General features: G+C 70.8%; 48 protein-coding genes, 1 tRNA gene and 3 pseudogenes (1 of these 52 only partly in view). 27 read left to right on the top strand and 25 right to left on the bottom strand.

Going from position 1 to position 57,315, the window contains the following annotated elements:
- Window positions 1–207: 207 nt before the first annotated feature.
- Window positions 208–486, bottom strand: a pseudogene (locus ABD366_RS34725) (hypothetical protein); the annotation flags it as partial.
- Window positions 487–563: 77 nt separating this feature from the next.
- On the opposite strand from ABD366_RS34725, the gene ABD366_RS34720 reads away from it, so the two are divergent.
- Entirely contained in the window at window positions 564–1,325 is a 762-nt protein-coding gene (locus ABD366_RS34720; protein WP_324773519.1) for a GntR family transcriptional regulator, read from the top strand.
- 223 nt (window positions 1,326–1,548) lie between these two features.
- On the opposite strand, the gene ABD366_RS34715 is transcribed toward ABD366_RS34720, so the two are convergent.
- Entirely contained in the window at window positions 1,549–2,382 is an 834-nt protein-coding gene (locus tag ABD366_RS34715; protein WP_324773521.1) for an aminoglycoside adenylyltransferase domain-containing protein, read from the bottom strand.
- Window positions 2,383–2,455: 73 nt separating this feature from the next.
- On the opposite strand from ABD366_RS34715, the gene recD2 reads away from it, so the two are divergent.
- Window positions 2,456–4,717: an SF1B family DNA helicase RecD2 gene (recD2, locus tag ABD366_RS34710; protein WP_324773524.1), complete on the top strand. Its 2,262-nt coding sequence runs from the start codon at window positions 2,456–2,458 to the stop codon at window positions 4,715–4,717.
- A gap of 199 nt (window positions 4,718–4,916) precedes the next feature.
- Window positions 4,917–6,215, top strand: a complete 1,299-nt coding sequence (locus tag ABD366_RS34705) for a citrate synthase (RefSeq protein WP_324773526.1) — start codon at window positions 4,917–4,919, stop codon at window positions 6,213–6,215.
- Between the two features lie 427 nt (window positions 6,216–6,642).
- Here the strand turns inward: ABD366_RS34705 and ABD366_RS34700 are convergent, their stop codons facing one another.
- Window positions 6,643–8,946, bottom strand: coding sequence for a heavy metal translocating P-type ATPase (locus ABD366_RS34700; RefSeq protein WP_324773528.1), 2,304 nt, complete (start codon window positions 8,944–8,946; stop codon window positions 6,643–6,645).
- A gap of 58 nt (window positions 8,947–9,004) precedes the next feature.
- Window positions 9,005–9,334, bottom strand: a complete 330-nt coding sequence (locus tag ABD366_RS34695; RefSeq protein WP_324773530.1) for a heavy-metal-associated domain-containing protein — start codon at window positions 9,332–9,334, stop codon at window positions 9,005–9,007.
- A gap of 422 nt (window positions 9,335–9,756) precedes the next feature.
- Between ABD366_RS34695 and ABD366_RS34690 the strand changes: the two genes are divergently transcribed.
- Window positions 9,757–10,794 (top strand): zinc-binding dehydrogenase, encoded by a 1,038-nt coding sequence (locus tag ABD366_RS34690; protein WP_324773532.1) that lies wholly within the window; start codon window positions 9,757–9,759, stop codon window positions 10,792–10,794.
- A gap of 111 nt (window positions 10,795–10,905) precedes the next feature.
- Here the strand turns inward: ABD366_RS34690 and ABD366_RS34685 are convergent, their stop codons facing one another.
- A complete protein-coding gene (locus ABD366_RS34685) occupies window positions 10,906–11,106 on the bottom strand; it encodes a helix-turn-helix transcriptional regulator (protein WP_324773534.1) in 201 nt (66 codons plus the stop codon).
- 343 nt (window positions 11,107–11,449) lie between these two features.
- Entirely contained in the window at window positions 11,450–12,361 is a 912-nt protein-coding gene (locus ABD366_RS34680; RefSeq protein WP_324773535.1) for a sugar phosphate isomerase/epimerase family protein, read from the bottom strand.
- Between the two features lie 186 nt (window positions 12,362–12,547).
- Here ABD366_RS34680 and iolC point away from each other — a divergent pair.
- The 6 genes and pseudogenes from iolC to ABD366_RS34655 all read left to right on the top strand — a co-directional run.
- Window positions 12,548–13,507, top strand: a pseudogene (gene iolC, locus ABD366_RS34675) (5-dehydro-2-deoxygluconokinase); the annotation flags it as partial.
- A 738-nt stretch (window positions 13,508–14,245) separates the two neighbouring features.
- The gene (locus ABD366_RS43635) at window positions 14,246–15,025 is read left to right on the top strand and encodes a Cgl0159 family (beta/alpha)8-fold protein (RefSeq protein ID WP_425577008.1); all 780 of its coding nucleotides are present in this window, start codon (window positions 14,246–14,248) and stop codon (window positions 15,023–15,025) included.
- A 51-nt stretch (window positions 15,026–15,076) separates the two neighbouring features.
- Window positions 15,077–15,907, top strand: coding sequence for a 5-deoxy-glucuronate isomerase (gene iolB / locus ABD366_RS34670; RefSeq protein WP_324776099.1), 831 nt, complete (start codon window positions 15,077–15,079; stop codon window positions 15,905–15,907).
- Window positions 15,908–16,053: 146 nt separating this feature from the next.
- Window positions 16,054–17,901, top strand: a complete 1,848-nt coding sequence (gene iolD, locus ABD366_RS34665; RefSeq protein ID WP_411293887.1) for a 3D-(3,5/4)-trihydroxycyclohexane-1,2-dione acylhydrolase (decyclizing) — start codon at window positions 16,054–16,056, stop codon at window positions 17,899–17,901.
- Between the two features lie 48 nt (window positions 17,902–17,949).
- Complete coding sequence (gene mmsA, locus ABD366_RS34660; protein WP_324776095.1) at window positions 17,950–19,482, top strand: CoA-acylating methylmalonate-semialdehyde dehydrogenase; 1,533 nt, start codon at window positions 17,950–17,952, stop codon at window positions 19,480–19,482.
- A gap of 418 nt (window positions 19,483–19,900) precedes the next feature.
- Window positions 19,901–21,322 (top strand): APC family permease, encoded by a 1,422-nt coding sequence (locus ABD366_RS34655; protein ID WP_324776093.1) that lies wholly within the window; start codon window positions 19,901–19,903, stop codon window positions 21,320–21,322.
- A 10-nt stretch (window positions 21,323–21,332) separates the two neighbouring features.
- On the opposite strand, the gene ABD366_RS34650 is transcribed toward ABD366_RS34655, so the two are convergent.
- The 3 genes from ABD366_RS34650 to ABD366_RS34640 form a co-directional block, all read right to left on the bottom strand.
- Window positions 21,333–21,647 (bottom strand): hypothetical protein, encoded by a 315-nt coding sequence (locus ABD366_RS34650; RefSeq protein WP_324776091.1) that lies wholly within the window; start codon window positions 21,645–21,647, stop codon window positions 21,333–21,335.
- The gene (locus tag ABD366_RS34645) at window positions 21,644–21,934 is read right to left on the bottom strand and encodes a hypothetical protein (protein ID WP_324776089.1); all 291 of its coding nucleotides are present in this window, start codon (window positions 21,932–21,934) and stop codon (window positions 21,644–21,646) included. Before ABD366_RS34645 ends, ABD366_RS34650 begins: the two co-directional genes overlap by 4 nt.
- 77 nt (window positions 21,935–22,011) lie before the next feature.
- On the bottom strand, window positions 22,012–22,650 hold the full coding sequence (locus ABD366_RS34640; RefSeq protein ID WP_324776087.1) for an ATP-binding protein: 639 nt from the start codon (window positions 22,648–22,650) through the stop codon (window positions 22,012–22,014).
- 15 nt (window positions 22,651–22,665) lie between these two features.
- On the opposite strand from ABD366_RS34640, the pseudogene ABD366_RS34635 reads away from it, so the two are divergent.
- Window positions 22,666–23,448 (top strand): annotated as a pseudogene (locus ABD366_RS34635) (helix-turn-helix domain-containing protein).
- Window positions 23,445–23,654: a DUF397 domain-containing protein gene (locus ABD366_RS34630; protein ID WP_324776085.1), complete on the top strand. Its 210-nt coding sequence runs from the start codon at window positions 23,445–23,447 to the stop codon at window positions 23,652–23,654. The pseudogene ABD366_RS34635 and the gene ABD366_RS34630 overlap by 4 nt, the downstream one beginning before the upstream one ends.
- 38 nt (window positions 23,655–23,692) lie before the next feature.
- Here the strand turns inward: ABD366_RS34630 and ABD366_RS34625 are convergent, their stop codons facing one another.
- The 6 genes from ABD366_RS34625 to ABD366_RS34600 form a co-directional block, all read right to left on the bottom strand.
- On the bottom strand, window positions 23,693–25,027 hold the full coding sequence (locus tag ABD366_RS34625; RefSeq protein WP_411293886.1) for a Gfo/Idh/MocA family protein: 1,335 nt from the start codon (window positions 25,025–25,027) through the stop codon (window positions 23,693–23,695).
- Window positions 25,028–25,095: 68 nt separating this feature from the next.
- Window positions 25,096–26,073, bottom strand: a complete 978-nt coding sequence (locus ABD366_RS34620) for a LacI family DNA-binding transcriptional regulator (protein ID WP_324776083.1) — start codon at window positions 26,071–26,073, stop codon at window positions 25,096–25,098.
- Between the two features lie 61 nt (window positions 26,074–26,134).
- Window positions 26,135–26,887 carry a hypothetical protein gene (locus ABD366_RS34615; protein ID WP_344443087.1) on the bottom strand — a complete coding sequence of 251 codons (753 nt, stop codon included), beginning with the start codon at window positions 26,885–26,887 and terminating at the stop codon, window positions 26,135–26,137.
- The gene (locus ABD366_RS34610) at window positions 26,884–27,786 is read right to left on the bottom strand and encodes a carbohydrate ABC transporter permease (protein ID WP_411293885.1); all 903 of its coding nucleotides are present in this window, start codon (window positions 27,784–27,786) and stop codon (window positions 26,884–26,886) included. The genes ABD366_RS34615 and ABD366_RS34610 overlap by 4 nt, the downstream gene beginning before the upstream one ends.
- 1 nt (window position 27,787) lies before the next feature.
- Window positions 27,788–28,756, bottom strand: a complete 969-nt coding sequence (locus tag ABD366_RS34605) for a carbohydrate ABC transporter permease (RefSeq protein WP_324776079.1) — start codon at window positions 28,754–28,756, stop codon at window positions 27,788–27,790.
- Between the two features lie 49 nt (window positions 28,757–28,805).
- The gene (locus tag ABD366_RS34600) at window positions 28,806–30,110 is read right to left on the bottom strand and encodes an ABC transporter substrate-binding protein (protein ID WP_324776077.1); all 1,305 of its coding nucleotides are present in this window, start codon (window positions 30,108–30,110) and stop codon (window positions 28,806–28,808) included.
- Window positions 30,111–30,424: 314 nt separating this feature from the next.
- On the opposite strand from ABD366_RS34600, the gene ABD366_RS34595 reads away from it, so the two are divergent.
- From ABD366_RS34595 to ABD366_RS34585, 3 genes are all read left to right on the top strand, one after another.
- Entirely contained in the window at window positions 30,425–33,136 is a 2,712-nt protein-coding gene (locus tag ABD366_RS34595) for an alpha/beta fold hydrolase (protein WP_324776075.1), read from the top strand.
- Window positions 33,133–34,014: an ABC transporter permease gene (locus tag ABD366_RS34590; protein ID WP_324776073.1), complete on the top strand. Its 882-nt coding sequence runs from the start codon at window positions 33,133–33,135 to the stop codon at window positions 34,012–34,014. Before ABD366_RS34595 ends, ABD366_RS34590 begins: the two co-directional genes overlap by 4 nt.
- Before the next feature lie 219 nt (window positions 34,015–34,233).
- Window positions 34,234–35,898 (top strand): vWA domain-containing protein, encoded by a 1,665-nt coding sequence (locus ABD366_RS34585; protein WP_411293884.1) that lies wholly within the window; start codon window positions 34,234–34,236, stop codon window positions 35,896–35,898.
- A gap of 11 nt (window positions 35,899–35,909) precedes the next feature.
- Here ABD366_RS34585 and ABD366_RS34580 read toward each other — a convergent pair whose 3' ends face one another.
- Complete coding sequence (locus ABD366_RS34580; protein WP_324776071.1) at window positions 35,910–36,110, bottom strand: DUF397 domain-containing protein; 201 nt, start codon at window positions 36,108–36,110, stop codon at window positions 35,910–35,912.
- A gap of 11 nt (window positions 36,111–36,121) precedes the next feature.
- Entirely contained in the window at window positions 36,122–36,973 is an 852-nt protein-coding gene (locus tag ABD366_RS34575) for a helix-turn-helix domain-containing protein (protein WP_324776069.1), read from the bottom strand.
- 166 nt (window positions 36,974–37,139) lie between these two features.
- On the opposite strand from ABD366_RS34575, the gene ABD366_RS34570 reads away from it, so the two are divergent.
- Entirely contained in the window at window positions 37,140–37,604 is a 465-nt protein-coding gene (locus tag ABD366_RS34570) for an ATP-binding protein (RefSeq protein ID WP_324776067.1), read from the top strand.
- 148 nt (window positions 37,605–37,752) lie between these two features.
- On the opposite strand, the gene ABD366_RS34565 is transcribed toward ABD366_RS34570, so the two are convergent.
- Both ABD366_RS34565 and ABD366_RS34560 read right to left on the bottom strand, forming a co-directional pair.
- Window positions 37,753–38,967 carry an acyl-CoA dehydrogenase family protein gene (locus ABD366_RS34565; RefSeq protein ID WP_324776104.1) on the bottom strand — a complete coding sequence of 405 codons (1,215 nt, stop codon included), beginning with the start codon at window positions 38,965–38,967 and terminating at the stop codon, window positions 37,753–37,755.
- An 11-nt stretch (window positions 38,968–38,978) separates the two neighbouring features.
- Window positions 38,979–39,446, bottom strand: coding sequence for an SCP2 sterol-binding domain-containing protein (locus tag ABD366_RS34560; RefSeq protein WP_324776065.1), 468 nt, complete (start codon window positions 39,444–39,446; stop codon window positions 38,979–38,981).
- Window positions 39,447–39,564: 118 nt separating this feature from the next.
- Between ABD366_RS34560 and ABD366_RS34555 the strand changes: the two genes are divergently transcribed.
- Both ABD366_RS34555 and ABD366_RS34550 read left to right on the top strand, forming a co-directional pair.
- Window positions 39,565–40,239, top strand: a complete 675-nt coding sequence (locus ABD366_RS34555; RefSeq protein WP_324776063.1) for a TetR/AcrR family transcriptional regulator — start codon at window positions 39,565–39,567, stop codon at window positions 40,237–40,239.
- Between the two features lie 165 nt (window positions 40,240–40,404).
- On the top strand, window positions 40,405–42,339 hold the full coding sequence (locus tag ABD366_RS34550) for an AMP-dependent synthetase/ligase (protein WP_324776101.1): 1,935 nt from the start codon (window positions 40,405–40,407) through the stop codon (window positions 42,337–42,339).
- Window positions 42,340–42,395: 56 nt separating this feature from the next.
- Here the strand turns inward: ABD366_RS34550 and ABD366_RS34545 are convergent, their stop codons facing one another.
- From ABD366_RS34545 to ABD366_RS34525, 5 genes are all read right to left on the bottom strand, one after another.
- Window positions 42,396–43,220: an ABC transporter permease gene (locus tag ABD366_RS34545; RefSeq protein WP_324776061.1), complete on the bottom strand. Its 825-nt coding sequence runs from the start codon at window positions 43,218–43,220 to the stop codon at window positions 42,396–42,398.
- Window positions 43,217–44,248, bottom strand: a complete 1,032-nt coding sequence (locus ABD366_RS34540; protein WP_324776058.1) for an ATP-binding cassette domain-containing protein — start codon at window positions 44,246–44,248, stop codon at window positions 43,217–43,219. The genes ABD366_RS34545 and ABD366_RS34540 overlap by 4 nt, the downstream gene beginning before the upstream one ends.
- A 122-nt stretch (window positions 44,249–44,370) precedes the next feature.
- The gene (locus ABD366_RS34535) at window positions 44,371–45,216 is read right to left on the bottom strand and encodes a DUF4097 family beta strand repeat-containing protein (RefSeq protein ID WP_324776056.1); all 846 of its coding nucleotides are present in this window, start codon (window positions 45,214–45,216) and stop codon (window positions 44,371–44,373) included.
- A 98-nt stretch (window positions 45,217–45,314) separates the two neighbouring features.
- A complete protein-coding gene (locus ABD366_RS34530) occupies window positions 45,315–45,839 on the bottom strand; it encodes a toxin-antitoxin system HicB family antitoxin (protein WP_324776054.1) in 525 nt (174 codons plus the stop codon).
- A 125-nt stretch (window positions 45,840–45,964) separates the two neighbouring features.
- Window positions 45,965–46,393: a cytidine deaminase family protein gene (locus ABD366_RS34525; protein WP_324776052.1), complete on the bottom strand. Its 429-nt coding sequence runs from the start codon at window positions 46,391–46,393 to the stop codon at window positions 45,965–45,967.
- 143 nt (window positions 46,394–46,536) lie between these two features.
- Between ABD366_RS34525 and ABD366_RS34520 the strand changes: the two genes are divergently transcribed.
- Complete coding sequence (locus ABD366_RS34520; RefSeq protein ID WP_324776050.1) at window positions 46,537–46,758, top strand: hypothetical protein; 222 nt, start codon at window positions 46,537–46,539, stop codon at window positions 46,756–46,758.
- Window positions 46,759–46,905: 147 nt separating this feature from the next.
- On the opposite strand, the gene ABD366_RS34515 is transcribed toward ABD366_RS34520, so the two are convergent.
- Window positions 46,906–46,978: transfer RNA gene (locus tag ABD366_RS34515), tRNA-Arg, on the bottom strand.
- Window positions 46,979–47,364: 386 nt separating this feature from the next.
- Here ABD366_RS34515 and ABD366_RS34510 point away from each other — a divergent pair.
- From ABD366_RS34510 to ettA, 8 genes are all read left to right on the top strand, one after another.
- On the top strand, window positions 47,365–49,008 hold the full coding sequence (locus ABD366_RS34510; protein ID WP_324776048.1) for a GTPase domain-containing protein: 1,644 nt from the start codon (window positions 47,365–47,367) through the stop codon (window positions 49,006–49,008).
- Window positions 49,009–49,013: 5 nt separating this feature from the next.
- Window positions 49,014–50,879, top strand: coding sequence for a GTP-binding protein (locus ABD366_RS34505; RefSeq protein ID WP_425577003.1), 1,866 nt, complete (start codon window positions 49,014–49,016; stop codon window positions 50,877–50,879).
- A 132-nt stretch (window positions 50,880–51,011) separates the two neighbouring features.
- Window positions 51,012–51,527: a single-stranded DNA-binding protein gene (locus tag ABD366_RS34500; RefSeq protein WP_324769392.1), complete on the top strand. Its 516-nt coding sequence runs from the start codon at window positions 51,012–51,014 to the stop codon at window positions 51,525–51,527.
- A 499-nt stretch (window positions 51,528–52,026) separates the two neighbouring features.
- On the top strand, window positions 52,027–53,451 hold the full coding sequence (locus ABD366_RS34495) for a Cys-Gln thioester bond-forming surface protein (RefSeq protein ID WP_411293712.1): 1,425 nt from the start codon (window positions 52,027–52,029) through the stop codon (window positions 53,449–53,451).
- 141 nt (window positions 53,452–53,592) lie between these two features.
- Window positions 53,593–55,038, top strand: coding sequence for an argininosuccinate synthase (argG, locus tag ABD366_RS34490; RefSeq protein WP_324769391.1), 1,446 nt, complete (start codon window positions 53,593–53,595; stop codon window positions 55,036–55,038).
- Window positions 55,039–55,206: 168 nt separating this feature from the next.
- Complete coding sequence (locus ABD366_RS34485; RefSeq protein ID WP_324769389.1) at window positions 55,207–55,509, top strand: hypothetical protein; 303 nt, start codon at window positions 55,207–55,209, stop codon at window positions 55,507–55,509.
- A 113-nt stretch (window positions 55,510–55,622) separates the two neighbouring features.
- On the top strand, window positions 55,623–56,126 hold the full coding sequence (locus ABD366_RS34480; RefSeq protein WP_324769388.1) for a YfbM family protein: 504 nt from the start codon (window positions 55,623–55,625) through the stop codon (window positions 56,124–56,126).
- A 155-nt stretch (window positions 56,127–56,281) separates the two neighbouring features.
- Window positions 56,282–57,315, top strand: partial view of an energy-dependent translational throttle protein EttA gene (gene ettA / locus ABD366_RS34475; RefSeq protein ID WP_324769387.1) — the 5' portion only. It continues 631 nt past the right edge of the window; the window shows 1,034 of its 1,665 coding nt (coding positions 1–1,034); it begins with the start codon at window positions 56,282–56,284; its stop codon lies off the right edge, out of view.

Below are 57,315 nucleotides of genomic sequence, written 5' to 3'. Positions count from 1 at the left end.
TCCTCACCCGCGAGCGGGTACCGGTGGCTCGCCCAGTCGCAGGAGCGGCTGCGAACGACCGTCGGTCCGTTGCAAGCGGCGGTAAAAGTCGGCGCGGGTTGCGGGCATGGTGTTGAGGCGCGGCGGTGCCTGCCTCTGGGGAAGTAGCGCGCCCTCAGGGCAGCGGCGGCGCGGCGCATACGGTTGAGCATTCTGAATCAGCTCCTGTTGCTGATGGCCCGGTCTCCCGACGTCGCCCGTGGTGAGGCCGGGTTGTTCACGACCGCCCATAAGGTGCGGTCGTTTCCACTGGTGGCCACGAGCCCGAAGCGGTCGGCTTCTGCCACCACGTCCAAGACCTCTCTCCACGAATCAGCGGGGAGCGAGTCCGGTACGTCCGCTTCGATTGCCGTGAACCGAGTGCGCTCGTCCACGCGCGTGGGTGGGGAGCCCGACAGCGGACAGCCGGGCGGCGATGGCCGCCGCGCTCAACTTCGAAGCGGGCACAGGCAGCCTCCGTCGCCAGCGATCACGTTCAGTGAAGCTGGTTAACTAGCTTAGAGCTAGTGGACTAGATTTGCCATGTGCCTGAGCAGCCGCCCTACCTCCGCATCGCCGACGAGCTCCGGCGGCGGATCGCTGAGCGCGTATGGGAGCCCGGAGACCGCCTGCCCTCTCGCGGGCGGATCGGGCAGGAGTGCGGCGTCGGGGAGAACGTGGTCCGGCGGGCGCAGGAGCTGTTGATCTCCCAAGGAGTGCTTGAGGGACGCGCAGGCTCGGGTACTTACGTCGCGGAGCCTCGGCAGCGAGTGCGGGTCGTGCGGTCGTCGGCCCGCGAGCAGCCTGGAGGGTCGCCGTTCCGTGCAGACATGCAGGCTGTCGGCAGGCAAGGTGACTGGGAAAGCCGTACCGATGCCAAGGTGCCGGCGTCCGCCGACATCGCGGCGCGCCTGGGCATAGGTGTCGGCGATCTCTGTGTCCGGACGTCGTACGAGTTCCTCGGTGATGGCCGCCCTGTGCAGCTCTCCACCAGCTGGGAGCCCTACGAACTGACCGCGGGCACGCTCGTCGTCCTGCCCGAAGGCGGGCCGCATGCCGGGGCAGGCGTCGTCAATCGCATGGCCGCTATCGGGATCACCGTCAGCCATGCCGTCGAGCAGCCCGAGCCAAGGCAGGCCACCGCAGAGGAAGCCTCGCTACTCGGCATTCAGAAGGCTGGCCTCGTCACTCACATCCGACGCACCTACTACAGCGACCAAGGGCAGCCTGTGGAGACTGCGGACATCGTCGTACCTGCCGCTCACTGCGAGATCGTTTACGAGATCCCGATCAACCATCGCGGATAGGCGTTGTGCCTTCTAAGCGCTTGGCCGCAGGTTCGAGTTGCTGGGGGCTCTGTCGATCGGCTCCGCTTCGGCGGTGGTGCGGGAGCCGTGCCATGGGGCGCGCCACCTGGGTACCCTGAACCACGCCCGCTCCAGGGTGCGAGCTGACCGGCCCCGACGTATCGGGCTTACGTCGTGCCCGGCTCGCGCTCCAGCGGCCAGCGCGCCCCGATGCCCGCAGACCTCAGTTACCCGCTTGCCCGGCCGGCCCCGCGTGCGCCGCACCTGCCGTCGCCGCGACCAGGTCCAGCAACTCATCCCGCAGCGCGGCCAGTTCCGCCGGAAGTGGCGTCTCGTCCCGGACCGCCTGCGTCCGGCGCCACGCCAGTGCCGCCTCCAGGAGGGGGCCGAGGCGCGGCCACCGCGCGGCCGTCCACTCCGCCGCCTGCGCCTTGTCCGCCAGTTCACCGGTGGTCAGGGCGCGCAGGGCCCGGCACGCGGTCAGTACCAGGTAGGCGTGGCCGCCCCGGTGCCGTACTTCGGGCGCCCAGTCCCGCAGCCCCGCGACGGAGTCGATGAGCGCGGTCCGCAGCTCCTGCGGTTCGGCGGCGGCCAGGGACTCCCGCGCCGGCCGGCCGGCCAGCGTCAGGCCCGTCTCGCGGACGAGGACCCGGGTCAGCGCCCAACGGGGCAGCACGCGCGCGGTGTGCGGCGGTTCGCCGGGGGAGACCACGAGCAGGGGTTCGAGGAGGCTTCCGGCGAGCGCGGCCGAGGGCGCGAACGTCAGGTCGAGCCGCTCCCGGAACGCCGGATGCGCCCGCAGGATTCGCGCCTCGACAGCAAGCAACTCACCGACTCCGACACCGAGTTCACCTTCCACCCCGATCAGTACGTCGACATCGCTCACCCCGCGCTCGAACGATCCCGTAGCGGCAGACCCGTACAACCACACCCCCACCACCCGCTCGCCCACCACCGGCGCCACAGCCGTCAGCAGATCGGGCAGCAGCCGCCGCACACTCACCGGCACCCCGCCCGCCGGAACCTCGCCCGCCGGAACCCCGCTCGTCTCACCCATCCCCGCACCCTAGGCCAGCCCCGAAAACCCCGGCGGATGCCCCGTTGTCGTACCTCACCGATACCGTCGGATCATGGCGAAGGAGCAGGCGCAGGGCGGCGCCCGGCCGATGGCGGTGCTCGAGGGAGTCCTCGAGCGGATCACGTACGCCAATGAGGACACGGGGTACACCGTCGCGCGCGTCGACACCGGCAGAGGCGCCGGGGATTTGCTGACGGTCGTCGGCTCGCTGCTCGGCGCGCAGGCGGGGGAGTCGCTGCGGATGGAGGGCCGCTGGGGCTCGCACCCCCAGTACGGCAAGCAGTTCACGGTGGAGAACTACACGACGGTGCTGCCCGCCACGATCCAGGGCATCCGCCGCTACCTGGGATCCGGCCTGGTCAAGGGCATCGGCCCGGTCTTCGCCGACCGCATCACGCAGCACTTCGGCCTGGACACCCTCGACATCATCGAGCAGGAGCCGAAGCGCCTCATCGAGGTGCCGGGCCTCGGCCCCAAGCGCACCAAGAAGATCGCGGACGCCTGGGAGGAACAGAAGGCGATCAAGGAAGTGATGCTCTTCCTCCAGAGCGTCAGCGTGTCGACCTCGATCGCCGTGCGCATCTACAAGAAGTACGGCGACGCGTCGATCGGCGTCGTGAAGAACCAGCCGTACCGCCTCGCCTCCGACGTCTGGGGCATCGGCTTCCTCACCGCCGACCGCATCGCCCAGTCCGTCGGCATCCCGCACGACAGCCCCGAGCGCGTCAAGGCCGGTCTCCAGTACGCCCTTTCGCAATCCACCGACCAGGGCCACTGCTTCCTGCCCGAGGAGCGGCTGATCGCCGACGCGGTGAAGCTGCTCCAGGTCGACACCGGCCTGGTCATCGAGTGCCTGGCCGAGCTGGCGCTGCCGGACGAGGACTCCGGCGAGCCCGGTGTCGTACGGGAGCAGGTGCCAGGCGAGCACGGCGAACCGGTCACCGCGATCTACCTCGTCCCCTTCCACCGCGCCGAACTCTCCCTCTCCGCCCAGTTGTCCCGGCTGCTGCGCACCGACAAGGACCGGATGCCCGCCTTCCGCGACGTGGCCTGGGACAAGGCCCTGACCTGGCTCGCGGGCCGCACCGGAGCCGATCTCGCGCCCGAGCAGAAGGAGGCCGTCAAGCTGGCGCTGACGCGCAAGGTCGCGGTGCTGACCGGCGGGCCCGGCTGCGGCAAGTCGTTCACCGTCCGCTCGATCGTCGAGCTGGCCCGCGCCAAGAAGGCGAAGGTGGTGCTGGCCGCGCCGACCGGCCGCGCCGCCAAGCGCCTCGCCGAGCTGACCGGCGCGGACGCCTCCACCGTCCACCGCCTTCTGGAGCTGAAGCCGGGCGGCGACGCGGCCTACGACAAGGACCGCCCGCTCGACGCCGACCTGGTCGTGGTCGACGAGGCGTCCATGCTCGACCTGCTCCTCGCCAACAAACTGGTGAAGGCGGTGCCACCCGGCGCGCATCTCCTCTTCGTCGGCGATGTGGACCAGCTGCCGAGCGTCGGCGCGGGCGAGGTGCTGCGCGACATGCTGTCCGAGGGCAGCCCGGTCCCCGCCGTCCGTCTGACCCGGATCTTCCGCCAGGCCCAGGAGTCGGGGGTGGTCACGAACGCCCACCGGATCAACTCCGGTACGCCGCCGCTCACTCAGGGCCTCAAGGACTTCTTCCTCTTCGTGGAGGAGGACACGGAGGAGGCGGGGCGGCTGACGGTCGACGTGGCCGCGCGGCGCATCCCCGCCAAGTTCGGCCTCGACCCGCGCCGCGACGTCCAGGTGCTCGCCCCGATGCACCGAGGCCCGGCCGGCGCGGGCACGCTGAACGGGCTGCTCCAGCAGGCCATCACACCGGGCCGCCCGGAGCTGCCCGAGAAGCGGTTCGGCGGCCGGGTCTTCCGCGTGGGCGACAAAGTCACCCAGATCCGGAACAACTATGAGAAGGGTGCCAACGGCGTCTTCAACGGCACGGTCGGCGTCGTCACCTCCCTCGACGCCGACGAGCAGAAGCTGACGGTACTGACGGACGAGGACGAGGAAGTCCCGTACGACTTCGACGAGCTGGACGAGCTGACGCACGCGTATGCCGTCACGATCCACCGTTCGCAGGGCAGTGAGTACCCGTGTGTGGTGATTCCGGTCACCACCGGAGCCTGGATGATGCTTCAGCGGAACCTTCTCTACACAGCGGTCACCCGTGCGAAGAAGCTGGTGGTCCTGGTCGGTTCACGCAAGGCTCTGGGGCAGGCGGTGCGCACGGTTTCGGCGGGCAGACGCTGTACCGCGCTCGATTTCCGGTTGTCCGGCGCGATCCTTCAAAATTTTTGATCGATCAAATTCGTCGGGAAGGTCACAGAGGACTTCCGGAACCAGGGCGAAGGGGGCAGGATGAGCAGGTTGGCGGCACTGAGTGCCGTCAATAGGCCCAATGGTCGACCCCGAGTGCACTCTGCTGGGCCAAGTGGGGGATGGTAGAGACAGTCAGGGCACCTCGAAGAAGAGGCACTACGTCGGTGAGGGACGAGACGTGAGCGAGCACACCAACAACGCTGTAGTACTGCGGTACGGCGATGGCGAGTACACCTACCCGGTGATCGACAGCACCGTCGGCGACAAGGGCTTCGACATCGGGAAGCTCCGGGCCCAGACAGGTCTGGTGACCCTCGACAGCGGTTACGGCAACACCGCCGCCTATAAATCCGCGATCACCTACCTGGACGGCGAGCAGGGCATCCTGCGCTACCGCGGTTACCCGATCGAGCAGCTGGCCGAGCGTTCCACCTTCACCGAGGTGGCGTACCTGCTGATCAACGGCGAGCTCCCCACCGTCGACGAGCTCTCCACCTTCAAGAACGAGATCACGCAGCACACCCTGCTGCACGAGGACGTCAAGCGGTTCTACGACGGGTTCCCGCGCGACGCCCACCCGATGGCCATGCTGTCGTCGGTCGTCTCCGCGCTGTCCACCTTCTACCAGGACAGCCACAACCCGTTCGACGAGAAGCAGCGTCACCTTTCGACGATCCGCCTTCTCGCGAAGCTTCCGACGATCGCGGCCTACGCGTACAAGAAGTCGCAGGGCCACCCGGTCGTCTACCCGCGCAACGACCTCGGCTACGTCGAGAACTTCCTGCGCATGACGTTCTCCGTGCCGGCCGCCGAGTACGACCTGGACCCGACGGTCGTCGCCGCGCTGGACAAGCTGCTCATCCTGCACGCGGACCACGAGCAGAACTGCTCGACGTCCACCGTGCGTCTGGTCGGCTCCTCGCAGGCCAACATGTTCGCGTCGATCTCCGCGGGCATCTCGGCCCTGTGGGGCCCGCTGCACGGCGGCGCCAACCAGTCGGTGCTCGAGATGCTCGAGGGCATCCAGGCCTCCGGCGGCGACGTCGACACCTTCATCCGCAAGGTGAAGAACAAGGAAGACGGCGTGAAGCTCATGGGCTTCGGGCACCGCGTCTACAAGAACTTCGACCCCCGGGCGAAGATCATCAAGGCGGCGGCGCACGACGTCCTCTCGGCGCTCGGCAAGAGCGACGAGCTGCTCGACATCGCGCTGAAGCTGGAGGAGCACGCGCTGGCCGACGACTACTTCGTCGAGCGCAAGCTCTACCCGAACGTCGACTTCTACACGGGCCTGATCTACCGGGCCATGGGCTTCCCGACCGAGATGTTCACGGTGCTCTTCGCGCTGGGCCGTCTCCCGGGCTGGATCGCCCAGTGGCACGAGATGATCAAGGAGCCCGGGTCGCGCATCGGCCGCCCGCGCCAGATCTACACGGGCGTCGTCGAGCGGGACTTCGTCCCGGTCGAGCAGCGCTGACCAGCAGGCCGTAAGTAGCGGAAAGCGCCCCGCTGCCGATCCCCCCACGGGTCGACAGTCGGGGCGCCTTCCTTTTCCCGGTGCGGATTCCCCCCACGGGATCCGGCCGGGCGTCTGTGTCCGCGTCGGCCGCCGGAACACGTACGCACGGGTGGCCGCTCAAGCTCCCCGGTGCACGTGCCCCGGCCAACGCAGTCGGTCCCGTCCCCCAAGACGGTCCCGGTCGATACGGAAACGCCCCCCAAGACGTTCCTGCATCGCCTCCTTAGACTCACGGGACCGGCAAAGGGTTACGTTCTCATCGTTGTGATCTGCGTCTCTTGCTTATGTCCCGTGTGTACGCAAGAGGCCCGATATGTAGATGTGAGCCTCGTGCGTGAGAGTGCTGCAATTGTGCCGTGTGGATTATGTGGAGGTCCAGGCCTATCTAGATGAATCTGCGAAGTCGCAGACTGTTTGTGACCACGAAGACCGAGGAGAAGGCCATCGCGGCCCCCGCGATCATCGGATTCAGCAGCCCGGCGGCGGCCAGCGGCAGCGCGGCCACGTTGTAGCCGAAGGCCCAGCAGAGGTTGCCCTTGATGGTGGCCAGCGTGCGGCGCGAGAGCCGGATCGCGTCCGCCGCCACCCGCAGATCGCCGCGGACCAGCGTCAGATCGCCCGCCTCGATCGCCGCGTCCGTACCGGTCCCCATGGCGAGACCGAGATCGGCGGTGGCCAGAGCGGCGGCGTCGTTCACCCCGTCCCCGACCATCGCGACGCCCCGCCCCTCCGCTCTCAGCCGCCGGATCACCTCGACCTTGTCCTGCGGCAGGACCTCCGCGATCACGTCGCCGGGGTCGATGCCCACCGCCCGCGCGGCGGCCAGCGCGGCGGCCCGGTTGTCACCGGTCAGCAGCATCGGGGTGAGCCCGAGCGAGCGCAGGTCGGCGACGGCCCGGGCGCTCGTCTCCTTGACCGTGTCGGCGACGGCCAGGACGCCGCGTGCCACCCCGTCCCAGGCGACCGTGACCGCCGTACCGCCCTCCGCCTCGGCGGTCTGCCGCGCCGCCGTCACAGCGGGCGGCAGCTCGATCCCCGCGTCGACGAGCAGCCGCTCGCGCCCCACGAGGACGGCACGGCCCTCCACGGTGCCGCGCACGCCGAGCCCGGGAACACTGTCGAAGCCCTCGACCGCCGGTAGCTCGCCCGCACGGTCGGCGGCGCCCGCCGCGACGGCACGGGCCACCGGATGCTCCGAGGCATGCTCCACGGCGCCGGCCAGCCGCAGCAGTTCCTTCTCGTCGACACCCTCGACCGCGTGCACGGCGATAAGGGCCATCCGGCCGGTGGTCACGGTGCCGGTCTTGTCGAGGACGACCGTGTCGACGGCGCGGGTCGCCTCCAGGACCTCGGGCCCCTTGATGAGGATGCCGAGCTGAGCGCCGCGCCCGGTGCCGACCATGAGTGCGGTCGGTGTGGCCAGGCCGAGGGCGCACGGGCAGGCGATGATCAGTACGGCGACGGCCGAGCTGAACGCGGCGGTCGTGTCACCCGTGGCGAGAAGACGTACGACCAGGGTGCCGAGGGCGATCGCGACGACCACCGGTACGAAGACCGCCGAGACCCGGTCGGCCAGGCGCTGCACCTGCGCCTTGCCGGTCTGGGCGTCCTCGACGAGCCGGGCCATCTGCGCGAGCCGGGTGTCGGCGCCCACGCGGGTCGCTTCCACGACGAGCCGCCCACCGGCATTGACGGTCGCCCCCGTGACGGCGGACCCGACGGCCACATCCACCGGAACCGACTCGCCGGTCAGCACGGAGGCGTCGACGGCGCTCACGCCCTCGACGACGGTGCCATCGGTGGCGATCTTCTCCCCGGGCCGTACGACGAACCGGTCGCCGGGGGCCAGCCGGTCGGCGGGCACACGCACTTCGGTGCCGTCCGCGGCGAGCAGGGCGACATCCTTCGCGCCGAGTTCGAGCAGGGCCCTGAGCGCGGCGCCCGCGCTGCGCCGGGCGCGGGCTTCCAGGCAGCGGCCGACGAGGATGAACGTGACGACGCCCGAGGCCACCTCCAGATAGATGGTGGAGGAGGCGCCGCCGCGCTCGGTGACGAACGTGAACCCGTGCCGCATGCCCGGCATCCCGGCGTCGCCGAGGAACAGCGCCCACAGGGACCAGCCGAAGGCGGCGAGCGTGCCCAGGGAGACGAGCGTGTCCATGGTGGCGGCGCCGTGCCGGGCGTTGGTCCACGCGGCGCGGTGGAACGGGAGGCCGCCCCAGACCACCACCGGCGCGGCCAGGGTCAGCGAAAGCCACTGCCAGTTGTCGAACTGGAGGGCGGGGATCATGGCGAGGAGGATCACGGGAACCGTGAGCAGCGCGGAGACGCTCAGGCGCTGGGCGATGGGGGTGCCGGGGGCGGGGCTGCTCGCCGTAGGGGTGACGGTGTCTGTGGCGGCCGCGGCGTCGTCGTGGCTGATCGCGCCGTTCCCCGCGCCCCTGGCGGGGTCTGGCGGGGGCTGGATCGTAGCCTCCGCCGTGTAGCCCAGTTTGGTGATCGTGTCGATCAAGGTCTGGGGGGTGATGTCGGCATTGGCGTAGGAGATCTTCGCCTTCTCCGTGGCCAGGTTGACCGTCGCCGTCACGCCGTCGAGGCGGTTGAGTTTCTTCTCGATGCGGGCGGAGCAGGCGGCGCAGGTCATGCCGCCGATCGCGAGGTCGATGTCGGTGGGAGGTGCGTCCGTCATGGTGATGTCGAGGGTACGGCGGGCGGGCCGGACCACCGGGGCCCGGCCCGGAGCCTGCTCAGACCGTGCCGACCAGTTCGTACCCGGCCTCGTCGACGGCGGCGCGGACGGCCTCCTCGTCGAGCGGGGCCGCGGAGACCACCGTGACCTGACCGGAGGCGGCGACCGCCTGGACGGAGGCGACCCCGGCGAGCTCGGAGATCTCGCCGGCGACCGCGTCCTCGCAGTGGCCGCAGGTCATGCCCTTGACCTCGTAGACCGTGGTGACGGAGCCCTCGGCCGGGGCCGAGGCGTCGCCGTGGCAGGCGCCGCCACAGCAGGAGCCCTCGGCGGGCGCGGACGCCGCGGCCTCGGTGCCGATCTGGTGGAGCTCGGTCTGGGCGCTCATGTCGTTCTCCTTGCTGGAAGCCGAAGGAAGGGTTCGAGTCGGGGCGAGTGAGGGCCGGACGCGGGGCCGGGTACCCCCGGCACCTTCCGACCCACTCGAAACTCGTACTCTCCCGACCCTATACCCCTAGGGGGTACTCTTCCAAGAAGGATCGCGGCGGGACGGGGAGCGCGCCCAGGCGAGTCCGAGGAGCGAGACGAGCACCAGGCCGCCGACCGAGAAGAGCGTGAAGAGGTGCTTCTGGGCCCCGGCGGGCTCGGGGAGGTAGCCCTGCGCGAACCTATGGGTGATTTGCCGGAAGTTTAGCGAAGAGCCCGGTAAGTCGCAGTCCGGAACGCGGGCCGGGCCGGGGCGACGGCCCCGCGGCTACCGTGAACCGCGGCTTCTGCGAAGACACGGGGATACGGAGATGAGGTGGGTGGATGCGCGCCGTCGTGTTCGAGCGGTTCGGTGAACCGGCCGACGTAAGAGAGGTGCCGGACCCGGAGCCCGCGCCGCACGGGGTCGTCGTACGCGTCGAGGCGACCGGCCTGTGCCGCAGCGACTGGCACGGCTGGATGGGCCACGACCCGGACATCGTGCTGCCGCACGTGCCCGGGCACGAACTCGCCGGAGTGGTGCAGGAGGTGGGCGCCGACGTGCGCGGGTGCCGGGCCGGGGACCGGGTGACGGTGCCGTTCGTCTGCGCGTGCGGCAGTTGCGCGGCGTGCGCGGCAGGGGACCAGCAGGTCTGCGAACGCCAGACGCAGCCCGGATTCACGCACTGGGGCTCCTTCGCCGAGTACGTGGCCCTGGACCACGCCGAGGTGAACCTGGTGGCGATGCCGGACGGGATGGCCTTCGGGACGGCGGCCGGCCTCGGCTGCCGGTTCGCGACGGCGTTCCGGGCGGTCGTGCAGCAGGGCCGGGTTGCGGCGGGGGAGTGGATGGCGGTGCACGGCTGCGGCGGCGTGGGCCTGTCCGCCGTGATGATCGCGGCGGCGGCCGGGGCGCGGGTGGTGGCCGTGGACGTCGCACCCGGAGCGCTCGAACTGGCCAGGAAGTTCGGCGCCGTCGAATGCGTGGACGCGACGCAGGCGGACGATGTGGCGGACGCCGTACGGGAGTTGACGCGAGGCGGCGCGCATCTGTCGCTCGACGCGCTGGGCTCGGAGGCGACGTGCGCGGCGTCCGTGCGCGGGCTGCGACGGCGGGGGCGGCATGTGCAGGTGGGGCTGCTGCCCGAGGACCCGGTCGTGCCGATGGGGCGGGTGCTCGCGTGGGAGCTGGAGCTGATCGGCAGCCACGGGATGGCCGCGCACACGTATCCGGGGATGCTGGAGCTGGTGCGGGGCGGGGTGTTGCGCCCCGAGTTGCTGGTGACGTCGCGGATCCCGCTCGCGCAGGCGGGCCTTGCTCTCGCGGCCATGGGTGCGGCGTCCGGGGTGGGGGTGACCGTGATCGAGCCGTTCTCGCCGTAGAGCTTGCCGGCGCGTGGGCGCTGCGGGTGCGTCGTGGTTGCTCGCGCAGTTCCCCGCGCCCCTGGAGGGCGCCCCTGGAGGGGCGCCCGTACGGGTGTGCGGCGGGGTGGGTCAGTCTCTCTCGCGGCCCCTGTTGCGGGGGCGGGACGCGACCCATTTGCGGACGGTGTCGGCGTACCAGAAGGGCTTGCCGTTCTCCACGTGGTCGGGGGGTGGCAGCAGGCCGTGTTTGCGGTACGAGCGGACCGTGTCGGGCTGCACGCGGATGTGCGCGGCGATCTCTTTGTACGACCAGAGCCTGCGGTCGGTCATCAGTGGCTCCTCCCTGGCGGATGTCGCGACGGCGGCTCGGGGGTGGCCGCCGGCGATCACCCACCCTGTGCCCGAGAACGATGAGCACCGAGGTGAAGGGAGGGCCTGTGGGACCCCTGTGACGCAGAACCCGCGTATGCCAGACATGTGTGACAGGAAGGGGGCGTTTGTGACGTGAATGATGCAAAGGGGTCGCGTTGCGGACGCATGCAACGGCGCCCGAGCGGACAGACCCCTACGGAGGACCCGAACGCGCGAGGTGGGCCGGCCCCGCCGCCCCGGGCGGCAGCCGGGGGCGGCGGGGCCGCCGTCTCCCACCACCGACCACCGACCACCGATGCTGCTACACGCCGCAGGAGCGCAGATAGCCCCGCGTGCGACGGGCGATCGGCAGCGGCCGTTCCGGTTCGCACGGGTACATGTCCTGCTCGACGATGGCGAAGAGATCGACGTCGAGCCGCGCGGCGGCAGCCAGCACGGGCTCCAACTCCGGTACGCCACGCGGCGGTTCGCACATCACACCTTGCGCCACGGCCGGCCCGAAGGGCGTACCGCTCTCCCGCACTCCGGCCAGCACCGCCGGATCCACCTGCTTGAGATGCAGATAGCCGATGCGCTCGCCGTACGTCTCGATGAGCTTGACGCTGTCGCCGCCGCAGTACGCGTAGTGCCCGGTGTCCAGGCACAGCGAGACGAGGCCGGGGTCGGTGGCGTCGAGGAAACGGGCGACGTTCTCCTCGGTGTCGATATGGGTGTCGGCGTGCGGATGGACGACGACGCGCAGCCCGTACTTGTCGCCCACCTCGCGCGCCAGCCGCTCGGTACCGGCGGCCAGATGCCCCCATTGCTCGGCGCTGAGCGTGGACCCTTCGATGACCTCCCCGGTCTTGTCGTCGCGCCAGAAAGACGGGATGACGACCAGATGCCGGGCGCCCATGTCGCGGGTGAGGGCGGCGATCGACGCGACGTGCTCCCAGGTGCGCTCCCAGACGGCGGGCCCGTGATGCAGCCCGGTGAACACGGTGCCGGCGGACACGCTCAGCCCCCGCCGCCCGGTCTCCTCGGCGAGCACGCGCGGATCGCTCGGCAGATATCCGTACGGGCCCAGCTCGATCCACTCGTAACCGGCCTCGGTGACCTCGTCGAGGAAGCGCTGCCAGGGAATCTGGCGGGGGTCGTCGGGGAACCAGACGCCCCAGGAGTCGGGTGCCGAGCCGATGCGGATGCGTGCTGTCCGTGATGTCCGGGTCGTCATGGGACCAGCCTCAAGGGCCCCCGAGAAGGGTGTCAAGGCATCGTCCGAATGTCAGGACAAAACGTTGACAGGAAAGCGGGTACAGGACTAGATACGACAGCAGGCTCGCCGCAACGTATCCCCGCGCCCCCGTCTCCCGCCGAACGCCACCGTCGAAGGGAACCTCGTATGGCCCACGTGGCCCCCATGGCCCGCAGCGAGTTCGACCTGATCACGATGGGCCGGATCGGGGTGGACCTGTATCCGCTACAGGCGGGCAGAAAGCTCGCGGACGTGGACGCGTTCGGCAAGTTCGTCGGGGGTTCCTCGACGAACGTGGCGGTGGCGGCGGCCCGCCTGGGCCTGCGCACCGCCACGATCAGCCGTACGGGCCGGGACCCGTTCGGCGACTATCTCCGCGACCAGCTGGAGCGCTTCGAGGTCGACGCGCGCTGGGTGACACCGGTCGACGGTCTCCCCACGCCCATCACCTTCTGCGAGATCTTCCCGCCGGACGACTTCCCGCTGTACTTCTACCGCCGCCCCAAGGCACCCGACCTGGAGATCGCCCCGGACGAACTCGACCTCGACGCGATCCGCTCCGCGCGCATCTTCTGGGTGACCGGTACGGGCCTGTGCGCGGAGCCCAGCAGAACGGCGACGCTGTCCGCGCTGGAGCACCGTGCGGCGGCCACCGGGGTCGTGGGGGACACGGTCCTCGACCTCGACTGGCGCCCCATGTTCTGGGACAACCCCGAGTCGGCACGCCCGTACTACGTGGAGGCGTTGCGCCACGCGACGGTGGCCGTAGGCAATGTGGACGAGGTCGAGATCGCGACGGGAGAACGAGAACCGACGGCCGCGGCGCGCGCGCTGCTCTCCTTCGGGCTGCGCCTCGCGGTCGTCAAGCAGGGCCCGCGTGGTGTCCTGGCGATGACGTCCGACGGGGAGACGGCGGAGGTGCCCCCGCTTCCCGTGGACGTCCTGAACGGTCTGGGGGCGGGCGACGCGTTCGGCGGCGCCCTGTGCCAGGGCCTGCTGGCCGGTTGGGGGCTGACCCGGGTCATGCGGTTCGCCAACGCGGCCGGGGCGATCGTGGCCTCCCGCCTGGAGTGCTCCTCGGCAATGCCAACCCCGGCCGAGATCGAAACGGCCCTGATCTCGGGAGTGGCCGACGTAACCCCCCGCCCACCCGAACACGTGACCGCGGGGACCCGCATCGAGTCTTCCCCCGATGAGAACGGTGGCCCGGCGCTCGGGGGCCGCCTTGCCCACCCTGCCGCCCCAGGCGGCAGATTGCCCAAGGCGGGGGGCGGTGACGGAGCTGCGGGCGGGGGGCCGGCAGGCCGGGGGTTGGAGGAGACGGGGGCTGGCAACGGAGGTGCGGGCCGGGGGTTGGAGGAGACGGGGGCTGGCAACGGAGGTGCGGGCCGGGGGTTGATCGAGCCAGCAATCGGGGACGCAGTCGCGGACGGGAGCGTGCAGGAGGGGACGGGGTGGGGTGCCCCCGCAGGACTCCGCAGGCACCGCATCCCGGATCACCCGCCTTCGGCGTCCGGTGGCGACGAGACCGAACCGGCCGAGGAGGCACCCCGCCCCGGCCCCGCCCCCTCGCCGCACCAGTTGCCGGCTCCTGCCCCTGCCCCCGCTGCCTCGCCGCACCAGTTGCCGGCTCCTGCCCCTGCCCCCGCTGCCTCGCCGCACCAGTTGCCGGCTCCTGCCCCTGCCCCCGCTGCCTCGCCGCACCAGTCGCCGGCTCCTGCCCCGGCCCCCGCCCCCTCGCCGCATCAGTTGCCCGACCTCCGCGTACTGGCACGGCTACGGGCCGAACGACCCGAGGCTGTGGCCGAAGCGGCCGCGCGGCGGAGGCGGCGCCCGCTGCTCCCCACCCCCACCGCCCGCCTGATGATCATCGCCGCCGACCACCCGGCCCGCGGCGCCCTGGCCGCAGGCGACCGCCCGTTCGCCATGGCGGACCGCGCAGACCTGCTGACCCGGCTCTGCCTGGCCCTGTCCCGCCCAGGAGTGGACGGCGTACTCGCCTCCGCCGACGTACTGGACGACCTGCTCCTCCTGGGCGCCCTCGACGACAAGATCGTCCTGGGTTCCATGAACCGCGGCGGCCTGGCGGGCGCCTCCTTCGAGCTCGACGACCGTTTCACCGGGTACACCCCGTCCGACCTGCACCGCCGCGGCTTCGACGCCGGCAAGCTCCTGCTGCGGATCGACTACGACGACCCGACCGAGGGCTCCGTACGCACCATCGAGGCGGCGGCCCGCGCCGTGGACGCCATGGCGGCCCACCGCCTGCCGGTCTTCGTCGAACCGTTCGTCTCCCGCAGGGACCCCGATTCGGGCCTGCTGCGCAACGACTTGAGTCCAGAAGCGGTAGTGCGGTCCATAGCCGTAGCCTCCGGCCTGGGCGGCACTTCCGCCTACACCTGGCTGAAGCTCCCGGTCACGGACGACCCGACAGCCATGGCGCGCGTGATGGAGACGACGACGCTTCCGGCGGTACTGCTGGGCGGCGACATCAAGGACGGCGACCAGGAGGCGACGTACGAGAAATGGCGGGGTGCGCTGCAACTTCCCACGGTGCAGGGCTTGGTGGTGGGCCGTTCGCTGCTCTACCCGCCGGACGGCGACGTGGCGCAGGCGGTGGACACGGCGGTAAGCCTGCTGTAGCCACGGCACTCACCACACCGACCGCACAGACCCAAGGAGGAAGGCGCAGAAATGACACACCTCCCCACAGGCACCGCGGCGGACGGCCCGTACGCCCTGGCCGTCGACCCGGACAAGACGGACCTGCCCACGTGGTCCCGAGCAGGACTCCGCATCCTCGAACTGGCGCCCGCCCAACGGCACGTGTTCGACACCGGCGAGAGTGAATGGATCGTGCTGCCTCTGTCGGGCGGTTGCTCGATCGAGGCAGAAGGGCGGAGTATCGAACTGCTGGGCAGGGCAGACGTGTTCAGGGGGCCGAGCGACTTCGCGTACCTACCGCGGGACACCCGCGCAGAGATCGCCTCCGGTGCGGGAGGCCGCTTCGCCCTGGCAGGAGCGAAGTGCGGGCGACGACTCCCCGTCCGTCACGGCCCCGCGCCGGAGGTACCCGTCGAGGCCAGGGGCGCCGGCATGACGGCACGCAGGGTCCGTAACTTCGCGGCGGCGGACACGTTCGACTGCGACCAGCTGATCGCGGTCGAGGTGATCACACCGGGCGGCAACTGGTCCTCGTACCCTCCGCACAAGCACGACGAGCACCGCCCCGGCGTGGAGACGTGCCTGGAGGAGATCTACTACTTCGAGATCGAGGACGACCCCGGCACGGGCGCGCCCGGCTACGGATACCAGCGGGTGTCCCCGTCCCGTCCGGGCGGCACGGATCTCCTGGCGGAGGTGCGCACGGGGGACGCGGTCCTGGTCCCGGACGGCTGGCACGGCCCGTCGATCGCCCAGCCGGGTCACGACATGTACTACCTGAATGTGATGGCGGGGCCGGGACAGGAGCGGGACTGGAAGATCTGTTTCCACCCGGATCACAAGACGGAGGGCTACAGGTGACGCGGGACCAAAGCAAACCGCAGACCGAACCACAGACCGAACCGCAGCCCAAACGGCAAGCCGAACCGCACACCGAACGGCAAGCCGAACCGCACACCGAACGGCAAGCCGAACCGGGGCATCTACGGCTCACCACGGCACAGGCCCTGATCCACTTCCTGACCCGCCAGTACACGGAACGGGACGGCGTCCGCCACCGCCTCATCGAGGCGACCTGGGGCATCTTCGGTCACGGCAACGTGGCGGGGCTGGGCCAGGCGCTGGTCCAGTACGGCGACGGGATGAAGTTCCATCAGGGCCGCAACGAGCAGGCGATGGTGCACGCGGCGGTGGGCTACGCCCGCCAGAGCGACCGCCTGTCCGCGCACGCCGTGACGACGTCGATCGGCCCGGGCGCGACGAACCTGGTCACGGGCGCGGCGCTGGCCACGATCAACCACCTGCCGGTGCTGCTGCTCCCCGGGGACGTGTTCGCGGCGCGCCCGGCGGACCCGGTGCTCCAGCAGCTGGAGGTGCCGTACGCGGGTGATGTGTCGGTGAACGACTGTCTGCGCCCGGTGTCGAGGTACTTCGACCGGATCTCGCGCCCGGAGCAGCTGATCCCGGCGGCGTTGCAGGCGATGCGGGTGCTGACGGACCCGGTGGAGACGGGGGCGGTCACGCTGGCGCTGCCCCAGGACGTGCAGGCGGAGGCGTACGACTGGCCGAGTGGATTCTTCACGGAACGCACGTGGACGATCCGCCGCGCTGCTCCCGATGCAACGGAACTACGCGCGGCCGCACAGGCATTGAGGGAATCGACCCGCCCCTTGATCATCGCGGGAGGCGGAGTCCACCACAGCGGCGCGGAGGAGGCGCTGAGGGCTTTCGCGGAGGCGACGGGCATCCCGGTGGCGTCCACGCAGGCGGGCAAGGGCGCGCTGCGGCACGACCACCCGGCGGACGTGGGCGGTATCGGCCACACGGGCACGGCGACGGCGGACGAACTGGCCAGGACGGCGGACCTGGTGATCGGTGTGGGCACCCGGTACACGGACTTCACGACGGCGTCGGGCACGCTCTTCGCGAACCCGGCGGTCCGTTTCCTGAACCTCAACGTGGCGTCGTTCGACGCGCACAAGCTGGCGGCGCTCCCGTTGGTGGCGGACGCGCGGGAGGCCCTGACGGCGCTCAAGGAGGCAGCACAGGGCTACACCACACCCCCCGCCTACGTAGAGGACTACACACAAGCCAAGGAGCACTGGGAACAGAAGATCACAGCCTGCTACACAACAGCGGAAACCCAGGACCGCCCGCCGACCCAGACCCAAGTCCTGGGAATCCTGGACGAGTTGGTGACGGCCGATGACATTCTCATCAACGCGGCGGGCTCGCTCCCCGGCGATCTGCACAAGCTCTGGCGGACGCGTTCACGCGATCAGTACCACGTGGAGTACGGCTACTCCTGCATGGGCTACGAGATCCCGGCGTCGATCGGCGTGGCGCTGGCGGCGCCCGGCCGCCCGGTGTGGGCGCTGGTCGGCGACGGCACGTATCTGATGATGCCGACGGAGCTGGTGACGGCGGTGCAGGAGAACATCCCGATCAAGATGGTGATCCTCCAGAACCACGGTTACGCGTCGATCGGCGGCCTCTCGGACTCCGTGGGGGCGGAGGGCTTCGCGACGGCCTACCGCTACCGCAACGCGGACGACGCCACCTACACGGGCCGCCCCCTCCCGCTCGACCTGGCGGCGAACGCGGCGAGCCTGGGCATGGACGTACACCGGGCGAGGACGGCCGGAGAACTGCGCGAGGCGCTGGCCGTGGCGCGCGCCGCGACACGCCCCACATGTGTCTATGTGGAGACAGAAACGGCCGACACAGTGTCGGGCCCGCCTCCGGCGCAGGCGTGGTGGGATGTGCCCGTGGCCGAGACGGCGAACTCCTCGCCGGCGGTGAAGGCCCGCGAGGAGTACGACCGCCAGGCGGCGAAGCGCCGCAGCCACCTCTGACAGAACAGCCCCCAAGCAGCAGCGGGAACCGCAACAGGAGTCGCCCACATGTCTGACACGAAGTCCGGCACGAAGTCCGGCACGAAGTCGGTCCACCACTGGATCGGCGGCAAGACCGTCGAGGGCGTCTCGGGCAACCACGGCCCGGTGACCGACCCGGCGACGGGCGCGGTCACCACGCACGTCGACTTCGCGAGCGCCGACGAGGTGGACGCGGCGGTGGCCGCCGCGAGGGAGGCGTACGCGAGCTGGGGCACGTCGTCGCTGGCGAAGCGCACGGAGATCCTGTTCCGGTTCCGCGCGCTGCTCGACGCCAACCGTGACGCGATCGCCGAGCTGATCACGGCCGAGCACGGCAAGGTGCACGCGGACGCGCTGGGCGAGGTGGCGCGCGGCCTGGAGATCGTCGATCTCGCCTGCGGGATCAACGTGCAGCTGAAGGGCGAGCTGTCGACGCAGGTCGCGAGCCGGGTGGACGTGTCGTCGATCCGCCAGCCGGTCGGCGTCGTCGTGGGCATCACGCCGTTCAACTTCCCGGCGATGGTGCCGATGTGGATGTTCCCGATCGCCATCGCGTGCGGCAACACGTTCGTCCTGAAGCCGTCGGAGAAGGACCCGTCGGCGTCGATCAAGATCGCGGAACTGCTGTCCGAGGCGGGCCTGCCCGACGGCGTCTTCAACGTCGTCCACGGCGACAAGGTGGCGGTGGACCGTCTTCTGGAGCACCCGGACGTGGCGGCGGTCTCCTTCGTCGGCTCGACGCCGATCGCCCGGCACATCCACACCACGGCGGCGGCCAACGGCAAGCGGGTGCAGGCGCTCGGCGGCGCCAAGAACCACATGCTGGTGCTGCCCGACGCCGACCTGGACGCGGCGGCGGACGCGGCGGTCTCGGCGGCGTACGGCTCGGCGGGCGAGCGCTGCATGGCCATCTCGGCCGTGGTGGCCGTCGGTCCGGTCGGCGACGAACTGGTCGCGAAGATCAAGGACCGCGCCGAGAAGATCAAGATCGGCCCGGGCAGCGACCCGGCGTCCGAGATGGGCCCGCTCATCACGGCCGTCCACCGCGACAAGGTGGCGTCGTACGTGGAGGGCGCGGCGGCCGACGGCTGCGAGGTGGTCCTCGACGGCACCGGCTACACGGTGGAGGGCCACGAGAACGGCCACTGGATCGGCCTCTCGCTGCTCGACCACGTACCGACGTCGGCGAAGGCGTACCAGGACGAGATCTTCGGCCCGGTCCTGTGCGTCCTGCGCGTGGACACGTACGACGAGGGCGTACGGCTCATCAACGACTCGCGCTACGGCAACGGGACGGCGATCTTCACCCGGGACGGCGGCGCGGCCCGCCGCTTCCAGCTGGAGGTCGAGGCGGGCATGGTCGGCGTCAACGTGCCGATCCCGGTCCCGGTCGGCTACCACTCCTTCGGTGGCTGGAAGGACAGCCTCTTCGGCGATCACCACATCTACGGCAACGACGGCACGCACTTCTACACGCGCGGCAAGGTCGTCACGACCCGCTGGCCGGACCCGTCCGACAGCCCGGCCGGCGTCGACCTGGGCTTCCCGCGCAACCACTGAGTCCTACGCGTCCGAGTGCCCCGGCCCGCAGATCCAGGCGGCCCGGGGCACTCGCGCGTTGTCCGGACTGCGGACAACTTCCGGCGAAATTCGAGAGCGGGGCTGCGGTTCCCGTACGTAGAGGACGATTGGGACGGCAAAGGTCCACATCGCAAGGCACCTTGCATATCAAGGTCAACTCGCCCGCGCACAACACAGAACACGGCCACCTTCACCAAGAGCCGAAGATGCGCGGGTAGTTGAGAAAGTCATCGGCTGCGGATTCCGCAGGGAAACGGCCGTTGACGTTCCGGATGCCGGCGGGGTTCGATGACGCGCCAGGAGCGGATGTACCACCCCTCACCGAGCCCTTCGGAGGCGATAGCGCTCCCGCCCGGACCACGGACCACCTGCCGCACGAGTCGATCGGAACCGCTCCATGACCGACACGCTTCGCCCCGCCACCGCCGTCCCCCCGGTGCCGGAGCCCACGCCGGAGACGGCCGCTCCCCAGCAGCTCAAGCGTTCCATCGGCGTCGTCGGCGGCACCCTGCTCACGCTGTCGTGCGTGACGCCCGCGTCCACGCTCTTCGTCGTCGTGCCCGACCTGTTCGGTGGCCTCGGCACGGCGACGGCGCTCACCATCGCGATCGGCTCGCTGCTCTGTATCGGCGTGGCGTTCTGCTACTCGGAGCTGGGCACGCTCATCCCCAGCGCGGGCGGCGAGTACGCCATGGTCTCGACGCTGGCGGGACGCCTCGCCGGCTGGCTGGTGTTCGTCCTGTCGCTCCTCGTCGTGGTGATCGTGCCGCCGGTGATCGCGATGGGCACGGCCGACTACCTCGCGCCGCTCGTGCACCTGGACCCGTCGGTCGCGGGCGCCGGGGTCATGCTGCTCGCCACCCTCGCCGGCCTGCTGGACCTGCGCGCCAACGCGTGGATCACCGGCGTCTTCCTCGTCCTGGAGGTCATCGCGGCGGCCGTCGTCGCGGTCCTCGGCTTCGCGCACGCGGAACGCGGCGCGGGCGCACTGGTCTCGATGCAGGTGGCGGGCGGCAGCGGCTCGTCGGCCCACCCGGACACGGTGACGGCGATGCTGGTGGTGTCCGGCCTCGCGATCGCCCTCTTCGTGACCCAGGGCTTCTCGACGGCCGTCTACCTCTCCGAGGAGCTGGAGAACCCCCGTACGTCCGTCTCCCGCACGGTCCTCGCCACGCTCGCCATCTCCACGGTGATCATCCTCGTCCCGGTCGTGGCGATCACGATGGGCGCCCCGGACCTCGCGGCGCTCACCTCCGGTGACATCGGCGGCATGGTCGAGGCATGGTCGAACTCGGCCGTCGGCACGTTCGTCTCGCTCTGCGTCGCGCTCGCGATCATCAACGCGGGCATCGTCATGGTCATCCAGAACTCCCGCGTCCTGTTCGCCTCGGCCCGCGACAAGGCGTGGCCCGGCCCGGTCAACCGGGGCCTGTCGCGGCTCGGCCGGTTCGGCTCCCCGTGGGTCGCCACCCTCGTCGTGGGTGTGCCCGGCGCGGCCCTCTGCTTCGTCGACCTCGACACCCTGTACGGCGTGACGGGCGTCTCCGTCACCGGCATGTACATCCTCGTGGCGGTCGCCGCGCTCCTCGCCCGCCGCGGCGCGCACCGCGACCGCTCGGCCTGGCGGATGCCGCTGTGGCCCGCGGTCCCGGTGCTGCTGATCGCGGTGCTCGCGTACGTACTGAGTCAGCAGGAGGCGTCGTACCTGCTGTGGACGGGCGGGATCACGGCGGCGGCGACGCTGTACTGGGCGCTGTACCTGCGCCCGCGCCCCACCACTCGCTGGCTGATCTCGATCCCGGAGGACGCAGAGGCCTGATCGCGGGCCTTCAGAACTCGGAGTCGCCACCCGCGAAGCGAGCGGGAGAAACGAGAGCGATGCGGATGAGGCCCGGCTCCGGCGGGGGAGCGTCGTAGACATAAGTGACGGTGAGGGCGGGGCGGGACGCGGCGCCCTCAAGGCGCGTCGTGTAGAGCTTCAGCTCTCCCATCGCGCTGTGGACCTGTCGCCCCAGCGTCGGGCTCTTCTCAAGCTCGGCGCGCAGATTCTCGACGACTTCCGCAGCTCCCTGGCCGATGGCCGCGCAGCGGATGCGGGCTTCGCTTGTGATGTCGGCGACGACAAGCGGTGCTTCGTCGTTCACGAAGACGCACCCCGGGCCGCGCGGATCTCGGCTGCGGCTGCGGCTACGGCGGCGTCGAAGCCGGGGTCCTGTCGGGCAGCGATCCGGCCCCGGAACTCCTCCACCAGGCGCACGATGCCGGCGAGGTCCGCGGGATCGGCGTGATTGATCTCCCGTGCCAGTTCGGCTTCGAAGTCGTCGGCGTCGCCGGGGAAGCCGTAGCCCATGGTGAGAGCCGCCCTCAGCTCGCCGATCGTACGCATCGGAGGCAGGGCGGGCGGTTCGGAGTCAACGGGGTGAGTGGTCATCTCGGTCGGTTCCCCTTTCACGGCGCTCGTTTCAAGGTACCTGGGACGGCATGCGGTACTGCTCGACTTGGACAACATCATCGCTCGCCCGACCCGGTCGCGATCGCGGCCCAGGCGGCGAGCCCGCCCCGTCCAGTACGCCGCCACCCCCACCTTTCCGCCAGGGCCTCTACGATCATGAGCCCTCGCCCCGATTCCTCGTCCTGGCCCGCCACGCCGGGCGGGGCCGGTAGTGGCGCGGGGGCCTTGGGACCGTCGCCGTCATCGATCACGCAGACCGTCACGGAAGCGGGCCTTCGGGCGAGCGAGACCGTGATGACGCCGAGGCCGCCGTAGGACACGGCGTTGCCGACCAGCTCACCGGTGACGGTATCCAGATCGTTCGCGGTTTCTGCCGGGAGTTTCCATGCGCCGGTGACACCCCGCACGAAGCGGCGCGCGGCACCGGCCGAAGCGGCGGTGGATCCCGGGAACGTGGCCAGGTCCAGCCCCTCGCTCGCGGCCAGGGCACGCACCATCCCGCTGATGGCGACGACCGGCTCGTCGGCGCCCGCAGTGCCGGGATCAGGTGGAGTGCCGAGGCGGGCGCCGCGGCACTCGGCGATCAGCAGCACGTCACCCAGGGCTGCCATCAGGTCCCGCACGACCGAGCCCTGCTCTTGAACGAGGCTGTCGCTCGCCCGGCCCAGCAGCCGTCCCGCCAGCGCGAGCTGCACCTCCTCCAGTCCGAAGTGGCCAAGCGCGCCGGCGTCTCGGTAGGCACCGTGAACCGCTACGAGACCTGGCAGGACCGCGCCAAGCTCAGGTTGCCCACCGTCAGAGCCCTCGCCGATACCTGCGGCGCTACCCCGGACGAACGGGACACGTTGATCCAGCTCGTCCGCAATCAGGAGAACGGGTGGTGGATAGACCATCCCGCCGTGCCCGAAGTCATGGACCCGCTCGTATCGTTCGAGGACGTCGCCACGTACGAGCATGTCTTCGCCAATACCCTGGTCCCGGGCCTGCTGCAAACTCCCGGTTACGCCCTCGCTCTGCATGCGGCGCAGGATGTCCGTAGCGGGTCGGATGTGATCAGGAGCAAGGTGGATGCCCGCATCAGGCGGCAGGCCATCCTGGAGAGATCTCCGGCTCTGCATCTATGAGTTGTTCTCGACGAGGCCGTGCTGCGCAGGCCGGTGGGCGGCGCATCTGTGATGGTTGAGCAGATCGACCATCTGCGTGCCGTGGCGCAACGGCCCAATGTCGATGTCCAGGTACTCCGATTCGGTGCAGGTGCTCACGCAGCGGGGTCCGGAGGCCACTTCCTGCTCCTCGGCCGTGAGGACGACGGAGACCCGCTCAGCAGTATGAACGTGGTGTACCTCGAACTGCACAAGCGCGGGCTCTACTTGGACGCCCCCTCCGAGGTGCAGAACTACAAGCTCATGTTTGACTACCTCAGATCTCAGGCTGCCGATACCTCGGCCAGTCTTGACCTATTGACCGCAGCACGACGGGAGTTCGTCGAATGAACGAGATATCGGCCTTGAACCAGCCGATGGCGAGCGGCTGGTTCAAGAGCAGCTACAGCGCCGCTGACAACGAGTGCGTCGAGGTTGCGGTCCTGGGGCCTGGGGTTGGCGTACGCGACTCGAAAGACTCCGATACGGGTGTTCTCGTGGTGAGCGCCAGGTGCTTTTCCGCGTTCATCAACGGGCTCACCGCACAAGCCGCGTGAATCGGCGGCGCTGAGGCCCGCGAAAGGCAGGCTGCCTTTCAGAAAAGCGCTGCCGTCTCCACCGGAAGCCCCGTGGCCAACGACTGGTTGCCCGCTACCCCAACGGCCAGCGCCAGCGCACCGTCCCGGGCCGTCGCCCCCTTCCCCGCCGCCGGCACGGCTCCCTCGTCGGACCCGTCACCCACCGCCCCGAACAGTTCCTTCAGCATGCGCAGGTCGCCCCCGCCGTGGGACCCGGCGGCGGACTCGTACGAGATCTCGCGCGGCGCCTCCCACAGCGGGCGCAGCAGGATCGACGTACGGCCGGGGCGGTCCATGACGACCCCGCCGTGTGCGCCCTGTGCGCCGGAGGCGACGCGCGGGGGCTGCCAGGTGTTCTCCTCGACCTCCAGCTCCAGGCGGCCCGCCGTGCCGTTGAACATGACGCGGTAGCCCTCCCAGGGCGAGTACGCCGTGAGGTGGTACGACATCGTCGCGCCGGAGTCGTAGCGGACCAGCAGGGCGAGATCGTCCTCCACGTCGATGTCGTCGCCGAAGACGTTCCGGTCGCGGATGTACGGGTCGCCGGCCGCCTCCGCGTCGAGGTAGAGGGACGTGAGGTTCGGGTCGTCGGCGAGCCGGATCGCGTACGGGTCCGTGGCCGCCTCGGGGGAGTTGTGGGCGCGGACGTAGTCGCGGCGCAGGCCGGTGCGTTCGCCGTTGTCGCGGCCGTAGAAGACGAGGCCGCCCTCCGCGTGGACCCGGGTGGGGGCGGCGCCGAGCCACCAGTTGACGAGGTCGAAGTGGTGGCCCGACTTGTGGACGAGCAGGCCGCCGCTGTGCCGCTTCTCGCGGTGCCAGCGGCGGAAGTAGTCGGCGCCGTGCCGCACGTCGAGCAGCCACTCGAAGTGCACGGAACGGATCTTGCCGATCGCGCCGTCGTGCAGCAGCTGCCAGATCTTCTCGTGGGCCGGGTTGTAGCGGTAGTTGAAGCCGACGGAGAGCTCGCCGCCGGTGCGCTCGACGGTGTCGAGGATCGAGCGGCACTTCTCGGCGTCCGTGGTGAGCGGCTTCTCCGTCACCACACGGCAGCCCGCCTCCAACGCCGTGTTGATGTACGTGTGATGGGTCGCGTCGACCGTCGTGACCACGACCTCGTCGATGCGGTGGCGGCGCAGCGCCTGCGCGAAGTCGTCGGGCGCGCAGGCCGTCGCCTGCGGTTTGCCGAGGGTGGTCAGGAGCCGGTTGTGGTGGGCGATGCGGCTGGGGCTCGGGTCCGCGAGGAGGGCGATGTCGTAGTGGGCGCGGGCGCCGAGGGCCTTGGTGTACATCTGGGCGCGGTGGCCGGTACCGATGATCGCGGCGCGCTTCTGGGGGGTGGCGGGGGAGCTCACGGTCGGGGTTCCTTTCGTGGGGCGGGGCCGGTCCTTGGGGCGGAGCCGGTTCGTGGGGTGGGGCCGGTTCATGGGGCTGGACCGGTTCGTGGGGCGGGGCCGGTGGAGCGGCGGACGATCAACTCGCTGGGCAGGACGGTTTCGCGGGGTGGGCTCTCGGGTTGGTCCAGACGGTGCAGCAGCAGGTCGACGGCCTGCCGGCCGAGAGCGTCGAGGGGGATGCGGACCGAGGTGAGGGCGGGGCTGGCGGTGGTGGCGAGCAGGGTGTCGTCGGCGCCGACCACGCTGACGTCGTCGGGGACGCGGACGCCGCGTTCGGCGAGGCGGGCCAGGATGCCGAGGGCCATCAGGTCGTTGTGCGCGACGATCGCGGTGGCCCCCGCGGCGAGGGCGAGGTCGGCGACCTGGGCGCCGGTATGGAACTTGGGCTCGTGCGGGCCGAACTCGGTGACGGCGACGCCCAGTTGCTGGGCCGCCCGGCGGACCGCCTGGCCGCGTTTCTCGCTCGACCAGGAGTTGCGGGCGCCCAGGATCAGGGCGAGGTGGGCGTGGCCGAGTGCGTGCAGATGGGCGACCGCCTGGCGCAGGCCGTCCTCGCTGGGGGCGACGACGGACGGTACGCCGGACACGCTCCGGTTCACGACGACGCTCGGCACCTGCCGGACGATCTCGCCCAGCCGGTCGCCGTCCATCCTCGGGGCGACCACGAGCAGGCCGTCGACCTGGCGGGCCAGGGTGAGCGCCAACTCGTACTCGTCGTCGGGGTGTTCGTCGGTGTCGGCGAGGAACACCGCGTAGTCCTTGCGGCGGGCGCGGGCCTGGACCGCCTTCGCGATCACGGCGAAGAAGGGGTTGGCGATGTCGGGCACGATGAGGCCGAGCGTGCCGGTTCGCCCGAGGGCGAGGGAGCGGGCGATGCGGCTGGGGCGGTAGCCGAGGCGTTCGGCGGCGGCGAGGACGCGGGCCCTCGTCTCCGGGCGCACCTGGTGCGGGGTGGCGAAGCAGCGGCTCACGGTGGAGGGGGACACGCCTGCCTGCGCGGCCACGCCCTCAGCGCCGGTGGCTCCGCCGTTCACCGGGATGCCGCCGCGCCTGTGGCTCCGCCTGTCACCGGGATGCCTCCGCGCCGTTGCGGGCCTTGGTCCGATCGACCGGTGCCGCGCCGTCGTGGCTGGTCGCGCAGTTCCCCGCGCCCCTAGAAGATCCGGCGTCGCCGGGGTGGGTATTTTCAGCCCCTCCGGCGATTGAGGAGCGGGGGCCGGGGCGGAGCCCCGGGGGGTGCGGGGAGCGCCGGTCCACTGCTACCGCGGCCAGGGCCAGGACCCCCGCCACCAGCGGCGCCAGCAGAACCAGCTGCCATACACACACCGCCGATACGAGAACCGCGCCCGCCAGCATCACCGTCCCCACCGGATCACGACCGGCCCGGTGCCAACCCCCCGTGAGGGACCACCGGGCCGCCACCCGAATCTGCACCACGACAACCACCCCCGCCACCCCGGCGACAACGACCACCAGCCCCCCGAACAACGGCACATCCCCCGCAACCGCGGCCAACCGCAGATCGGCCCCGAGAAACCCCAGCACCAGCAGCCCCACCACCCCCACCCGCGAACCCCCACGCAACGCCGCCCGCCAGGCCACCCAGAACCGCCGCCCCGTCCCCGCCGACGGCCCGTCCGGCACGCACCGCCGAACCTCCGCACAGCCCGCCGCCATCGCCGCAGGCCACGTCACGACGAGCAGCGAACCGGCCGCGACGAGCAGCCCGATCCACAGCACCTCGGCGAAGAGCGTGAACCGTTCCCCGTACGGGGTGTCGCGCCGACGGGACCGCACGACAGAAGAGTCCGCGCTCATCCCTTCACCCCCGACGTCGCCGCCCCCTCGATCAGCAGCCGCTGGAACGCCACGAAGAAGATGATCACCGGCAGGAGCGAGAGCACCGACATGCCGAGCATCGCCCCGTAGTCCTGGCTGCTGGTCGAGTCGACGAACAGCCGCAGGGCCAGCGGCAGCGGGTACTTCTCAGGCGACTGGAGATAGATGAGCGGCGCGAAGAAGTCGTTCCAGGACCAGATGAACGTGAAGATGGCCGTGGTGATCAGCGCGGGCCGCAGCAGCGGCAGCACGATGTGCCCGAAGATCCGGAAGTGCCCGCAGCCGTCGATCAGGGCCGCCTCGTCCAGGCTGCGCGGCAGATTGCGTACGAACTGCACCATCAGGAACACGAAGAACGCGTCCGTGGCCAGGAACTTGCCGAGCAGCAGGGGCACATACGTGTCGACGAGCCCGGCCTGCTGGAACATCGTGTACTGCGGGATGAGCAGCAGGTGTGTCGGCAGCAGGATCGTGCCGATCATCACGGCGAACATCGGCCCGCGCCCCCGGAACCGCAGCCGCGCGAAGGCGTACGCGGCGATGGAGCAGGACAGGACGTTGCCGAGCACCGAACCGAGCGCCAGGACGAGGGAGTTGCCGAAGAAGCGCCAGGCGGGCACCTCGGCGATCCCGTCCAGGGCGGTGGTGAACCCGCTCCAGGTCACCTCGCTCGGCAGCAGGCTGAAGCTGGAGAGGATCTCGTCGGGCGGCTTCACGGCGGCGGTGAACACCCACACCACCGGATAGAGCAGGACGAGGAGCAGGGCCACCGCCCCGGCATGCCAGGCCAGGGAACGGGACCGGGCGCGGGGAGCCGTGGTCGGCGCCGGTGTCGGGGGAGTCACAGGTGTCACAGGTGTCACGGGTGTCGTCGTCACGTCACTTCTCCTCGCCCGCGTAGTGGACCCAGCGGCCCGACGTCTTGAACAGCACGGCGGTGACGATGCCGACGACCAGGAGAAGCACCCAGGTCAGGGCGGCCGCGTAGCCCATCCGGAAGTCGTTGAAGCCGAGTTCGTAGAGGTACATGGAGTAGACGTGGGTGGAGCCCGCCGGGCCGCCCGTGCCGTTGGAGAGCACGAACGCCGAGTTGAACATCTGGAAGGCGTGCACCATCTCCAGGACCAGATTGAAGAAGATCACCGGCGACAGCATGGGGACGGTCACCGAGAGGAACCGGCGCCAGGGGCCCGCCCCGTCGATCTCCGCCGCCTCGTACAGATCGCGCGGGATCTGCTGCAACGCCGCCAGGAAGATCACCATCGGGGCGCCGAACTGCCAGATGGAGAGCGCGACCAGCGACATCAGCGACCAGTCGGGGTTGGAGATCCAGCCGCCCGTGTGCACCCCGAACGCGCCGAGGAAGCGGTCGACGACGCTGCCGGTGGAGAACAGCAGCCGCCACACGATGGCCGCGCCGACGCTCGCGCCGATCAGGGACGGCATGTAGAAGGCGGCGCGGTAGAAGTTGCGGCCCTTGCGCCGCGTGTGCAGGAGCAGGGCCACGCCGAGCGCGGCGATCAGCTTGAGCGGCGTCGCGACGACCACGTAGAGCAGCGTCACCCCTACGGTGTCGCGTACTTCGGGGTCGTCGAAGAGGATGCGCTTGTAGTTGGCGAGGCCGATCCAGCGGGGCGCGTCGAACAGGTTGTAGTCCGTGAACGACATGTAGAGCGAGAACAGCATCGGCGCGAGCGTCAGCACGGCGGCGCCGAGCATCCAGGGCGTGAGGAAGACGTACGCGGCGCGGTCGTTCGTGCGCCGGCGCTTGGGGGCGGGCGCGGTCGAGGGGGCGCCGCCGCGGCGTGCGCGGGGGATCGCGGCGTCGGTCGTCGTCGTAGAGGCCATGCGGACTCCGTACGTTGAGGGGGGACGGGGCGGCCTGGGCCCTCGCCTGTCAGGCCAGGACGACCTTCGACTGGTCGAAGAAGAGCTCCACGGCGTGGTCCACGGAGATCCGGCCGTAGAAGAGCTTCTCGGCCACACGCTGCAGATAGACGTTGAGCGAGGCGCCGCCGTCGGCCGGTGGGGGCGGGGTCGGCGAGAGCCGGGCCGCGACCTGCTTCTCGTACGTCTGGACCTGGCGCACCGCGGGATCGGTGACCGCGGCGGCGCCCTCCTGGCTGGTCGTGGGCGGCATACCGATGTTGGTGCCGAGGATCTTCGCCACCTGCCGGTCGTTGATCATGAAGTTGATGAACTGCGCGGCCTCACTGAGGTACGGGCTCTTCGCGGCGGCGCTCATCAGCATGCCGGGTTTGGCGTAGATCCCGGAGCGGCTGGTGTCGGTGGGGACGAGGCCGAGGGAGAGCTTGCTGCCGCGCATCTCGCTGCGGCCGCCGACCTGGTTGTCCCACTCCAGGTAGGAGGCGACCCGGCCGGTGGTGATGGGGTAGCCGGGCAGCGACTCCAGGACCACGTCCGGGCCCGCGAGCGCGCCCTCCGCGCGCCAGCCGTCGACCTGCGTGAAGTAGCGGCGCATGTCGTCGTGGCCGAAGCCGAGTCCGCCCTTCTCGGTCCACATCTGCAGGCCCTGCTGGCGCATCCACGTCTCGACGCCCATGTAGTTCTGGCCGGGGTTGTCCATGCCGAACTGCTTGCGTTTGCTGTGGCGGGTGACCTTGAGGGACTGCTCCATGAACGTGTCCCAGCCCATCGGCGCGGTCGGCGGCCGGGCCCCGGCGGCGGCCCACGCCTTCGCGTCGTACATCAGCGAGACGCTGTTGTGGGACAGCGGCAGCCCGACGCGGCGGTCCCCGATCAGGCCGGCCGTGCGCAGCGAGGGGACGAGGGTGGCGGCGTCGATCTCCTTGCCGGGGCCGGTGTGGGCGGCGAGGTCGGCGAGGACGCCGTGTTCGCCGAGGGTACGGATCCAGGCGTAGTCGATGTGCATCACGTCGGGCGGATTGCCGCCGGCCGCGGCGGTGCTCAGCTTCGGCCAGAACGAGTCGAACGCGGCGAAGCTCGTCTTGACCTTGATCTTCGGATGCTCGCGCTCGAAGGCGGTGATGCACTGGTTGATGAGATCGGCCCGGCCGCTGTCGCCCCAGAAGAAATAGCGCAGGGTGACGGTGCCGCCCGCGCCGACGGACCGGGACGGCTCGCCGCAGGCGGTGAGCGCGGCGCCGAGGCCGGTGGCCAGCAGGGCGGACAGGGTGGTGCGGCGGGTCAGCGGGCGGCGGGAGGGGGCGGCACTGCCCATAGGGGGCCTCCACGAGCGGCTCGACGGCGGTGTCGAGGTCGGACCTTTGCATGCGCTCGCAGGTGCGTCAACGGTTCTCACAAGGCAGAAAGCGCTTCAACTGTCTTTGCTGCACACCCTCTTGACGATTGCTGCGAGCGCTTGCAGGATCGATGCGGAAAGCGCTTGCCGTGCGCGACGGGCCTCGTGGGCGCCCAGGACGGCGTCGTACCACGCCTGCGGTACAAGGCGGCCGGACTGTACTACCGGGGGAGGTCAGCGGGTTCCGACCGGGGGGTGCGGTGACTGTCGGTGGTGGCGCCTACCGTTGACGCATGGATCTACGAATGGGCGCATGGCGCGAGCGGGTACGTGGGAAGCCGCGGCGGTGGATCGCCGTCGCGGCGGCCCTTGTGGTGCTCGCGGGAGCGGGGACCTGGTCCGTCGCCGCGGCCGCGTCCTCCGGGGGCGGAGCCGCGGAGCACCGGCAGGACCGGACGCTGCCGATGGGCGGCGGCGTCCACATCAGGACGTCGTACTTCACCGCGGGTGACGCCCACGAGAAGCGGCCCGCGGTCCTGCTCGCGCACGGCTTCGGCGGCAGCAAGGCCGATGTGCGCGGCGAGGCGGAGAAGCTCGCCAAGAACGGGTACGCGGTCCTGACGTGGTCCGCGCGCGGCTTCGGCGGGTCCACGGGCAAGATCGGGCTCAACGACCGCCGCGGCGAGGTCGCCGACGTGTCGCGGCTCATCGACTGGCTGGCGAAGCGGCCCGAGGTGCGGCTCGACAAGGCGGGCGACCCGCGCGTGGGCGTCACCGGAGCCTCGTACGGAGGCGCGGTCTCGCTGCTGTCCGCCGCCTACGACAAGCGGGTCGACGCGATCGCCCCGCAGATCACGTACTGGAACCTGGCGGACGCGCTGTTCCCGGACGACGTCTTCAAGAAGCTGTGGACCGGCATCTTCTTCACCACCGGCTCCGCGGACATCGGCGCGCGCACCAGCGAGGCCGGGCTGCACTGCGGCCGCTTCGAGGCCGAGCTGTGCGACATGTACCAGCGGGTCGCCGTGTCCGGGAAGCCGGACGCGCAGGCCCGCAAGCTCCTCGAGGAGCGCAGCCCGTCCGCCGTCGGCGACCGCATCAAGGTGCCCACCCTCATCTCGCAGGGGCAGACCGACTCCCTGTTCCCGCTGAGCCAGTCCGACGCGATGGCGAAGCAGATCAAGGCCAACGGCGCGCCTGTCGACGTCGACTGGATCGCCGGCGGCCACGACGGCGGGGACATGGAGACGGACCGCACCGCGGGCCGCGTGACCTCCTGGTTCGACCGGTATCTGAAGGACGAGGATGTCGACACGGGGCCCGCGTTCCGCGTGACCCGCACAGGCGGCGTCGACTCCACGGACGGCGCGGCGACGGTGCGCGGCGCGAGCGGCGACCGGTATCCCGGACTGCGCGGCGAGCAGCAGGTCTCCGTGCCGCTGAAGTCCGCCACCGAGACGTTCCAGAACCCGCCGGGCGGCGCCCCGCCGTCGATCTCCTCGGTCCCCGGCCTCGGCGGCGCCTCCCAGCTGTCGTCGTCCCTCGGCGCCGGGCTCGCGCTCGACTTCCCCGGCCAGTTCGCCCGGTTCGACTCGGCGCCGCTGAAGAAGTCCGTGCGGATCACCGGCTCCCCGACGGCCACGGCCCACGTGAAGTCCTCCACCGGCACCGCCGTCCTCTTCGCCAAGGTGTACGACGCCGGCCCCGGCGGCGCGCGCCAGGTGCTCCCCTCTCAACTGGTCACGCCGGTACGGGTGACCGGGGCGGGCGGCGACGGCAAGGACGTCACGTTCACGCTGCCCGCCATCGACCACCAGGTGCAGAAGGGCCACACCCTGCGGCTCGTCCTGTCGGCGACGGACCTCGGTTACGCGTCCCCGGCGCAGTCCGCGACGTACCAGGTGTCGGTCACCGGGGGCTTGAGCCTGCCGACCGCGCCCGGCGTGGAGACCGCGGCGGCGGGGCTGCCCGCCTGGGTGTGGTGGCTGCCCGTCGGCGCGGTCGTCGTCGCGGCGGCGCTGCTGCTGACGGCCCGCAGGCGCACCACGGCGCCCGCGCCCGACCCCGAGCTGGCCGAAGTGCCGCTCCAGATCACCGGCCTGAGCAAGCGGTACGCGAAGTCGACGGACCGGTACGCGGTCCGCGACCTGTCCTTCCGCGTCGAGAAGGGCCAGGTCCTCGGCCTCCTCGGGCCGAACGGGGCGGGCAAGACGACGACCCTGCGCATGCTCATGGGCCTCATCGGGCCCGACGAGGGCGAGATCCGCGTCTTCGGCCGGGCGATCCGGCCCGGCGCACCCGTCCTCTCCCGCGTCGGCGCCTTCGTCGAGGGCGCCGGCTTCCTGCCGCACCTGTCGGGCCGGGAGAACCTCGAGCTGTACTGGCGGGCGACCGGCCGCCCGCCCGGCGACGCGCACCTGGACGAGGCGCTGGAGATCGCCGGGCTCGGTGACGCGCTGGCCCGCGCGGTGCGCACGTACTCGCAGGGCATGCGGCAGCGGCTCGCCATCGCGCAGGCCATGCTCGGCCTGCCGGACCTGCTGATCCTGGACGAGCCGACGAACGGACTCGACCCGCCGCAGATCCGTGAGATGCGCGAGGTGATGATCCGGTACGCGCGCGGTGGCCGCACCGTCATCGTCTCCAGCCACCTGCTGGCCGAGGTCGAGCAGTCCTGCACGCACCTCGTCGTCATGGACCGCGGGCGTCTCGTGCGGGCGGGCCGGGTCGCGGACATCGTCGGCTCCGGCGACACCGTGCTCGTCGGACTGGCGGGTGACGTGTCGGAGCCGCTGCTGGAGAAGGTGGCGGCGCTGGAGGGCGTCGAGTCGGCGGTCCGCGCCGACGACGGCCTGCTGATCCGACTGGCCCCTGCCCGCGTGGGGGCCGACCCCGCCGCCCGTCTGCTGACCGACCTGGTCCGGCTCGACGTACCGGTGAAGTCGCTCGGCCCGCACCGACGCCTTGAGGACGCGTTCCTGACGCTGATCGGAGGTTCCGCATGAGCGGCACCGGGACGACCACGCCCATCCCGCCCGTCGCGGGCCGCGCCGACGGATACCGGCCCGGGCGGACGCTGCCCCTGCGGGTGGAGCTCGCCCGGCAGGTGAAGCGGCGGCGCACCCTCGTCATGGGGGCCGTGCTCGCGCTGCTGCCTTTCGTGCTCGTCGCCGCGTTCGCGATCGGCGGCCAGCCGGAGGGGCGCAACGGCCGGGTGACGCTGATGGACACGGCGACCGCGTCGGGCGCGAACTTCGCGGCGACGTGCCTGTTCGTCTCCGCCGGATTCCTGCTCGTCATCCCGGTCGCACTGTTCTGCGGGGACACGGTCGCCTCCGAGGCGAACTGGTCGAGCCTGCGCTATCTGCTCGCCGCACCCGTACCGCGCGCCCGCCTGCTGTGGTCGAAGCTGACCGTCGCGCTCGGGATGAGCCTCGCCGCGATGGTGCTGCTGCCGGTCGTGGCGCTCGGCGTGGGCGCGGTCGCGTACGGCTGGGGACCGCTGGAGATCCCGACGGGCGGGTCCCTGCCGGCCGGCGCGGCGGCGCAGCGGCTGCTCGTCGTCATCGCCTACATCTTCGTGTCCCAACTGGTCACGGCGGCGCTGGCGTTCTGGCTGTCGACGAAGACCGACAACCCGCTGGGCGCGGTCGGCGGCGCGGTCTTCCTGACCATCGTCGGCAACGTCCTGGACGCGGTCACCGCGCTGGGCGACTGGCGCGACTTCCTGCCCGCGCACTGGCAGTTCGCCTGGGCCGACCTGATCCAGGCGCAGCCGGAGTGGAGCGGCATGATCCAGGGGGCGGCGGTGTCGGTGGCGTACGCGGTGGTGCTGTTCGCGCTGGCGTTCCGCGGGTTCGCGCGGAAGGACGTGGTGTCGTAGGCCGAAGGGTCTGCGGATCGGCAGGGTCTCAGGATCGGTGGGGTCTGCGGATCGGCAGGGCCTCAGGATCGGTAGGGTCTCCGGACGATCACCTACCGGTCACAACAGCCGCCTCCCGTAACCCCTTTGAGGCCAAGGCGCAATCGCTCGGGACGAACACTCCGCCCGCCTCCCGCGTCAGAGTCTCAGGACACCGACGCGGGGGATACGGGAGGGGCGATGGCGATCATGCGGGACGGTTCGGCCGGTTCGGCCGGTTCGTTCGGTTCGTTCGGTACGGCTGGTGCGGGGCGTACGCGGAGCCGGCTCGGAGTACGCCGCCGCGGCGGGGCGCTGCTCGCCGCCGCGCTGGCCGCCGGGCTGCTGCTCACGGGGTGCGGCGCGGACGGCACGTCCTCAGACTCGGGCTCGGCGAAGAAGGGCCCGGCGCACGATGCCCGTAAGGGCGGTCCCACAGGCGGGTCAGCTGACGAATCCGCGAACGGGCCCGCCGCGTCCGTCGCACCGGACGGCGACCAGGACGGGAAGAGGGAGCGGGACGGCGGCGCCGACTACCGCTCCACGTTCGCCCTCGACGTCGACACCGCCTCCTACGGCTACGCCCGCAGCACCCTTGCGGAGGGGCGGCTGCCGGATCCGGGGACGGTGCGGCCGGAGGAGTTCGTCAACAGCTTCCGGCAGGGCTACGAGCGCCCCGAGGGCAACGGGTTCTCGGTGACCGTGGACGGCGCCCGCACCGGAGACGACGGGTGGCGCCTGATGCGGGTGGGCCTCGCGACGGCCCAGGCCCCCTCGAACGGCGAACGCCCGCCCGCGGCGCTCACGTTCGTCATCGACATCTCCGGTTCGATGGGCGAGCCGGGCCGCCTCGACCTGGTCAAGACAGGCCTCGCCGACCTCACCGGGCAGCTGCGCGCCGACGACTCGATCGCCCTGGTCACCTTCAGCGACGAGGCGAGGACGGTGCTGCCGATGACGCGGCTCGGCACGTCCGGGGGCGCAGCCCGCGACCGGGTCCAGGACGCGATCGACACCCTCGAACCCACCGACTCCACCAACCTCGACGCGGGCGTCCGCACCGGTTACGCCACGGCGGTCAAGGGGGTGCGGGCCGGGGCCACCAACCGTGTCGTCCTGATGTCCGACGCCCTCGCCAACACCGGCGAGACCGCGGCCGACGCGATCCTCGAACGCGTCGCGGACGCCCGCCGCGCCCACGGCATCACCCTCTTCGGAGTGGGCGTCGGCAGCGACTACGGCGACGCGCTCATGGAACGCCTCGCGGACAAGGGCGACGGCCACACCACGTACGTGTCCTCGCGCGCCGACGCCAAAAAGGTATTTGTCCAACAACTGCCCGCCAACGTGGAGTTGCGGGCCCGGGACGCGAAGGCGCAGGTCGCCTTCGACAAGCGGGCCGTCTCCGACTTCCGCCTCCTCGGCTACGACAACCGCCGCGTCGCCGACGACGACTTCCGGGACGACCGTGTCGACGGCGGCGAGATCGGCCCCGGCCACACGGTGACCGCCCTCTACGCGGTCAAGCTCCGCGAGGGGGCCGAGGGTCGGGTGGCGAAGGCGACGGTGCGCTGGCTCGACCCGGAGAGCCGGGCCCCGCGCGAGACCTCCGGCACGGTCTCGGCGTCCGCCCTGACCCGCCCGCTCTGGTCGGACGCCACGGCGCCCCGGCTGCGGCTGTCGGCGGTCGCCGCGTACTTCGCCCACCGCTTGGGCGGCGCCTCGGACAAGCCCTATCCGTCCGAGCCGGGCCTGAACGAACTGGCCTCACGGGCCGAGGGCCTGACGGCGACGACGGAGGACAACGACGTACGGGCCCTGGCGGACGCGGTGCGTGACGCGGCCGAACTGAGGCGGACCGAGTAGGGGCCTCCCGATTACGCGGAGGGCGCGAGGCTGCCGCCACCGACGGCGAGGGCGAACGCGGCCCAGGCGGACCGGGTCACCGTCGCGTGGGGCAGCCCGGGGTCCTTGGAGTCGCGGACGGCGACGAGATGGGGGGTGGGGAGGGCGACCTCGACGCAATTGTTCGCGGACGCTTCCGAGTAGGTCGACCTGACCCACTTCAACTCGGCCATACCGGTTCCTCTTAGAGATCCTTGGCGATGCCGAGGATGACGTCCCTCGACTGCTGCGGATTCAACGCTACTTGTTCGATTGCGTCCAGGCGCCGCCTGAAATTGGCCAGCTGAGTCGGGGAGTCGAAGAAGACGGCGCCGATCGGGGAGTCGACCTGGACGGTGTCCACAAGGGGGCTCTCGGCGGCCGCGTACAACACTGAGTCGCCGGCCATCGGGAACTCTCCCGCGCTGAACGGGATCACGAGCAGCGTCACGTTCTCCCGCTCGCTCTCCTCCAGCAGGCGGGCGAGCTGGGCCCGCGCCACGTCCCGTCCGCCGACGTGGATGCGCAGCGCGGCCTCGTGAACCAGTCCCTGGTACCGCACCGGGGGCGTCTTGGTGAGCACGCGGTGCCGTGCTTGCCGCTGCGCGATGCGCAGTTCTACCTCCAGGCGCGGCAGCGCCGGGATGAACAGGTCGAACAGGGCACGGGCGTGCTCCTCGGTCTGGAACATGCCGGGCAGGTACGCCGTCTGCAGAGTGCGCAGTCCGACGGCGTGATGCTCCAGCTCGGCCAGGTCGAGAAAGTCCTGCGGAACCTTGCCCCGGTACTCGTCCCACCAGCCGCGCGTCCGGCCGCCGGTCATGGCGGCCAGCGCGTCGATCAGCTCGGCGTCGTCACACTCGTAGATGCTCGCGAGACGTCGCAACCGCTCCTCGCTGATGCCGAAACGACCCGACTCGATGTTGGAGATCATCGTCCGGTCCGAGCCGAGGCGCTCCGCGGCGACGGGCGCGGTCAGCCCGGCGGCGTCGCGCATCCGGCGCAGCTCGGTCCCGAAGCGGCGCTGACGAACGGTGGGCGTGATGCGTGGTGCCATGGGTCAACTCCTTGTCCGCGCGCACAGTTTGCCGACCATCGGAGTCCCGGTCCACCGAATGCGAATAAGAGACTCGTTTTAGTGAATCGGGTACTACGTGTTTTAGAGGTGGGTCTATGGTGTGTGACGCAGGCCACTCGTCGGCCCACTCACCACGAGGTGAACGATGGACACCCCCCACGCGCTCCACGACACCACCCCCACCCGAATCGGCTGGGACGCCTCCACGCTCGACCCGCACCGACCGGTCGCCCAGGCCCGGCGCCGCGCCAGGACGTGGGTCCAAGAACACTGGCGGCTACCGGAGTTGGCGGACTCGGTCGAACTCGCGGTGGCGGAACTGTGCACCAACGCGATCCGGCACGGTGACGGCCTCGCGGGCCTGGAGCTGATCCTGGGGGCGCCGCGCGTGTACGCCCCGCCGTCGCTGCGGGTCCTGGTGACGGACCACGCCCCGGCACGCAGACCGCAACTGCCCACCTGCGGCGTCGACTTGCTGAGCGAAGGGGGCCGCGGCCTGCACCTCGTGGCGACGCTGGCGCGCCGCTGGGGCTGGCACAGAACCGGCTTCGACGAGAAGCAGGTGTGGTGCACGTTCGAGCTACAGGGCGAAGGGTCCGGTCCCGGATGAGGCCGGCCCCCCGCCCTTCAGGGGCGCGGGGAACTGCGCGACCAGCCACAAACACACGTGCACCCGCACCCGACGCACGGCCCCTACGGCGCATAGGCCCGGGGCCGCCGGGACACCGGGCACCCCGTAACAGCCCCAGGGCCCCGCGTCAGCGGATCTGCCGCCCAGAGATCGCCCGCGCGATGACAAGCCGCTGGATCTCGCTGGTCCCCTCGAAGATCGTGTAGATCTTGGCGTCGCGGTACATCCGCTCCACCGGGTGTTCCCGGCTGTACCCGGCGCCGCCGAGGACCTGGATCGCCTTCTCGCTGGCGGCGACGGCGAGTTCACCGGCCCGCAGCTTCGACATCGAGCCCTGCCCGGCGTCGAAGACCTTGTCGTTGCGGGCCATCCAGGACGCCTGCCAGATCAGCAGCCGGCACGCCTCGATCTCCGTACGCAGATCCGCGAGGGCGAAAGCGATGGCCTGGTTCTCGATGATCGGGCGGCCGAACGCCTCCCGGTCGCCCGCGTACTCCAGCGCGTACTCGTAGGCGGCGCGCGCGATCCCGAGCGCCTGCGCGCCCACGGTCGGCCGGCTCACCTCGAACGTGGACATCGCGGCCTGCCCCTTGGCGCGGGTTCCTTCGCGGGCCCGCGCGAGCCGCCTGTCCAACTTCTCCTTGCCGCCGAGCAGGCAGTGCCCGGGTACGCGGACGTCATCGAGGAACACGTCCGCCGTGTGCGACGCCCGCAGCCCCAACTTCCGTATCTTCTTGGCCCCTTCGAGGCCCGCCGTGCCCGGCGGCACGATGAACGCCGCCTGCCCGCGCGAACCCAGCTCGGGGTCGACGGACGCCACCACCACATGCACGTTCGCGATGCCGCCGTTGGTGATCCAGGCCTTCTGGCCGCTGATCACCCACTCGTCCTTCGCCTCGTCGTAGCGGGCCCGCGTCCGCATCGCCGCCACGTCCGAACCGGCCTGCGGCTCCGAGACGCAGAACGCCGCGACCTTCGGGTCCGTCTCGTCGCCGAAGCACTGCGGCACCCACTCGGCCAGTTGGTCGGGCGTACCGGACGAGAAGATCCCGGCGACCGCGAGCGACGTACCGAACAGCGCCATGCCGATGCCGGCGTCACCCCAGAACAGCTCCTCGTTGGCGATCTGCAACGAGGTCCCGCTGGGGTCGCCGAAGAGTTCGGCCAGGGACTCGAACCCGTAGAGCCCGATCTTCGCGGCCTCCCGGATCACCGGCCAGGGAGTCTCCTCGCGCTCGTCCCACTCGGCGGCCGCCGGACGCACCACGTCGACCGCGAACCCGTGCACCCAGTCGCGCAGATCGCGCTGCTCCTGGTCCAGTTCGAGAGAGAAAGCCATGATGTCGCCGTCCCCTATGCCTTCGGGATGTCGAAGTAGCGGGTCAGACCTGCCGCGAGCGCGACATCGCCGACGATCTTCACCTTGCGCAGCATGAACATCGTGACGGGCGAGGAGTTGCCCGACACCAGCTTGAGGAAGTCGGCGTCGCCCATGACGAGCGTGACGCGCGGCTCCGCGTCCGAGCGGCCCTCGGTGACCGTGCACGTGCCGCCGGTGATCTTCGTCTCGTAGACCGCCTCGGGGGTGGTGCCCTGACCGGTGACCTTCCAGCGGATGAGCGCCTCCAGGGACCCGGCGACGTCGGGCTTGAACTGCCGCTCCATGCGCCCGAAGACCTCCTTCAGGACCCGGGCGCGCAGGGTGCTGTCCTCCGCGATCTCGCTGATCTCCTTCGCGGACAGGCCCTTCACGAGCCGCGCGAACTCCTCGGGCGTGACGCTCGCGAAGTCGAGGGCCGCGATTTCGTCGGCACCGCTCATGGAACTCTCCTAGGTAGTCCGGTGGTTGGTTCCGGTGGTCGGTCTGTGGTTCCGGTTCTTACTGAACGGTAAGCTTACTGATTGGTAAGGTTACGGCGACGTAGGTAGGCTGACAAGGGTGACGGGGACTTCGGGAGCGGCTCAAGGGCGCACGGCGGCGCGGCGCAAACGCGTGCCGCGGCAGGAGCGCGAGCAGCAGATCATCGACGTGGCGGTCCGCGTCTTCGCCAAGCGCGGGTACCACGCGGCCTCCGTCGACGAGATCGCCGAACTCGCCGGAATCTCCAAGCCGATGGTCTATCTCTACCTGGACTCAAAAGAGGGCCTCTTCCTCGCCTGCCTGCGCCGCGAGGCCGAGCGGCTGGTCAGCGCGTTCCAGGAGGCGGCCCGCGGGGCGGGCGCGGCGCCCGAACTGCGTTTGTACGCGGGCCTGTCGGCGTTCTTCGCGTTCGTCGCCGAGCACCGCGACAGCTGGGTCGTCCTGCACCGGCAGGCCTCGGAGCTGAGCGAGGCGATCGCCACCGCCGTCGCCGAGGCCAGGCGGGCGGTCATGGCCGAGGTCGCGGGGCTGGTCAGGGACGGCATCTCGGACAGTGGCCGCGGCAGCCGGCTCGGCGCGGAGGACGCCGACTTCGTCGCGCACGCGCTCGTCGGCGCGGCCGACTCGCTCACCGACTGGATGGAGCGCAACCCCGGCCAGGCGCCCGAGGGCATCGCCCTGCGCCTGATGAACATGGTGTGGGTGGGCATGCGCGACGTCCTCGACGGCAAGGCGTGGCTGCCGGAGGGCTGAGCGACATCCGGCGGAACCCGGAGAACCCGGCGGAACCCGGCGGAGCCTGGTCGATCTGCTCGGCGGCCCGATTCGCGTACACCCCATTGAATTTTTCTTACGCGCTAGTAAGTTGACTCCTCAGTAAGTACGAACGGGCACGTGAAGCACGTACCGGGAGCCGTCATGGGCGTACGCAAGGACCTGAAACGGGCGAGGAAGCGCAGCGACCTGGCCGACCGCGCGAGACCCGAACTCGTCCGGGACGAGCGGGGCGTGGTCCGCCAGGCGCGCGTCGCGCCGCTCGCCGAGCCGCCGCCGGACGGCTCGACGCCCGCCGACATCCCGTTCGTGAACGCCGCCGAGGTGCCGGACACCGTCGTCGTACGGCGCAAGGAGCCCGGCGGGGAGTGGCAGCCGGTCACCGCCGCGGAGTTCGCCGAGGAAGTCACCTCCGCCGCGAAGGGGTTGATAGCCGCCGGCCTCGAACCGGGCGGACGCGTCGCCCTGATGTCCCGTACCCGCTACGAATGGCAGGTCCTCGACTTCGCGATCTGGGCGGCCGGCGGCCAGACCGTGCCGGTCTACGCGACCTCCTCGCCCGAGCAGATCGAGTGGATCGTGCGGGACTCGGGTGCCCGGCTGCTGATCGTGGAGACGGCGGCGAACGCGGTCTCCGCCGAAGCCGGACTCGCCGCCCTGCCCGACGCGGACCGGCCGCGCACCTGGCAGCTGGACAGCGGCGCCCTGGCCGAACTCGCCACGCTGGGCCGGGAGATCAAGGACGACGAGGTCACCGAACGGCGGGCCGCGCTCACCCCCGACACCGTAGCGACGGTCTGCTACACCTCCGGCACCACCGGCCGCCCCAAGGGCTGCGTCCTCACGCACGGCAATCTGTACGCGGAGGCCGCGAACACCGTCGAGCTGCTGCACCCCATCTTCAAGGCCATCACGGGCCAGGCCGCCTCGACCCTCCTCTTCCTGCCGCTCGCGCACATCCTGGGCCGGACGATCCAGGTGGCGTGTCTGCTGGCCCGTATCGAACTCGGTCATTGCCCGAGCATCAAGCCCGACGAGCTGCGGCCCGAACTGCGCTCGTTCCGGCCGACGTTCGTCGTCGGTGTGCCGTACCTCTTCGAGAAGATCCACGACACCGGCCGGGCCACCGCGGAGAAGATCGGGCGCGGCGCCTCGTTCGACCGGGCCGACCGGATCGCGGTCACGTTCGGCGAACGCAGCCTGGCGAAGTTCCTCGACGGCACACCGGGGCCCGGACTCGGCCTGACCCTCGCCACCGGCCTCTACGACCTGCTCGTCTACCGCCGCGTCCGCAAGGAACTCGGCGGCCGCCTGCGCTACGCGATCAGCGGCGGCTCGCCCCTCGACAAGGGCCTCAACCTCTTCTTCTACACCGCCGGAATCGTGATCTACGAGGGCTACGGCCTGACCGAGACGACGGCCGCCGCGACCATCACACCCCCGCTGCGGCCCCGGCCCGGCACCGTCGGCCTGCCGGTCCCCGGCACCACGGTCCGGATCGCGGACGACGGCGAAGTACTCATCAAGGGCCCCATCGTCTTCGGCGCTTACTGGCAGAACGCCGAGGCGACCGGCGAAGTCCTCGACGCGGACGGCTGGTTCGCCACCGGCGACCTCGGCGCGCTGGACGACAACGGCTATCTGACCATCACCGGCCGGAAGAAGGACATCCTCGTCACCAGCGGCGGCAAGAACGTGTCGCCCGCCGTCCTGGAGGACCGGCTGCGCAGCCGCTCCCCGGTCGGCCAGTGCCTCGTCGTCGGCGACAACCGCTCCTACGTCGCCGCCCTCATCACCCTCGAACCGGAGTCCGTCGCCCACTGGCTGAGCGTGCGCAAACTGCCCGCCGACACCCCGATGTCCGAGGTGATTCGCGACCCGCGGATGGTCGAGGCCGTGCAGAAGGCCGTCGACTTCGCCAACGAGGCCGTCTCACGTGCCGAGTCCATCCGTAAGTTCTCCCTGGTGGAGGGCGAGTTCACCGAGGACAACGGACTGCTCACCCCCTCCCTGAAGATCAAGCGAGCGGCTGTGACGGCAGCGTACGAGCGGGAGATCGAGGAGCTGTACGGGGGCTGAGCCGGTGCGCGGAGGCGTGCGCCGGGCGCGTCTCGGCACCTCAAGGGCGGCGGCCCTCAGCGCTTGCTGTTGCTGTTGAAGAGTGAACGCGACCAGAGGTAGCCGACCAGGGTGATCCCGGCGCACCAGGCGAGCGCGACCCAGCCGCTGTGGCCGATCGCCGTACCGGTCAGCAGGCCGCGCAGCGTCTCGGTCATCGGCGTGAACGGCTGGTACTCGGCGAACCAGCGCAGGCCCGGCGACATCGACTCGGCCGGCACGAACGCCGAGCCGAGGAAGGGCAGGAACTGCACAAGGAGCGGCTTGTTGCTCGCCGACTCGACGGTCTTGGAGATCAGACCGAGCGCCGCCGACAGCCAGGTCACCGCGAACGCCACGGCCGCGAGGAGACCGAACGCGGCGAGCCACTCCAGCGGCGACGCCCCCGACCGGAAACCGACGGCGAACGCGACGCCCACGACCAGGACCATGCACAGCATCGTCTGGACGACGCTGCCGATGACATGGCCCGTCATGAACGACGAACGCGTGATGTTCATGGTGCGGAAGCGGTTGATGATGCCCTTGGTCATGTCGGAGCAGACCGCGACCGACGTCGACATCGATCCGGCGGCGACGCCCATGATGATGATGCCGGGCGTCAGATAGTTCACGTACGCGTCGCGGCCGGAGCCGGAGCCGGAGCCGGTTCCGGTGCCGCCGCCCACGCCCTCGCCGATACCGGCGCCGATCGAGTCCCCGAAGGCGTAGACGAACAGCAGCAGCATCAGGATGGGCGTCATGGCGCTGCCGAACCCCACCGCCGGGTAGCGGATCGCGTGCTTGAGATTGCGCCGCAGCATCGTCGCCGAGTCGTGGACGGCGTAGGACAGGGTGCTCATCGCAAGGTCTCCTTGACGTACAGGGCGGTGCCGTCTTCGTTACGGGTGCTGCTGCTGCTGCTGCTGCCGCTGCCGCTGCCGTTGCCGGTGAGGGCGAGGAACACGTCGTCGAGGTCGGGGGTGTGGACGGAGAAGTCGGCGGCGCCCACCCCGGAGGCGTCGAGCCGGTCGATCAGCGTGCGCAGCGCACCCAGACCGCCGTCGCCCGCGATGCGCAGAGCGAGTTCCTCGTCGTCGCGGGCCGCGTGGGGAAACGCCAGGGCCGCCCGCTCGAACTCGTCCTGCCCGGTGAACCGCAGCCGTACGTGGCTGCCGGGGATCTGCGCCTTGAGCTCGTCGGCGGTGCCCTCGGCGACGATCCGGCCGCCGTCGAGCACGGCGATCCGGTCCGCCAACTGGTCGGCCTCCTCCAGGTACTGGGTGGTGAGGAAGACGGTGACGCCGTCCGCCACGAGCGAGCGCACGATCTCCCACATGGTGCGGCGGCTGCGCGGGTCGAGTCCGGTGGTCGGCTCGTCGAGGAAGATCACCTCGGGGTCGCCGACCAGCGTCATGGCGAGGTCGAGGCGGCGCCGCATGCCGCCGGAGAAGGTGGCGGCGCGGTTCGCGGCGACGTCCGCGATGTCGAACCGCCGGAGCAGGTCCGTGGCCCGCCGCCGGCCCTCGCGCTTGCCGAGGCGCAGCAGGTCGGCCATGAGGAGCAGGTTCTCCTCGGCGCTGAGCAGGTCGTCGAGCGCGGCGAACTGTCCGGTGACACCGATCGCGGCGCGCACCCCGTCCGGCGAGTCGTCGACATCGTGCCCGGCGACCTGGGCCCGGCCCCCGTCGGCGGCGATGAGCGTCGACAGGATCTGCACGGTGGTGGTCTTGCCGGCGCCGTTGGGCCCGAGCAGGGCGAAGACCGAACCGGCGGGGATGCGCAGGTCGATGCCGTCGAGGACGGTCTTGTCGCCGTAGGACTTGCGCAGGCCGACGGCGGAGACGGCGGGCGGCTGTGATCCGCTGTTGCTGTTGCTGGATGTGGACATGACAGATGAAGGCATATGGCCCTCCGAGGGCGTATGCGGTGAAGGGGACCGGGAACGAAGGGGACCGGGAGTGAGGGGGACCGGGAACGAAGGGGGCTGACAGTGGGAGCGGGAGCTGGATCTCAGGCGCGGGCGCGGCGGACGTCGATGTTGCCGTAGCGGGTACGGGCGCGGACCTCGACGGTGTCCTCCGACTTCCCGGGGCTGTCGGACGCGGTGAGCGCGTTGTGCACCCGGCCCATGCCCGAGCTGACGTCGATCCAGGCGGCCGTGCCCTCGCGGACGCCGACCTCGATGGCGCCGTAGCTGGTCTCCAACTGCACTTCGCCGCGTGCGACCTCGGCGACGCGGACGGTGCCGTGCGCGGTGGTCGCGGCGACGGAACCCTCGGCGGAGTCGACGATGATGTCCCCGTTGGCGCCGCGGACGCGCAGGTCGCCGCTGATCGTGCCGACGATCGTGGTGCCGTGCGAGTTCTTCAGCACCGCGGTGCCGTCGACCGTGCCGACGCGCAGGCTGCCGGAGCTGGTGGTGACCTCGGCGGAGCCCTGGACGCGGTCGACGCTGATGTTTCCGTGCGCGGCGGTCAGATGGAGCTGCCCCGTCGACTCCAGGCGGACATCGCCGGACGAGGTCTTCACACGCACCTCGCCGAGCCGTCCCTCGCCGCGTACCTCGGTCCAGGCGCCGGTCGCCTCGACCTGGGAGCCGGCGGGCAGGCCGACGACGATGTCGACGACGCCGGTGCGACCGAAGAGATACCGCTGCTTGGGCGTCCTGATGTGCAGAGCGCCGCCCGTGTACGAGACCTGCGTCTGCTCGCTCGTGCGTACGTCGGCGTCCTTCTTCGGGTCGCGCGGCGTCACATCGACGACGGTGTCGGCGCGCCCGGACGCGACGAACCGGATCGATCCGGCGTCCACGTGGGCCGTGGCCGAGATGGGTTCAGGAGTGTCGAAAGAAGGCATGGCTGTCCCGTCCTCATGGGTCTTCGCGGCGTCCCTGCAGGTGGGACGTGGTGGACGTGGTGCGGGTTTCTGTAGGAGGGGGGCGCGGGGCCGGGTGGCTAACGCACCCAGCCGGTGTAGCTCTGGCCGCCGCTCCGGGTCCTCTCGGCGGGGCGGGGCGCGGCGGCGGTGCCGGGTTCGACGGCCGCGGAGACGGCTCGCACCAGCCACGCGTTGACCGACAGACCCTCGCGGCTCGCGGCCTCCTCGGCGCGTGCCTTCAGGTGGGCGGGCAGTCGCAGATTGACGCGGGCGGTGCCACTCTCGTCGCTGTCGGCGGGCGCCGGGCTCATTGTCTTCGGCGGCTCGACGGGCCCCGCCTGCTCCTCGAAGGCGCCGCCCGACGGCAACGTCACCTGAAAGTCGGGGTCGAGCCCCCGCAGCCGTACGTCGACCGAGCCCGGGGCGAGATCGCGGGTGATCTCGTCCATCGCGGCGGAGAGCACGTTGAGCAGGGTCAACCGCGTCGCCGACTCCAGGGGAGCGGTGAGCCGTTCGGCCAGCGCACGCGCTTCGTCCCCTCCGGCTTCGGCGGCCACCGCGAGTTCACGGTGCAGGGAGTCGACGTACGGCGTGAGGTCCATAACGCCATAGTGGCACCATGATGGCACCACGGGCAAGGTTCTGACGCCATAGTGGCGCGATATGGCGCCACGCGGCACTGCGCGGCACTACGCGGCACCACGCGGCACTACGCGGCGCCGCAGCCTTACTCCTCGTCGAGCTGATGATCGGCCCACACGTAGGAGAAGGGCAGCAACTCCGTGATCCGAACGGCCCGAACCTCCCCCTGTCCAGGAGCTTCCGCGGCCCCCACGATGACGTCGATATCGGGAAAGTAGTCGAGCAGCACCTGCCGGCACCGTCCGCACGGCGGGATGACGCCCCGGTCGCGGTCGCCCACGGCGACGATGGTGACGAGCTCGTACGCGCCCTGGGCGGCGGCCGCGCCGATGACGACGGGCTCGGCGCAGGGCCCGCCGGTGAAGTGGTAGGCGTTCACCGCGGTGATGATCCGGCCGTCGCGGGCGCGGGCCGCGGCGGCGACGGTGTGGTTGTCGCCGCGACAGCGGGTGCGGGCGACGAGGGCGGCGGCGTCGACGAGCTCGTGGTCGACGCGGGCGGCTGGCGTACTCATGGTCTCCTCTTGTTCTTGATCGGCCCAGGGTGAGGGTCGATCACTCCGAGCACACGGAACGGGGGCCGGGACGCGCTTCGTTGCCTTACTGGTTCTTTACGGCCTGACATTTTGAGGCTCCGGGGGCGCATACTGGAAACACGATGACGAAGCCCTCCGCGCCCCGACGCCACCTGCCGACAAGCCCCTTCAACGCTCCGTCCGCCGCTCCCCCCAAGCACTTCGCCCTCGGGGATCGGGTCACGCACGACCGGTACGGCCTGGGAAGGATCATCGGCGTCGAGAACGGCGTCGCGATGCTCGTCGACTTCGGTTCCCGCCAGGCCCGCATCAGCAGCCCGTACACCCACATGGACAAACTCTGACGCTCCCGCGCCAGGCCGGCCCCGGACTCCACCCGTAGCCCCTACGGAAGAGAACCCGGGGCTTCGCCGTGCCGCCGTGCCGTGGCACCAGGCAGCGCCGGAACATGAAAAGCCTCACCGGCGTCTCCGCAGATGAGGCTGTATGGGCGCCCCCGGCAGGACTCGAACCTGCGGCCAAGCGCTTAGAAGGCGCCTGCTCTATCCACTGAGCTACGGGGGCCGGTGTGTGGCCGGTGGCCGGGACGGATGCGGGGGAGATCCGTGACCTTGCCGGGGTCAAGGATAGGGCTCCCGGGTCCCGCTCCTTGCTGCTTCGCCTCCGTTTCGCCTCCGTGGTTCTATGTGGAGGTTCAGTGAAGCGACCCCGATAATCGCAGGCAGGTACGAATCCTGCATCGCTTTTGGCGTCTCACGCCCCGGGTGTTGTGCACTCGTTATGCCTGCGCCCCCTGCCTCCCCTTCCGTCCCGCTGTGTGCTTCCTGTGCGGTATCGGGCGCCTTGTTCGGAACTTGTTCGGGCCCTCATGCCTGCCGACGGGTGTTTTGTCGGCGCGCAGGGCCGGTCATATGCTTCAGAAAGCCGCCAAAATTGGGCATTCTTCGCATGTGGTGACCTTGGACGTACGGCCTCAGCTGCTCGACGCACTCTCCGCGCTGCGCGACCGTGTCGCCGCCGCACGCTTTCCGCTCCCTCTCACGGGGGCGCCACGCGCGCGTGCCAACCGCGGTGAGTTGCTCGCACAGCTCGACGACTATCTCGTGCCCCGGCTACGCGCCCCCGAAGCGCCGCTGCTCGCGGTGGTCGGCGGCTCCACCGGCGCCGGCAAGTCGACCCTGGTGAACTCGATCGTGGGGCGCGTCGTGAGCGAAGCGGGGGTGCTGCGGCCGACCACGCGTACGCCCGTACTCGTCTGCCACCCCGACGACCACCACTGGTTCGCCGGGATGCGGGTGCTGCCCGACCTCACGCGCGTGTGGGTGCCCCGGCAGGCGGACACCGAGGCCGACGACGAACCGGACGAGGACGACGCGCTCGCACCCCTCCTGGAGGACGAGGAGGGGACACTGCGGATCGAGACGGCGGAGACGTTGCCCCGCGGGCTCGCCCTGCTCGACGCCCCGGACGTCGACTCGCTCGTCGCCGAGAACCGGATGCTGGCCGCCCGGCTGATCAGCGCCGCCGACGTGTGGGTCATGGTCACCACCGCCTCCCGGTACGCCGACGCCGTGCCATGGCGCCTGCTGCGTACCGCGAAGGAGCACGACGCCTCCCTCGTCACCGTCCTCGACCGTGTGCCCCACCAGGTCCTCGCCGAAGTCTCGCGGCAGTACGGCGCCCTGCTCAGCAAGGCCGGCCTCGGCGAGGTGCCCCGGTTCACCGTGCCCGAACTTCCCGAGTCGACCGGCAACGGCGGACTGCTGCCGACCACCGCCGTCGCCCCGCTGCGCGCCTGGCTCACCCACCGCGCCCAGGACCCCGACGCCCGCACCCGCGCCATGACCCGCACCGCCCGGGGCGTACTCGACTCGCTGCGGGCCCGGATGCCGGAGCTGGCCGCGTCGGTCGCCGCCCAGTACTCCGCCGCGGTCCGGCTCGTCGCCGCCGTGGAGGACGCGTACGAGAGCGAGCACGCGCGCGTACGCACCAGGCTGCAAGGAGGTGCCGTGCTGACGGGCGACGCCCTGAAGCGCTGGCGGAGCTATCCGCTGGACTGCTCGGCGGACGAACTGCTCGACGCTCTTGTCGAGAGCCTGGGCGCCCTCCTGTTGTGCGCGGTGACCGCCGCCGAGGAGCGCATCGACGAGGCATGGCGCCGGGAACCGGGTGGCGGCGCCCCCGGACTGGCCGGGCCCGACCCCGACCCGGAGAGCGCCGAGCACCGGATCGGCATGGCTGTACGGAGATGGCGGCGGGTGCTCGAGGAGTACGCGGAGGAAGAGGTACAGGCCGTCGTCGACGCGCAGAGTGCGACGCCGCCCGACCCCGAGATCGTCGCCGCGCTCGTGGCCACCGGCCTGCTCGGCGGGCACCGGGCCAGGACCGCGGGCGAGAGCCTCGCCGAACGGATCGGAGCGCAGGGCGCCCTGCGCCTGCGCGACCGCGGAGAACAGCTGCTGAACGAGTACCTGGACACCGTCCTCGACACGGAGCGCGAGCGCCGCCTCGCGCCGGTGGACACGCTCGGCGTCGGCCCCGAACCCCAGGCCGAACTGATCGCGGCCCTGTCGCTGCTGCAGAAGGAGAGGTGAGGGCGGTGACCGCCGTCACGGACCACGCGGACCACACCGGGCGCGCAGCCGGACCCGAACACACCCACCCGGCCGGACCCACCGGACGCGCAGCCGGACCCGAACGCACCACTCCACCGGCCGGACAGACCGGCCGCGCCGGCCCCTGGGACGACGGGCTCATCGCGCGCCGTGCCGCCGAACTGCCGGGCGGGGCGCCGGAGACCGGCCCGGCGGCGGGCCCGGGAACGTACGACGGAGGGACCGATGCAGAGCTCAGGCCGCGCCTCGACGCGCTGCGTGAGCTGGTGGGACTCTCCCGCACGCGGCTCGATGGCGGGACGCTCGCCGAGGCCGGACGCGTACTGGACGAGGCTGCCGCCCGGCGCAGGCTCTCCGCGCGGCACACCGTCGTCGCCGTCGCGGGGGCGACCGGGAGCGGCAAGTCGACGCTGTTCAACGCCCTGGCCGGTGTGCCCCTCTCGGAGACCGGACTGCGCCGCCCCACCACCTCGGCGCCGATCGCGTGCAGCTGGACGGACGGCGCCGCCGGACTGCTCGACCGGCTCGGCATCCCGGGACGCTCGCGGCGCCGGCCGCTGCAACGCCAGCACGGTGAGGCGGCCCTGGACGGCCTCGTCCTCGTCGACCTGCCCGACCACGACTCCGCGGCGCCCGCGCACCGCGAACAGGTCGACCGGGTGCTCGCCCTGGTGGACGCCGTCATCTGGGTCGTCGATCCCGAGAAGTACGCCGACGCCATGCTGCACGAACGGTATCTGCGGCCCATGGCCGGGCACGCCGAGGTCATGTTCGTCGTCCTCAACCAGATCGACCGGCTGCCCGGCGACGCCGCCGACCAGGTACTCGACGATCTACGGCGCCTGCTCGACGAGGACGGCATCGCGCTCGGCGAGCACGGGGAACCGGGCGCCACCGTGCTGCCGCTGTCGGCCCTGACCGGCGAGGGCGTCGGTGAACTGCGCGACGCGCTCGACCAGTTCACGGCCGAGCGCGGGGCCGCCGCCCGCCGGATCGCCGCCGACGTCGACGCCGCCGCCGACCGCCTGCGGCCGGTCTACGGCGCCGGGCGGCAGACCGGGCTGAGCGAGGCGGCCCGCGAGGAGTTCGCCGACCGGCTCGCCGACGCGGTGGGCGCCGCCGCCGCGGGCCAGGCCGCCGAACGCGCCTGGTCCCGCGGCGCCAACCGGGCGTGCGGCACCCCCTGGCTCAGGCTCTGGCGCTGGTACGAGGCCCAGCGCACCCTTCCCGCACCCGTCGAGGCCCCCGAGGCGCCGGCCGACGAGCAGGCCACGGCACGGCAGCGCGTCGAACACGCGGTGCGGGCGGTCGGCGACGCCGCCGCGACCGGGCTGCCCGTCGCCTGGGGGCAGGCCGTACGGGAGGCCGCCGCGCGCGGTGCGGACGGGCTGCCGGAGGCGCTGGACGAACTGGCCCTGGACAGCACCGTGCCGGACACGGGCGGCAGCCGGATCACCGGAGGGCCCTACGGGGGCGGGGGGCGGCCGCCGCGGCCCGGGTGGTGGCCCGTCGCCGTACTCGTCCAGGTGTCGATGACCGTGCTGCAAGTGCTGGGCGCGCTGTGGCTGGTGGGCCAGATCGTCGGCGTCGTGCCGCCGAACCTGGGCGTTCCGGCGCTGATGATGCTCACCGGGATCGTGGGCGGCCCGTGCGTCGAGTGGTCCTGCCGGATGGCGGCGAAGGGGCCCGCGCGACGGTACGGCCACGAGGCGGAACGGCGGCTGCGGGACGCCGCCGCGGCATGCGGCAGGGCTCGGGTCCTGGACCCCGTCGCTGCGGAGCTGCTGCGGTACCGGGAGGTGCGGGAGCAGTACGTGCGGGTGGCCGGGTTGTCCACAACCGGCCGGTAGGGCACAGGCGTCGGCGGGGATCGTGGCGTCGGGGCAGTCTGAGATCGCGGCTCGGGGAGGCTCGGGGCGCGATACGGATTTCGCGGCTCGGGAGGGCTCGGGTCGCGATGCGAACGGGGAGGGACGTACGTCATGAACGAGACGCTGCTGACTGTGGTGGGGAACGTCGCGACGACGCCGGTGTACCGGGAGTTGCCGACGGGGCCGGTGGCACGGTTCCGGCTCGCGGTGACCCCGCGCCGGTTCGACGCGGTGCAGAACACATGGGTGGACGGGCACACGAACTTCTTCACGGTGTGGGCCAAGGGACCGCTCGGCTCCAATGTGCAGGGGTCGGTGTCCATCGGCGAACCGGTCATCGTGCAGGGCCGGTTGAAGGTACGTGACGAGGAGAGGGGCGGGCAGCACTGGACGTCGGCGGACATCGCGGCGACAGCGGTCGGGCACGACCTGTCCCGCGGCACGTCGGCGTTCCGCCGGGCCGTCAGGAGGACGTCCTCGGATCCCGCCAGGGCCGGCGGTGGTGAGGGGAGCGGGGTGCAACAGGCGCGGGACGAGCCGTCGTTCGAGATCGACCCGGTACCGGAAGGGGAGTCGGCCCCGGTGGCGGAGCGGGAGCCTTTGCCTGTGGGGGAGCCGGTGGGGTGACTCGACGGGTTGCGACGGGTTGCGACGGGTGTCGGCGGCGGGCGGTGGTGGCGGGTACCGGGGAGCCTCGGCGGGGTCGGAAACCGGGTGTGCGGGGTCCGGGCGGCCGGATGACCGAAGTGCGGCTTATCGACGACTGCGTGCCGGAGATTTGTCGATAAGCCCAGTTCGGGACCGGTGTTGGCGATAACGATTGCGAGTCGGATCGGTTGACTGAGGACAGCTCTGGGGATCGTGATCGGCCGCTTCCCTAGGATGCCGGGCGAGGCTCGATGAGCTTCAGGAGGTTCAAGAGGTTCGGGAAGCTCAGGGGGTTCGGGGCTTCGAGAGCCTCGAGGGACTCGCTCCACGAGGCCCGACCCAAAGGGTTTCGACCCACGGGGCGCGACCTACAGGGCCCGACCTACAGGGCTCGGCACAAGGAGCTCAAGGACCAAGCGATTGCACCGGCGGGACACCACCCTCCACGTGTCACCACGTCCTGCCTGAAGGGAATTACGTGTTTTCTGTGTTCTCACGGGCCGGGCGGCGTGAGCGAGGCGCCACCCGCCTCGCGGCGGCGGCCCTCGTGTCGGGGCTCGCGATGGCCGGGGCGATATCCGGTACCGGATCGGCCTTCGCGGACGACGGCACCAGAGAGCCGGGCGGCGCGAGCGCCACGCTGGGCGGCCTGGAGACGTACGGATCCGCCGTGATCCACGACGGCGAGCGCGACGAGCAGGTCTCGGCCGGGCTGTTCCGGATGACCGTCGACGGCGGCGGGATGCTGCAGACGTACTGCATCGACATCCACAACCCGACCCAGACGGACGCCCGGTACCAGGAGACGCCCTGGAGCGGCACGTCCCTGAGCGGCAACGCGGACGCGGGCCGGATCCGCTGGATCCTGCAGAACTCCTACCCCCAGGTCAACGACCTCGCCGCGCTCGCCCGCAAGGCAGGCTCCGGCAGCCTCACCGAGCAGGACGCCGCGGCCGGCACCCAGGTCGCCATCTGGCGCTACTCGGACCAGGCCGACGTCGAAGCGGAGAGCCCGGCCGCCGAGAAGCTCGCGGACTACCTACAGAAGAGCGCAAGTGCGCTGCCCGAGCCGGGAGCCTCGCTGACCCTGACGCCGGGGGCCGTCTCCGGGCGGCCCGGCGAGCGGCTCGGCCCGGTCACCGTGCACACGAACGCGGACGCCGTCTCGGTGACACCGCCCGCGCTGGCCGCCGCGGACGGGGTGACGATCGTCGACAAGGCCGGCAGACCGGTCACCTCCGCGGCCGACGGCAGCCAGATCTTCTTCAACGTGCCGAAGGAGGCCGCGGCGGGTTCGGCCGCGCTGACCGTGGAGGCGTCGACGACCGTGCCGGTCGGGCGCGCCTTCACCTCCGAGACGCGTAGTCAGACGCAGATCCTCGCGGGCTCCAGCGAGTCCACGGTCGCCGCGACCGCGACGGCGAACTGGGCGGAGACGGGCGCCGTCCCGGCGCTGTCCGCGCGGAAGAACTGCGCGAAGAGCGGCGTCGACATCACCGCGGTCAACAAGGGCGACGAGCCGTTCACCTTCAGCCTGATGGGGACCGAGTACACGACCCCGGCGGGGGCCACGCGGACGGTGACGATCCCGCTCCAGGAGGACCAGGCCTACGACTTCACCATCAAGGGCCCGCACGGCTTCGAGAAGCGGCTGCGCGGAGTGCTCGACTGCCGGACGGTGGCCGCCGCGGTCGGTTCCGGCGACGACGGCCTCACCACGCAGACGACGACCCAGCCGAGCCCGGCGTCCGTCGGCGGCAGCGGTGCCGGTACGGACCTCGCCGAGACGGGCAGCTCGAACGCGACGCCGGTGATCGCGGGCGTGGCCATCGCCCTGGTCGTGGTCGGCGGAGCCTCGCTGATCCTGGTCCGCAAGAAGAAGACGCCGACGGACGGCGAGTAAGCAGCCCGATCCCACCCCACCGGCGCGGCCTCTCCGCCGTCCGGTGGGGTCCGGTGGGGTCCGGTGGGGTCCACGGGGTTCCGATGGGGTGGGACGCAGGTCACCGTTGCATGGTCATGCGTAATCATGCATACTCTTCCTATGTCCAAGGTCCTCACCTCTCTTCCCGTCGGCGAGCGCGTCGGCATCGCCTTCTCGGGTGGCCTCGACACCTCTGTCGCGGTCGCGTGGATGCGTGACAAGGGCGCCGTCCCCTGCACCTACACGGCGAACATCGGCCAGTACGACGAGCCCGACATCGACTCGGTCCCCGGTCGTGCGCAGGCCTACGGTGCCGAGGTCGCCCGCCTTGTCGACTGCCGCGAGGCGCTCGTCGAGGAAGGGCTCGCCGCGCTCACCTGCGGCGCGTTCCACATCCGCTCCGGCGGTCGCGCCTACTTCAACACCACGCCGCTGGGCCGCGCCGTCACCGGCACGCTCCTGGTCCGCGCGATGCTCGAGGACAACGTCCAGATCTGGGGCGACGGCTCGACGTTCAAGGGCAACGACATCGAGCGGTTCTACCGCTACGGTCTGCTGGCCAACCCGAACCTGCGGATCTACAAGCCCTGGCTGGACGCGGACTTCGTGACGGAGCTCGGCGGCCGCAAGGAGATGTCGGAGTGGCTGGTCGCCCACGACCTGCCGTACCGCGACAGCACGGAGAAGGCGTACTCCACCGACGCCAACATCTGGGGCGCCACGCACGAGGCGAAGACCCTGGAGCACCTGGACACGGGCGTGGAGACGGTCGAGCCCATCATGGGCGTCCGCTTCTGGGACCCGTCGGTCGAGATCCCCACCGAGGACGTCACGATCGGCTTCGACCAGGGCCGCCCCGTGACGATCAACGGCAAGGAGTTCGCCTCCGCCGTCGACCTGGTGATGGAGGCCAACGCGATCGGTGGCCGCCACGGCCTGGGCATGTCCGACCAGATCGAGAACCGGATCATCGAGGCCAAGAGCCGCGGCATCTACGAGGCGCCCGGCATGGCCCTCCTCCACGCCGCGTACGAGCGCCTGGTGAACGCGATCCACAACGAGGACACCCTCGCCCAGTACCACAACGAGGGCCGGCGTCTCGGCCGTCTCATGTACGAGGGCCGCTGGCTGGACCCGCAGGCGCTGATGGTCCGTGAGTCGCTGCAGCGCTGGGTCGGCGCCGCCGTCACCGGCGAGGTCACCATCCGCCTGCGGCGCGGCGAGGACTACTCGATCCTCGACACGACCGGCCCGGCCTTCAGCTACCACCCGGACAAGCTGTCCATGGAGCGCACCGAGGACTCGGCGTTCGGCCCGGTGGACCGCATCGGCCAGCTCACCATGCGCAACCTCGACATCGCCGACTCCCGCGCCAAGCTGGAGCAGTACGCCGGCCTCGGCCTCATCGGCACCGCCAACCCGGCGATCGGCGCCGCCCAGGCCGCCGCGACGGGCCTCATCGGCACCATGCCGGAAGGCGGCGCCGAGGCGATCGCGTCCCGCGGCGAAATCTCCGACGACGCGGAACTGCTGGACCGCGCCGCGATGGAATTCGGCACGGACTGACCCGCCGACACCACCCCTGAGGGCCGCCCCGTCGCTGCATGGCACCGGGGCGGCCCTTCAGTCGGTTGCAGGCGGGGACAGGCGGGGCCGGGCCCGGCACGGCTGGGTTCGCCCCTGGGAAAGCCACGCGGAAGCACGGGCGCACGGAACATGGGAGCGGCGGGGAAGATGCTCAGACGGTGGCCGACGCCCCTGGTGCTCAACCTGCTGCTCGGAATACCGGGCGTCGTACCGATCTGGCTGCTGTGGTACCTGATCTCGAACTGGACCGACCCGGCCCCGACGGAGAACGACGGCATGGCCCTCTGGCTGGTGATCATCGTGCCCGTCGTCGGCCTGTACGCCCTGCTCTGGTGGTTCCCCAACCGAGCCCTCGCCCGCCGCACGACCCTCACCGCCCAGAACTACTGGCTGCTCAGCGCAGCGGGCACACTCCTGCCCACCGCAGCGCTCATCCTGCTCGACCCTTGAATTCCCGCGGCCGAAACCCTGGCCCAGACCGCGGGACGTCGCGGCGGCACGGAGGCTGAAGGCGCCTTGACCAGGTCGGCCGCACTGTCAGTGCACGCGGTTAACCTCCGGCCATGAGCATGATCGGCGAGTACGCACGCATGACCCCTGCCCAGCTCGACCGCGCGATCGGCGATCCGGACTGGGCTCTGAAGTTCCTGGACGAACTGATCGAGGCGGAGACGGACGGGCCGCCAGAACTGCCCGACGCGCGCAGTCACGCCACCGACAAGGCCTGGCACGCACTCGACTTCCTGCTGCGACGCATCGGCTTCCCGGTCGCGGTGGTCCACGGTGAGCAGGAGATACCCGGCGCCGAGGACTGGGGCTACGGACCGCCCCGGTACCTCACCGTGGAACAGGTCCGTGCGGCTGCCGAGGCGTTCGCCGGCACCCCCAGCGCTGCTCTGACGGAGGGCGTAGGCCCCACCGACCTTGCCAAAGCAGAGATCTACCCGACCATCGTCTGGGAGCGCGGCGAATCATTGGGGTACGTGACGGACCACTACGAAGCGCTCGGCCAGTTCTTCCAGGCGGCAGCAAGCGCGGGAGACGCCATGCTCATCTGGCTCGACTAGCCCGGCTCCCAGAACCCCCAGCTCAGGCCCACCCCCTGATACGGGTTTCCGCCAGGGGGTGGCCGTACGGCAAGATGGGGTGTATCTGCCCTCACGCGGTGGTGCCGCGTTCGCGGGCCCCTCGCTGCCACACTTCGACTGCCGGACGGTTTCTCTTGGCTGAGTTCATCTACACCATGCGCAAGACGCGCAAGGCGCACGGCGACAAGGTGATCCTCGATGACGTCACCCTGAACTTCCTGCCGGGAGCGAAGATCGGCGTCGTCGGTCCGAACGGTGCCGGTAAGTCGACGGTTCTGAAGATCATGGCGGGCCTCGAGCAGCCGTCGAACGGTGACGCCTACCTCTCGCCCGGCTTCAGCGTCGGCATCCTCATGCAGGAGCCGAAGCTCGACGAGTCCAAGACGGTCCTGGAGAACGTGCAGGACGGCGCTGCCGAGATCATGGGCAAGCTCAAGCGCTTCAACGAGGTCGCCGAGCTCATGGCCACCGACTACAGCGATGCGCTCATGGAAGAGATGGGCAAGCTCCAGGAGGACCTCGACCACGCCGACGCGTGGGACCTCGACGGTCAGCTGGAGCAGGCCATGGACGCCCTCGGCTGCCCGCCCGGCGACTGGGGTGTCACCAACCTCTCCGGTGGTGAGAAGCGCCGCGTCGCGCTCTGCAAGCTCCTCATCGAGGCGCCCGACCTGCTGCTCCTCGACGAGCCCACGAACCACCTCGACGCCGAGTCCGTGAACTGGCTGGAGCAGCACCTGGCCCAGTACAAGGGCGCCGTCGTGGCCGTCACCCACGACCGGTACTTCCTCGACAACGTCGCCGAGTGGATCCTCGAGCTCGACCGCGGTCGCGCCATCCCCTACGAGGGCAACTACTCGACCTACCTCACCAAGAAGTCCGAGCGGCTCAAGGTCGAGGGCAAGAAGGACGAGAAGCGGCAGAAGCGGCTCAAGGAAGAGCTGGAGTGGGTGCGGTCCAACGCCAAGGGGCGGCAGGCCAAGTCCAAGGCGCGCCTCGCCCGTTACGAGGAAATGGCCGCCGAGGCCGACAAGATGCGGAAGCTGGACTTCGAGGAGATCCAGATTCCGCCGGGCCCGCGTCTGGGCAGCATCGTCGTCGAGGTCGAGAACCTCAGCAAGGCGTTCGGCGACAAGGTCCTCATCGACGACCTCAGCTTCTCGCTGCC

The organism is Streptomyces kunmingensis (assembly GCF_039533535.1).
Taxonomy (GTDB): domain Bacteria; phylum Actinomycetota; class Actinomycetes; order Streptomycetales; family Streptomycetaceae; genus Streptomyces; species Streptomyces kunmingensis.
The sequence above is the reverse complement of the archived record's forward strand: the minus strand, read 5'-3'. Positions and strand labels throughout refer to the sequence as shown.

Coding starts and splice junctions, on each gene's coding strand:
- ABD366_RS34715 (WP_324773521.1), bottom strand. CDS start 2,382: ATGGGTGAGACGAGCGGGGTTCCGGCGGGCGAGGTTCCGGCGGGCGGG.
- recD2 (WP_324773524.1), top strand. CDS start 2,456: ATGGCGAAGGAGCAGGCGCAGGGCGGCGCCCGGCCGATGGCGGTGCTC.
- ABD366_RS34700 (WP_324773528.1), bottom strand. CDS start 8,946: ATGACGGACGCACCTCCCACCGACATCGACCTCGCGATCGGCGGCATG.
- ABD366_RS34695 (WP_324773530.1), bottom strand. CDS start 9,334: ATGAGCGCCCAGACCGAGCTCCACCAGATCGGCACCGAGGCCGCGGCG.
- ABD366_RS34690 (WP_324773532.1), top strand. CDS start 9,757: ATGCGCGCCGTCGTGTTCGAGCGGTTCGGTGAACCGGCCGACGTAAGA.
- ABD366_RS34685 (WP_324773534.1), bottom strand. CDS start 11,106: ATGACCGACCGCAGGCTCTGGTCGTACAAAGAGATCGCCGCGCACATC.
- ABD366_RS34680 (WP_324773535.1), bottom strand. CDS start 12,361: ATGACGACCCGGACATCACGGACAGCACGCATCCGCATCGGCTCGGCA.
- ABD366_RS43635 (WP_425577008.1), top strand. CDS start 14,246: ATGATCATCGCCGCCGACCACCCGGCCCGCGGCGCCCTGGCCGCAGGC.
- iolB (WP_324776099.1), top strand. CDS start 15,077: ATGACACACCTCCCCACAGGCACCGCGGCGGACGGCCCGTACGCCCTG.
- mmsA (WP_324776095.1), top strand. CDS start 17,950: ATGTCTGACACGAAGTCCGGCACGAAGTCCGGCACGAAGTCGGTCCAC.
- ABD366_RS34655 (WP_324776093.1), top strand. CDS start 19,901: ATGACCGACACGCTTCGCCCCGCCACCGCCGTCCCCCCGGTGCCGGAG.
- ABD366_RS34645 (WP_324776089.1), bottom strand. CDS start 21,934: ATGACCACTCACCCCGTTGACTCCGAACCGCCCGCCCTGCCTCCGATG.
- ABD366_RS34630 (WP_324776085.1), top strand. CDS start 23,445: ATGAACGAGATATCGGCCTTGAACCAGCCGATGGCGAGCGGCTGGTTC.
- ABD366_RS34615 (WP_344443087.1), bottom strand. CDS start 26,887: ATGAGCGCGGACTCTTCTGTCGTGCGGTCCCGTCGGCGCGACACCCCG.
- ABD366_RS34605 (WP_324776079.1), bottom strand. CDS start 28,756: ATGGCCTCTACGACGACGACCGACGCCGCGATCCCCCGCGCACGCCGC.
- ABD366_RS34600 (WP_324776077.1), bottom strand. CDS start 30,110: ATGGGCAGTGCCGCCCCCTCCCGCCGCCCGCTGACCCGCCGCACCACC.
- ABD366_RS34595 (WP_324776075.1), top strand. CDS start 30,425: ATGGATCTACGAATGGGCGCATGGCGCGAGCGGGTACGTGGGAAGCCG.
- ABD366_RS34590 (WP_324776073.1), top strand. CDS start 33,133: ATGAGCGGCACCGGGACGACCACGCCCATCCCGCCCGTCGCGGGCCGC.
- ABD366_RS34585 (WP_411293884.1), top strand. CDS start 34,234: ATGGCGATCATGCGGGACGGTTCGGCCGGTTCGGCCGGTTCGTTCGGT.
- ABD366_RS34580 (WP_324776071.1), bottom strand. CDS start 36,110: ATGGCCGAGTTGAAGTGGGTCAGGTCGACCTACTCGGAAGCGTCCGCG.
- ABD366_RS34575 (WP_324776069.1), bottom strand. CDS start 36,973: ATGGCACCACGCATCACGCCCACCGTTCGTCAGCGCCGCTTCGGGACC.
- ABD366_RS34570 (WP_324776067.1), top strand. CDS start 37,140: ATGGACACCCCCCACGCGCTCCACGACACCACCCCCACCCGAATCGGC.
- ABD366_RS34560 (WP_324776065.1), bottom strand. CDS start 39,446: ATGAGCGGTGCCGACGAAATCGCGGCCCTCGACTTCGCGAGCGTCACG.
- ABD366_RS34550 (WP_324776101.1), top strand. CDS start 40,405: ATGGGCGTACGCAAGGACCTGAAACGGGCGAGGAAGCGCAGCGACCTG.
- ABD366_RS34545 (WP_324776061.1), bottom strand. CDS start 43,220: ATGAGCACCCTGTCCTACGCCGTCCACGACTCGGCGACGATGCTGCGG.
- ABD366_RS34540 (WP_324776058.1), bottom strand. CDS start 44,248: ATGTCCACATCCAGCAACAGCAACAGCGGATCACAGCCGCCCGCCGTC.
- ABD366_RS34535 (WP_324776056.1), bottom strand. CDS start 45,216: ATGCCTTCTTTCGACACTCCTGAACCCATCTCGGCCACGGCCCACGTG.
- ABD366_RS34530 (WP_324776054.1), bottom strand. CDS start 45,839: ATGGACCTCACGCCGTACGTCGACTCCCTGCACCGTGAACTCGCGGTG.
- ABD366_RS34525 (WP_324776052.1), bottom strand. CDS start 46,393: ATGAGTACGCCAGCCGCCCGCGTCGACCACGAGCTCGTCGACGCCGCC.
- ABD366_RS34520 (WP_324776050.1), top strand. CDS start 46,537: ATGACGAAGCCCTCCGCGCCCCGACGCCACCTGCCGACAAGCCCCTTC.
- ABD366_RS34500 (WP_324769392.1), top strand. CDS start 51,012: ATGAACGAGACGCTGCTGACTGTGGTGGGGAACGTCGCGACGACGCCG.
- argG (WP_324769391.1), top strand. CDS start 53,593: ATGTCCAAGGTCCTCACCTCTCTTCCCGTCGGCGAGCGCGTCGGCATC.
- ABD366_RS34485 (WP_324769389.1), top strand. CDS start 55,207: ATGCTCAGACGGTGGCCGACGCCCCTGGTGCTCAACCTGCTGCTCGGA.
- ABD366_RS34480 (WP_324769388.1), top strand. CDS start 55,623: ATGAGCATGATCGGCGAGTACGCACGCATGACCCCTGCCCAGCTCGAC.